The organism is Gordonia sp. NPDC003376, assembly GCF_053589235.1.
This window is the reverse complement of record NZ_JBSFRM010000010.1, coordinates 53,382-111,052: the sequence shown is the minus strand read 5'-3', so window position 1 is coordinate 111,052 and position 57,671 is coordinate 53,382. Positions and strand designations below refer to the sequence as shown.

Annotated in this window: 47 protein-coding genes, 2 tRNA genes, 1 other RNA gene and 1 pseudogene (1 of these 51 only partly in view); 35 read left to right on the top strand and 16 right to left on the bottom strand. The window is 68.3% G+C overall.

Features of this window, described 5'->3' with window-relative positions; genetic code table 11:
- Positions 1 to 339, bottom strand: the 5' portion of a protein-coding gene (locus ACWDUA_RS12670; RefSeq protein WP_449751359.1) for an SDR family oxidoreductase. Its footprint begins 447 nt before the window's first position; only the first 339 of its 786 coding nucleotides appear in the window; its start codon is at positions 337 to 339; the stop codon falls past the left edge of the window.
- Positions 340 to 528: 189 nt separating this feature from the next.
- Between ACWDUA_RS12670 and ACWDUA_RS12665 the strand changes: the two genes are divergently transcribed.
- The 8 genes from ACWDUA_RS12665 to ACWDUA_RS12630 all read left to right on the top strand — a co-directional run bounded on the left by ACWDUA_RS12665 (position 529) and on the right by ACWDUA_RS12630 (position 13,025).
- The gene (locus tag ACWDUA_RS12665; protein WP_449751358.1) at positions 529 to 4,071 is read left to right on the top strand and encodes an ATP-dependent helicase; all 3,543 of its coding nucleotides are present in this window, start codon (positions 529 to 531) and stop codon (positions 4,069 to 4,071) included.
- The gene (locus ACWDUA_RS12660) at positions 4,064 to 7,471 is read left to right on the top strand and encodes an ATP-dependent helicase (protein ID WP_449751357.1); all 3,408 of its coding nucleotides are present in this window, start codon (positions 4,064 to 4,066) and stop codon (positions 7,469 to 7,471) included. Before ACWDUA_RS12665 ends, ACWDUA_RS12660 begins: the two co-directional genes overlap by 8 nt.
- A 58-nt stretch (positions 7,472 to 7,529) precedes the next feature.
- Positions 7,530 to 8,603: a potassium channel family protein gene (locus tag ACWDUA_RS12655; protein WP_449751356.1), complete on the top strand. Its 1,074-nt coding sequence runs from the start codon at positions 7,530 to 7,532 to the stop codon at positions 8,601 to 8,603.
- A gap of 39 nt (positions 8,604 to 8,642) precedes the next feature.
- Complete coding sequence (gene nudC, locus ACWDUA_RS12650; RefSeq protein WP_449751355.1) at positions 8,643 to 9,575, top strand: NAD(+) diphosphatase; 933 nt, start codon at positions 8,643 to 8,645, stop codon at positions 9,573 to 9,575.
- A gap of 92 nt (positions 9,576 to 9,667) precedes the next feature.
- Entirely contained in the window at positions 9,668 to 9,931 is a 264-nt protein-coding gene (locus tag ACWDUA_RS12645; protein ID WP_449751354.1) for a mycoredoxin, read from the top strand.
- Between the two features lie 75 nt (positions 9,932 to 10,006).
- Positions 10,007 to 12,124, top strand: coding sequence for an ATP-dependent helicase (locus ACWDUA_RS12640; protein WP_449751353.1), 2,118 nt, complete (start codon positions 10,007 to 10,009; stop codon positions 12,122 to 12,124).
- A gap of 123 nt (positions 12,125 to 12,247) precedes the next feature.
- The gene (locus tag ACWDUA_RS12635) at positions 12,248 to 12,505 is read left to right on the top strand and encodes a hypothetical protein (RefSeq protein WP_449751352.1); all 258 of its coding nucleotides are present in this window, start codon (positions 12,248 to 12,250) and stop codon (positions 12,503 to 12,505) included.
- A 157-nt stretch (positions 12,506 to 12,662) separates the two neighbouring features.
- On the top strand, positions 12,663 to 13,025 hold the full coding sequence (locus ACWDUA_RS12630; RefSeq protein WP_449751351.1) for a WhiB family transcriptional regulator: 363 nt from the start codon (positions 12,663 to 12,665) through the stop codon (positions 13,023 to 13,025).
- A 106-nt stretch (positions 13,026 to 13,131) separates the two neighbouring features.
- Here the strand turns inward: ACWDUA_RS12630 and ACWDUA_RS12625 are convergent, their stop codons facing one another.
- From ACWDUA_RS12625 to ACWDUA_RS12615, 3 genes are all read right to left on the bottom strand, one after another.
- Positions 13,132 to 14,445 (bottom strand): ABC1 kinase family protein, encoded by a 1,314-nt coding sequence (locus ACWDUA_RS12625; RefSeq protein WP_449751350.1) that lies wholly within the window; start codon positions 14,443 to 14,445, stop codon positions 13,132 to 13,134.
- A 17-nt stretch (positions 14,446 to 14,462) separates the two neighbouring features.
- Positions 14,463 to 15,422: a hypothetical protein gene (locus ACWDUA_RS12620; RefSeq protein ID WP_449751349.1), complete on the bottom strand. Its 960-nt coding sequence runs from the start codon at positions 15,420 to 15,422 to the stop codon at positions 14,463 to 14,465.
- Between the two features lie 67 nt (positions 15,423 to 15,489).
- On the bottom strand, positions 15,490 to 16,962 hold the full coding sequence (locus ACWDUA_RS12615; protein WP_449751348.1) for a zinc-dependent metalloprotease: 1,473 nt from the start codon (positions 16,960 to 16,962) through the stop codon (positions 15,490 to 15,492).
- A gap of 97 nt (positions 16,963 to 17,059) precedes the next feature.
- Here ACWDUA_RS12615 and ACWDUA_RS12610 point away from each other — a divergent pair, with 97 nt between their 5' ends.
- Complete coding sequence (locus tag ACWDUA_RS12610; protein ID WP_449751347.1) at positions 17,060 to 18,109, top strand: YlbL family protein; 1,050 nt, start codon at positions 17,060 to 17,062, stop codon at positions 18,107 to 18,109.
- Between the two features lie 65 nt (positions 18,110 to 18,174).
- Here the strand turns inward: ACWDUA_RS12610 and ACWDUA_RS12605 are convergent, their stop codons facing one another.
- Positions 18,175 to 18,756, bottom strand: a complete 582-nt coding sequence (locus tag ACWDUA_RS12605; RefSeq protein WP_449751346.1) for a PPA1309 family protein — start codon at positions 18,754 to 18,756, stop codon at positions 18,175 to 18,177.
- Between the two features lie 240 nt (positions 18,757 to 18,996).
- Between ACWDUA_RS12605 and ACWDUA_RS12600 the strand changes: the two genes are divergently transcribed.
- Together ACWDUA_RS12600 and ACWDUA_RS12595 are read left to right on the top strand one after the other, a co-directional pair.
- Entirely contained in the window at positions 18,997 to 21,978 is a 2,982-nt protein-coding gene (locus tag ACWDUA_RS12600; RefSeq protein WP_449751345.1) for a UPF0182 family protein, read from the top strand.
- A 111-nt stretch (positions 21,979 to 22,089) separates the two neighbouring features.
- Positions 22,090 to 22,166, top strand: a tRNA-Met gene (locus tag ACWDUA_RS12595).
- Positions 22,167 to 22,260: 94 nt separating this feature from the next.
- On the opposite strand, the gene ACWDUA_RS12590 is transcribed toward ACWDUA_RS12595, so the two are convergent.
- The gene (locus ACWDUA_RS12590) at positions 22,261 to 22,977 is read right to left on the bottom strand and encodes a hypothetical protein (protein ID WP_449751344.1); all 717 of its coding nucleotides are present in this window, start codon (positions 22,975 to 22,977) and stop codon (positions 22,261 to 22,263) included.
- Positions 22,974 to 23,666: a TetR/AcrR family transcriptional regulator gene (locus ACWDUA_RS12585; RefSeq protein ID WP_449751343.1), complete on the bottom strand. Its 693-nt coding sequence runs from the start codon at positions 23,664 to 23,666 to the stop codon at positions 22,974 to 22,976. Before ACWDUA_RS12585 ends, ACWDUA_RS12590 begins: the two co-directional genes overlap by 4 nt.
- A gap of 115 nt (positions 23,667 to 23,781) precedes the next feature.
- On the opposite strand from ACWDUA_RS12585, the gene ACWDUA_RS12580 reads away from it, so the two are divergent.
- The 8 genes from ACWDUA_RS12580 to ACWDUA_RS12545 all read left to right on the top strand — a co-directional run bounded on the left by ACWDUA_RS12580 (position 23,782) and on the right by ACWDUA_RS12545 (position 30,887).
- Positions 23,782 to 23,855, top strand: a tRNA-Met gene (locus ACWDUA_RS12580).
- A 186-nt stretch (positions 23,856 to 24,041) separates the two neighbouring features.
- Positions 24,042 to 24,386, top strand: coding sequence for an ArsR/SmtB family transcription factor (locus ACWDUA_RS12575; protein WP_449751342.1), 345 nt, complete (start codon positions 24,042 to 24,044; stop codon positions 24,384 to 24,386).
- A gap of 67 nt (positions 24,387 to 24,453) precedes the next feature.
- The gene (locus ACWDUA_RS12570; protein WP_449751430.1) at positions 24,454 to 26,649 is read left to right on the top strand and encodes a heavy metal translocating P-type ATPase; all 2,196 of its coding nucleotides are present in this window, start codon (positions 24,454 to 24,456) and stop codon (positions 26,647 to 26,649) included.
- Positions 26,650 to 26,793: 144 nt separating this feature from the next.
- Entirely contained in the window at positions 26,794 to 27,147 is a 354-nt protein-coding gene (locus tag ACWDUA_RS12565) for a histone-like nucleoid-structuring protein Lsr2 (protein ID WP_449751341.1), read from the top strand.
- Positions 27,148 to 27,346: 199 nt separating this feature from the next.
- Positions 27,347 to 29,224, top strand: coding sequence for a propionyl-CoA synthetase (locus ACWDUA_RS12560; RefSeq protein WP_449751340.1), 1,878 nt, complete (start codon positions 27,347 to 27,349; stop codon positions 29,222 to 29,224).
- A gap of 184 nt (positions 29,225 to 29,408) precedes the next feature.
- A complete protein-coding gene (crcB, locus tag ACWDUA_RS12555) occupies positions 29,409 to 29,900 on the top strand; it encodes a fluoride efflux transporter CrcB (RefSeq protein WP_449751339.1) in 492 nt (163 codons plus the stop codon).
- Positions 29,897 to 30,265 (top strand): fluoride efflux transporter CrcB, encoded by a 369-nt coding sequence (gene crcB, locus ACWDUA_RS12550; protein ID WP_449751338.1) that lies wholly within the window; start codon positions 29,897 to 29,899, stop codon positions 30,263 to 30,265. Before crcB (ACWDUA_RS12555) ends, crcB (ACWDUA_RS12550) begins: the two co-directional genes overlap by 4 nt.
- Before the next feature lie 154 nt (positions 30,266 to 30,419).
- On the top strand, positions 30,420 to 30,887 hold the full coding sequence (locus ACWDUA_RS12545) for a universal stress protein (protein WP_449751429.1): 468 nt from the start codon (positions 30,420 to 30,422) through the stop codon (positions 30,885 to 30,887).
- 914 nt (positions 30,888 to 31,801) lie between these two features.
- Here ACWDUA_RS12545 and ACWDUA_RS12540 read toward each other — a convergent pair.
- Both ACWDUA_RS12540 and ACWDUA_RS12535 read right to left on the bottom strand, forming a co-directional pair.
- Positions 31,802 to 33,022 carry an acyl-CoA dehydrogenase family protein gene (locus ACWDUA_RS12540; protein ID WP_449751337.1) on the bottom strand — a complete coding sequence of 407 codons (1,221 nt, stop codon included), beginning with the start codon at positions 33,020 to 33,022 and terminating at the stop codon, positions 31,802 to 31,804.
- 27 nt (positions 33,023 to 33,049) lie between these two features.
- Entirely contained in the window at positions 33,050 to 34,420 is a 1,371-nt protein-coding gene (locus ACWDUA_RS12535; RefSeq protein ID WP_449751336.1) for an acyl-CoA dehydrogenase family protein, read from the bottom strand.
- 139 nt (positions 34,421 to 34,559) lie between these two features.
- Between ACWDUA_RS12535 and ACWDUA_RS12530 the strand changes: the two genes are divergently transcribed.
- Together ACWDUA_RS12530 and ACWDUA_RS12525 are read left to right on the top strand one after the other, a co-directional pair.
- Entirely contained in the window at positions 34,560 to 35,069 is a 510-nt protein-coding gene (locus tag ACWDUA_RS12530) for a DUF2752 domain-containing protein (RefSeq protein WP_449751335.1), read from the top strand.
- Positions 35,070 to 35,204: 135 nt separating this feature from the next.
- Positions 35,205 to 35,864: an MBL fold metallo-hydrolase gene (locus tag ACWDUA_RS12525; protein ID WP_449751334.1), complete on the top strand. Its 660-nt coding sequence runs from the start codon at positions 35,205 to 35,207 to the stop codon at positions 35,862 to 35,864.
- Between the two features lie 7 nt (positions 35,865 to 35,871).
- Here ACWDUA_RS12525 and ACWDUA_RS12520 read toward each other — a convergent pair whose 3' ends face one another.
- Entirely contained in the window at positions 35,872 to 36,267 is a 396-nt protein-coding gene (locus ACWDUA_RS12520; protein ID WP_449751333.1) for a VOC family protein, read from the bottom strand.
- A 98-nt stretch (positions 36,268 to 36,365) separates the two neighbouring features.
- Positions 36,366 to 37,169 carry a histidinol-phosphatase gene (hisN, locus tag ACWDUA_RS12515; RefSeq protein WP_449751332.1) on the bottom strand — a complete coding sequence of 268 codons (804 nt, stop codon included), beginning with the start codon at positions 37,167 to 37,169 and terminating at the stop codon, positions 36,366 to 36,368.
- Positions 37,170 to 37,187: 18 nt separating this feature from the next.
- Here hisN and ACWDUA_RS12510 point away from each other — a divergent pair, with 18 nt between their 5' ends.
- The 9 genes from ACWDUA_RS12510 (at position 37,188) to ssrA (ending at position 44,229) form a co-directional block, all read left to right on the top strand.
- On the top strand, positions 37,188 to 37,574 hold the full coding sequence (locus ACWDUA_RS12510) for a hypothetical protein (protein WP_449751331.1): 387 nt from the start codon (positions 37,188 to 37,190) through the stop codon (positions 37,572 to 37,574).
- 96 nt (positions 37,575 to 37,670) lie between these two features.
- Positions 37,671 to 38,786 carry a peptide chain release factor 2 gene (gene prfB, locus ACWDUA_RS12505; RefSeq protein ID WP_449751330.1) on the top strand — a complete coding sequence of 372 codons (1,116 nt, stop codon included), beginning with the start codon at positions 37,671 to 37,673 and terminating at the stop codon, positions 38,784 to 38,786.
- Positions 38,773 to 39,726 carry a mechanosensitive ion channel family protein gene (locus tag ACWDUA_RS12500; protein WP_449751329.1) on the top strand — a complete coding sequence of 318 codons (954 nt, stop codon included), beginning with the start codon at positions 38,773 to 38,775 and terminating at the stop codon, positions 39,724 to 39,726. Before prfB ends, ACWDUA_RS12500 begins: the two co-directional genes overlap by 14 nt.
- The gene (locus ACWDUA_RS12495; RefSeq protein ID WP_449751328.1) at positions 39,726 to 40,124 is read left to right on the top strand and encodes a hypothetical protein; all 399 of its coding nucleotides are present in this window, start codon (positions 39,726 to 39,728) and stop codon (positions 40,122 to 40,124) included. Before ACWDUA_RS12500 ends, ACWDUA_RS12495 begins: the two co-directional genes overlap by 1 nt.
- Before the next feature lie 111 nt (positions 40,125 to 40,235).
- Positions 40,236 to 40,922: a cell division ATP-binding protein FtsE gene (gene ftsE, locus ACWDUA_RS12490; protein WP_449751327.1), complete on the top strand. Its 687-nt coding sequence runs from the start codon at positions 40,236 to 40,238 to the stop codon at positions 40,920 to 40,922.
- A 54-nt stretch (positions 40,923 to 40,976) separates the two neighbouring features.
- Positions 40,977 to 41,888 carry a permease-like cell division protein FtsX gene (gene ftsX / locus ACWDUA_RS12485; RefSeq protein WP_449751326.1) on the top strand — a complete coding sequence of 304 codons (912 nt, stop codon included), beginning with the start codon at positions 40,977 to 40,979 and terminating at the stop codon, positions 41,886 to 41,888.
- A 95-nt stretch (positions 41,889 to 41,983) separates the two neighbouring features.
- Positions 41,984 to 42,457, top strand: a complete 474-nt coding sequence (gene smpB, locus ACWDUA_RS12480) for an SsrA-binding protein SmpB (RefSeq protein ID WP_020792047.1) — start codon at positions 41,984 to 41,986, stop codon at positions 42,455 to 42,457.
- Positions 42,458 to 42,481: 24 nt separating this feature from the next.
- Positions 42,482 to 43,768 carry a glycoside hydrolase family 27 protein gene (locus ACWDUA_RS12475; protein ID WP_449751325.1) on the top strand — a complete coding sequence of 429 codons (1,287 nt, stop codon included), beginning with the start codon at positions 42,482 to 42,484 and terminating at the stop codon, positions 43,766 to 43,768.
- An 86-nt stretch (positions 43,769 to 43,854) separates the two neighbouring features.
- Positions 43,855 to 44,229, top strand: a transfer-messenger RNA (tmRNA) gene (gene ssrA / locus ACWDUA_RS12470).
- A gap of 157 nt (positions 44,230 to 44,386) precedes the next feature.
- Here the strand turns inward: ssrA and ACWDUA_RS12465 are convergent.
- Together ACWDUA_RS12465 and ACWDUA_RS12460 are read right to left on the bottom strand one after the other, a co-directional pair.
- Complete coding sequence (locus ACWDUA_RS12465) at positions 44,387 to 45,289, bottom strand: hydroxymethylglutaryl-CoA lyase (RefSeq protein ID WP_449751324.1); 903 nt, start codon at positions 45,287 to 45,289, stop codon at positions 44,387 to 44,389.
- Positions 45,289 to 46,533: a CaiB/BaiF CoA transferase family protein gene (locus ACWDUA_RS12460; RefSeq protein ID WP_449751323.1), complete on the bottom strand. Its 1,245-nt coding sequence runs from the start codon at positions 46,531 to 46,533 to the stop codon at positions 45,289 to 45,291. Before ACWDUA_RS12460 ends, ACWDUA_RS12465 begins: the two co-directional genes overlap by 1 nt.
- Positions 46,534 to 46,664: 131 nt before the next feature.
- On the opposite strand from ACWDUA_RS12460, the gene ACWDUA_RS12455 reads away from it, so the two are divergent.
- Entirely contained in the window at positions 46,665 to 48,482 is a 1,818-nt protein-coding gene (locus tag ACWDUA_RS12455) for a long-chain-acyl-CoA synthetase (protein WP_449751322.1), read from the top strand.
- Here the strand turns inward: ACWDUA_RS12455 and ACWDUA_RS12450 are convergent.
- On the bottom strand, positions 48,470 to 49,114 hold the full coding sequence (locus ACWDUA_RS12450) for an alpha/beta hydrolase (protein WP_449751321.1): 645 nt from the start codon (positions 49,112 to 49,114) through the stop codon (positions 48,470 to 48,472). The two genes, ACWDUA_RS12455 and ACWDUA_RS12450, sit on opposite strands and share 13 nt — an antisense overlap.
- Positions 49,115 to 49,248: 134 nt before the next feature.
- On the opposite strand from ACWDUA_RS12450, the gene pgm reads away from it, so the two are divergent.
- Positions 49,249 to 50,892 carry a phosphoglucomutase (alpha-D-glucose-1,6-bisphosphate-dependent) gene (gene pgm / locus ACWDUA_RS12445; RefSeq protein WP_449751320.1) on the top strand — a complete coding sequence of 548 codons (1,644 nt, stop codon included), beginning with the start codon at positions 49,249 to 49,251 and terminating at the stop codon, positions 50,890 to 50,892.
- 36 nt (positions 50,893 to 50,928) lie between these two features.
- On the opposite strand, the gene ACWDUA_RS12440 is transcribed toward pgm, so the two are convergent.
- On the bottom strand, positions 50,929 to 51,486 hold the full coding sequence (locus ACWDUA_RS12440; RefSeq protein WP_449751319.1) for an NUDIX hydrolase: 558 nt from the start codon (positions 51,484 to 51,486) through the stop codon (positions 50,929 to 50,931).
- 146 nt (positions 51,487 to 51,632) lie between these two features.
- Here ACWDUA_RS12440 and ACWDUA_RS12435 point away from each other — a divergent pair.
- From ACWDUA_RS12435 to ACWDUA_RS12425, 3 genes and pseudogenes are all read left to right on the top strand, one after another.
- A pseudogene (locus ACWDUA_RS12435) lies at positions 51,633 to 52,044 on the top strand (globin domain-containing protein).
- A gap of 125 nt (positions 52,045 to 52,169) precedes the next feature.
- On the top strand, positions 52,170 to 54,548 hold the full coding sequence (locus tag ACWDUA_RS12430) for a glycoside hydrolase family 31 protein (RefSeq protein WP_449751318.1): 2,379 nt from the start codon (positions 52,170 to 52,172) through the stop codon (positions 54,546 to 54,548).
- Positions 54,545 to 55,597: a PHP domain-containing protein gene (locus ACWDUA_RS12425; RefSeq protein WP_449751317.1), complete on the top strand. Its 1,053-nt coding sequence runs from the start codon at positions 54,545 to 54,547 to the stop codon at positions 55,595 to 55,597. The genes ACWDUA_RS12430 and ACWDUA_RS12425 overlap by 4 nt, the downstream gene beginning before the upstream one ends.
- Positions 55,598 to 55,858: 261 nt before the next feature.
- On the opposite strand, the gene ACWDUA_RS12420 is transcribed toward ACWDUA_RS12425, so the two are convergent.
- Positions 55,859 to 57,094: an IS110 family transposase gene (locus ACWDUA_RS12420; protein ID WP_449751316.1), complete on the bottom strand. Its 1,236-nt coding sequence runs from the start codon at positions 57,092 to 57,094 to the stop codon at positions 55,859 to 55,861.
- Between the last annotated feature and the right edge of the window lie 577 nt (positions 57,095 to 57,671).

Here is a 57,671-nt window from a genome sequence, read left to right as displayed (position 1 = left end):
CATCGACACCACATTGACGTCGAGCGCTCGCAGCCAGTCCTCACGGGTGGTGTCGAAACCGTTGTCGAGGTAGACCGCAGCGAGATTCACGACGATGTCGATCCCGCCGTGTCGCCCGACGACGGTCGAGATCAGCTCGGCGAGTGAGGAGTCGTCGGTGATGTCGGTGTGGATGAAGGACACGGAGTCGGCGAGCGCAGCGGCTCGGGAGCCGCCCTCGTCGTCGACGTCGGCCACCACCACGGTGGCGCCGGCGCGGGTGAGCTCGGCGACGACGCCGTGCCCGATGAGGGTGGCACCGCCGGTCACGATCGCCGTGCGTCCGGTGAGGTCGGTCATGGGTCCTCCAGGTCTCGTAGGGGTCGGGGCTGTTCGGTTCCCGACACGCTAGATCTCGTCGAGGCCTGGAGAAATGCAGTTTGCGCGGCAGATGTCCGCTGCGCGCGACATCGTCCCGACATTCCCCGACACCCTGGCGTAACCTGGCTGCCCCCTACCGCTGTCGGTGCCACGTGATTGCATGGTCACATGGCCCGCGCGCGTTCTTCAGCCCCGTCCGCGAAGGCCGGTTCCGCACGGTCGGGCCGGCCGGGTGCGAAGGGTGCCGGCACCGCGTTGCGGGCGCACCTGGTCGGTCATTCCGACGCCGCCACCGCCGATCGCAGCTGGCCCCTGCAGGTCCAGCGCATGATCGACGGTGACGACCCGAAGGCCGATCGCGCCGGTGCGTGGCAGCCGTACCGTGTGCACGGTGGTCCGGGGTCGGGTAAGACGGCGATCGTCGTCGACGCCGCCGTGGCCCGCCTCACCCGGCCGGGGACCGACCCGGAATCGGTGCTGGTACTCGCGTCCGACCGCAAGGCCGCGGTGCGGCTGCGCGAGGAGATCACCCGGCGCGTGCTCGCCGCGTCGTCGGACGGGCTCGCGCTCGGCGGGGCATTGCGCGAACCGCTGGTGCGCACCGTGCACTCGTATGCGTTCGCGATCCTGCGGTTGCAGGCCCAGGCGCACAACAATCCGCCGCCACGACTGATCACCGGTTCCGAGCAGGACGTGGTCCTGCGTGAACTGCTCGCCGGTGACGTCGAGGACGGTGCCGCGTACTGGCCCGCCCACCTGCGGCCCGCGCTGATCACCGACGGATTCGCGCAGGCGTTGCGGGACTTGATGATGCGCGCCGCCGAACGCGGTGTCGGCCCGGAAGAGCTTGCCGCCCTGGGCCGCAGGCATCGGCGTCCGGAGTGGGTGGCGGCCGGTCACGCCTACGCGCAGTACGAGCAGAACGTGCTGCTGCGCGGCACGGTCGGCTCGGAGACCCCCGGCGCGTCGGCGCCGGCCGTGGACGCCGCCGAACTGGTCGGCTCGGCATTGTCGGCGTTCGCGACCGATCCGGAACTGCTCGCCGCGCAGCGTCGTCGCATCCGCCACCTCATCGTCGACGACGCACAGCACCTCGATCCGCAGGCCGCCCATCTGATCCGTCTGGTCGGTACCGGCACCGATTCGACGATCATCGCCGCCGACACCGACCAGTCGGTGTTCGGATTCCGGGGGGCGAGTCCACGATTCGCCGACGAGCTGGCCGACGCGGGCTCCGACCACGACATCCGGCTCGACCGCGACTTCCGCCATCACCGGCAGATCGCGGTGGTCGGTCGGGCACTGACCGCCCGACTGCCCGGTGCGCGCCCGCACGGCTTCCCGGTGGTCCCCGACGGCGGGAACGACGAACCCGGTGGCGCGTCGGTGCGCGTGTTCAGCTCGGCGGCCAAGGAGGCCACCGCGGTGGCCGACCTGCTGCGCCGTGCGCACCTCTTCGAGGGGGTGCCGTGGTCGAAGATGGCGGTGATCGTGCGGTCGGCGCATCTGGCACTGCCGGCACTGCGCCGCGCATTCCGGTCCGCCGGGGTGCCGCTGAACACCCCGACCAGCGATCTGCCCCTCCACCGACAGCGCGCGGTGGCCGCGCTGATGACGGTGTTGCGAGCCGTGGCCGCGCGTGACCAGGAGACGGTGACCGAGGAGGAGTTCTCCATCGACGACACCGTCGCCCTGCTCACCGGACCGGTCGGCATGGCCGACCCGGGCTCGATGCGTCGGCTTCGGCGCGGTGTGCGTCGACATGACGAGAAGGTGGGAGAAGGCCGCGCCGAACGGGATTCGCTGATCTCATTGCGACTGGCCATCCTCGACCCGACGCTCGGTGCCGAATACCTGGGCGCGGTCACCGACCACGAGGGGGCGCCGCTGGGCCGGGTGATCGACGTGATCGGCGCGGCCGCGCGTGCGCATGATGCCGGACGCGGTGTGGAAGAGACCCTGTGGGCGGCCTGGCAGGCCACCGGCCTGGAACGCCGGTGGGTGTCCGCGGCCATCCGCGGCGGCCCCGGTGGCGAGCAGGCCGACCGCGACCTCGACGCCATGATGGCGATGTTCGAGTCGGCGGCGAACTTCGCCGACACCCTGCCCGCGGCCGGGCCGGCCGGCTTCGTCCACTACCTCACCCAGCTGCAGATCCCGCGCGACAGCCGCGCCGCGGTGGCCGCGGCCGAGTCGGTGACGGTGCTCTCCGCGCACGCCGCGGCCGGCCGCGAATGGGAGGTGGTGGCCGTCGCCGGAGTCCTCGACGGACTGTGGCCCTCGCTGCGCAGCCGCGGAAGTGTGCTGGCCACCGCCCAACTCGTCGACCTGCTCGACGGCATGGCCCCGGACGCCGTGGACACCGTCGCCCGCGGGGCCGTGGCGCTGGCCGACGAACGTCGCCTGCTGCTGGTCGCGTGCACTCGGGCCCGGCGCCGGCTGCTGATCACGGCGGTCGAGGACGGTGGCGGTGAGTCGTCGCCCTCCCGCTTCGTCGTCGAGATCGCCGACGCACTCCGTGCGGATTCCCGGCGCAACACCCGCGCCGCGGGTGCCGGCACGGATTCCCCGGAAGACGCGTACGCCGACCACGGGTCGCTCGACACCGACCCGGACGCCGACCTGCCGATCGACCCGGGCGTCGACCGCGTGCTCTCCCTGCCGTCCCTCGTCGCGTCGCTCCGGGCCGTGGTGGTCGCCGGCGTCACCGACGCCGAGATCCCCGACCCAGACAGCCCCGGTACCGAACCCGACGAACGTACTCGTGCTGCTGCCGAACTGCTTGCGCAACTGGCTGATTCGGACATCCCCGGAGCGCATCCGCGGGACTGGTTCGCGCTGGCCCGGCCGAGCACCGCCGCACCGCTGTGGGATCGGGAATCGGGCCCGGTGGTGCTGTCGCCCTCGAACGTCGACCAGTTGTCGCGGTGTTCGCTGCGATGGGTCCTCGAACGTGCCGGCGGTCGCGACGGCGACGGCGCGCCCGCACTCACCGGCAGCCTGGTGCACACCCTGGTGCAGGCGGTCGCCGGGGAGATCGATCCCGCCGAGGTGACCGCCGCACTGCGTGGCATCTGGGACCGCGTCGACACCGGAGCGGTCTGGTACTCCGCCCGCGAGCTCGAACGTGCGGAGTCCATGCTCGTGAACTTCCGTGACTGGCTGCGTATCTCGCGAGATGATCTCGACGAGGTGGCCGTCGAGTCGGTGATCGACGCGACCATCCCCGCCGACCGCCCACTCGCCGACGGCGCCGTTCCGGCCGATGACGGGACCGATCTCCCGGTCCGGCTGAAGGGACGTGTCGACCGGCTCGAGCGTGACTCCGCCGGGCGCCCGGTGGTGGTGGACGTCAAGACCGCGAAGACCGCGGTCAGCAAGGCCGACGCACGGGACCACGCCCAGATCGCGGCCTACCAGGTGGCACTCGCACACGGTGGCGCACGTGAATTCCCCGGCAAGACAGTTGAACCCGGAGGTGGTCGACTCGTGTACGTGTCGGCCGCACACCGCTCGTCGGGCGCCACCGAACGCGAACAGCCGCCGCTCACACCCGAACTGCTCGACGAGTGGGTCGCGGTGGTGCGCAAGGCCGCTCGCGCCGGCATCGGTCCGGTCTTCGAGGCCACCCCGAATCCGGGATGTGCGCATTGCGGTCTGGCCACCAGCTGCCCGGCCCAGCTACGGGGAAAGGCGGTCACCGATGACTGACAGAAGATCGCCTGCGCGGCCGCGTGTCTCGGCAACCTCGCTGGCCGCCGCCCTCGGTCTGCCCTCGCCGACACCGGAACAGATCGAGGTGATCGAGGCGCCACAGCAGCCGATGCTCGTCGTCGCGGGCGCCGGCGCGGGCAAGACCGAGACGATGGCCTCGCGGGTGGTGTGGCTGGTGGCCAACCAGATCGTCGCCCCCGACGAGATCCTGGGCCTGACCTTCACCCGGAAGGCCGCCAGCGAACTCGGTGCCCGGATCCGCCGCCGACTGTCGATGCTGGCCGGCTCGCCGGCGCTGGTCAACTGGGATCCGGACGGCGCCCTCGCCACCCGACTCCGTTCCGGCGACCCCGAGGTCAGCACCTATCACGCCTACGCCGGCCGGCTGATCGCCGACTACGGGCTGCTGCTGCCGGTCGAGCCGGCCGCCACCCTGCTGTCGGAGACCGAACTGTGGCAGACGGCCTTCACCATCGTGTCCAACTGGACCGGCGAGCTGACCACCGCCAAGACCCCGGCCACCGTCACCGAATCGGTGCTGCGGATCTATGGCGAGATGAGCGAGCACCTCGTCGATCTCGACACGCTGTCCCGCTGGGGCGACGACCTCTACCGGATGGTCGACGACCTGCCCAAGGGACCCCGACAGCGCGGCGGACCCAATGCCGCGCTGCGCACCGTCCAGGAGGTGATCACCGAACGCCGACAACTCCTCCCGCTGGTGGCCGCACTCATGCAGACGATGCGTGATCAGGCCGTGCTGGACTTCGGCAGCCAGATGTCGCTGGCCGCCCGGCTGGTGTCCGGGCATCCGGAAGTGGTTGCCGCCCAACGGGAGGCATTCGGTGCGGTCCTCCTCGACGAGTATCAGGACACCGGACATTCCCAGCGGGTGTTGTTGTCGGCGTTGTTCGGTCGCGGCAATCCCGGTGGCGGGCAAGGCGGCGGTGGCGGCACCGTGGCGGTGACCGCGGTGGGCGACCCCATCCAGTCCATCTATGGGTGGCGTGGTGCGTCGGCGGCCAACCTGCCGCGTTTCGCCACCGACTTCGCGCTGCCCGACGGATCGCCCGCCCCCCGTCGCGAACTGCTCACCAGCTGGCGCAACCCGGTGCAGACGCTGCGGTTGGCCAACGAGACGAGCGAGGAACTGCGCCGCCGCGGTGTACCGGTCAGCGTGCTGCGTCCCCGCCCGGATGCCCCCACCGGCACCGTGACCCTCGCGCTCACCGAGACCGTCGTCGACGAACGCACCTGGATCGCCGACCAGGTGTCGGCACGCTACCACGACGACGACGACGGTTCGGGACCGCCGACCGTGGCGATCCTGGTGCGCCGCAACGAGGATTCGGCGCCGCTGGCCGCGGAGTTGGAGCGCCGTGGCATCCCCGCCGAGGTGGTCGGTATCGGCGGCCTGCTGCACGTGCCCGAGGTGGAGGACATCGTCGCCACCCTGCGTCTGATGGCCGATCCGATGGCCGGCACCGCGGCCATGCGGTTGCTCACCGGAGCCCGTTGGCAGCTCGGGGCCCGCGACCTGGTCGCCCTGTGGCGGCGCGCGACCGCCCTGGCCGCGGGCCGGATTCCCGCCGGGGGAGTCGTCACCAGCCGCGCCGAACTCGACGAGGCGCTCGACGCGGTGCTGCCCACCGAGATCGTCGACCGTGCCGGCATCGCCGACGCCGTCGTCGACCCGGGCGACCCGGACGCCTACAGTCCTGAGGGTTTCGCCCGGATCAAGGCGTTCGGTGCGCAGCTGGAGGCGTTGCGCCGGCGCATCGGACAGCCACTGCCGGAACTCGTCGCCGACGTCGAGCACACCATCGGTGTGGGCATCGAGGCACAGATCCGGGCCCGCAGGATGCGCGGGGCGATCACCGGCCGCGAACACCTCGACGCCTTTGCCGACTACGTCACCCGCTACGCCGATCGGCCCGGTGCGAACCTGCCGGGCCTGCTCGCGTTCCTCGACACCGCCGAGTCCATCGAGAAGGGTCTCGAACCCGGCCGGGTCGAGGTGGCCGAACAACGCGTACAGATCCTCACCGTGCACGCCGCGAAGGGGCTGGAATGGGATGTGGTGGTGATCCCGCACCTGTGTGACGGGATCTTTCCGAGCGGTAAGGCCGACACCACGTGGCTGCGCAGCGCCCGCGAGCTGCCCGGCCCGCTGCGCGGAGACCTCGCCGACCCCGGCGGGTCCGGGGTGTCGGAGGGATTCCCGGTGCTGCACCTGCGGCATGTCGGTGACCGCAAGGAGTTCGAGGACGCACTCACCGAGCACAAGGAGGCGATCGGGGAGCGGCGCCTGGAAGAAGACCGCCGACTCCTCTACGTCGCGATCACCCGTGCCCGCCACGATCTGCTGGTGTCGGCGCACCACTGGTCGGAGAACAGCGATTCCCCACGCGGTGGTTCACCGTTCTTCGACGAGCTGCTCGGCATCGTGAGCGAGGCCGTCGACGCCGACGCCGACGCCGACGGACTGTCGATCGACGTGCTCGCCGAGGACCCGGCCGATGGCGCCGAGAACCCGCTGGCCGATCTCGACAGCCGTAGCCCCTGGCCGACCGATCGGCTCGGCGAACGGCGTGCACCGGTGGAGTCCGCCGCGACCCTCGTTCTCGACGCCCTCGCCGGTCGCGACGCCCCCGCGCTCTTCGACGACTCGCTGTTCGGTGACCCGGACACCGGCACGGCCGGCGAATCGCCCACCGACACCGCAGACCCGGAGATCGAGGCGTGGCGCGCAGAGGTCGAGGTGCTCCTCGAGGAACATCGGCGCGGCAACCAGGCCGTCGTCGACGTCGCGTTGCCGTCGCATCTTTCGGTCAGTCAGCTCGTCGACCTCGACACCGACGAGCGCGAGTTCGCCCGTAGGCTCCGCCGCCCCACCCCGTTCCGGCCGAATCCCATCGCTCGGCGCGGCACCGCATTCCACGCATGGGTCGAGCGCTGGTTCGGAGCCACCCGGCTTCTCGACGTGGACGAGTTGCCGGGTGCCGCCGACGAGAACGCCGCCCCCGACGCCGACCTCGAGATGTTGCGCGAGGCATTCCTGGCGTCGCGGTGGGCCAATCGCTCGCCCAGCGAGGTGGAGGTGCCGTTCGAGACCGTCATCGGAGACACCGTGATCCGCGGCCGGATCGACGCGGTGTTCGCTGAACCCGACGGCTCGTGGCTGGTGGTGGACTGGAAGACCGGTGCGGTTCCCGAGGAGTCCGAACGCGCGTCGTTGTTCATCCAACTCGCCGCCTATCGGGTGGCGTGGGCGCAACTGTCGGGGGTGCCGATCGAGAAGGTGTCGGCGGCCTTCCACTACGTCCGATCCGGACACACCCTGGCACCGGAGGACCTGCCGGACAAGGCCGCACTGGCCGCGCTGCTGTCCAGATGAGCTGTGACCGACGCGGATGCGTTAGATTCCAGGATGTGAAGCGACAGCGGTACCCCCGATGAGATCTCGCGGTGCGATTCGCCGACGACTGCGCGGGGACGATCTCTCCGAGGGGCCCGACTACGCGCTCGTCGGGGTCATCCGGATCCCGGAACTGCGGCAGAGCCCGGGCCGGGCCATCGGCCGCCGGGTGGTCTTCGCCGTCGTCGCGCTGTTCTTCACCGCGGTCGTCGTCTTCCTCGATCGCAGTGGATATCGCGACGTACAGGGCGATCAACTGTCTTTTCTGGACTCGCTCTACTACTCGGCGGTCACTCTCTCGACCACCGGATACGGTGACATCACGCCGATCAGCCCATCGGCCCGGCTGATGAACCTGCTGATCATCACCCCGCTGCGCGTCCTGTTCCTGATCGTGTTGATCGGTACCACTCTCGAGGTGCTCACCGAACGGTCGCGGCAGGCGCTCAAGATCCAACGCTGGAGGAACGGCTTGCGTAATCACACTGTGGTCATCGGGTACGGCACCAAGGGCCGTACCGCGGTGGACGCGATGATCGGCGACGGCATCAAGCCCGCCGACATCGTCATCGTCGACGCCAATCCCGCGGTGCTCGAGGCGGCGGAGTCCGACGGCCTGGTGACCGTCCGTGGCGACGCCACCAAGTCGGACGTGCTGCGGCTGGCCGGTGTGGCCCACGCGGCCAGCATCGTGGTGGCCGCCAATCGCGACGACACCGCCGTGCTGGCCACCCTCACCGCTCGCGAACTCAACCCGACGGCCAAGATCGTCGCGTCCATCCGCGAGTCGGAGAACACGCATCTGATGCGCCAGTCCGGTGCCAACTCCGTGGTGGTGTCGTCGGAGACCGCCGGTCGCCTCCTGGGTATCGCCACCATGACGCCGTCGGTGGTGGAGGTCATCGAGGACCTGCTCACCCCGGACGCGGGTTACGCGATCGCCGAACGCGAGGTCGATCCCACCGAGACCGGCGGGTCACCGGCACATACCCGCGACATCGTGCTCGGCGTGGTGCGTGCCGGGGTGCTGCACCGCGTCGACGACAGTGCGGTGGAACAGATCGAGGCGGGCGACCGCCTGCTGTATGTCCGCAAGGGCTCGTCGGAGTAGAGATTCCGCCCGGATCGGCGACAGGGTAGAACACATCACATGGGTTCCTTCGTCTTCGATCAGCCGCCGCTGTTGTCCCGCGCGACCTACGACCGTGCCGACGAGATCCGGGACGACCCCGGCCGCATGGTGTCGGGCTGGGCGACCGCCCGCGTCCTCGACGTCGACGGTGCGGGTCGCTACCCGGCCAACGAGGACGGCTCGCTGGCGTGGACGCCGGCCGCCGACATCGCCGAGACCCCACCCGAAGATGCGGTGTTCCTCGCCCACATCGACACCGATCTGTGGACCCGACGCGTCGACGAGGTGACCGGCCGTAGCGCCGACGCCCGGCGCGGCGCCACGCGACTCACCCCGGACGAGGCGGGCCTGCTGGCCACTGCACTCGGAATCCTCAACTGGCACGCCACTTCCCGCTTCTCGCCGGTCGACGGCGGTCCCACCCGCCCGGCGCGTGGCGGTTGGGTGCGGCGCCACCTCGACACCGGGCGTGACGAGTTCCCGCGCACCGACCCGGCGATCATCACCGTCGTGCACGACGGCGGTGACCGGATTCTGCTGGGCCGTCAGGCCACCTGGCCCGAGCGGTGGTACTCCACCCTCGCGGGCTTCGTCGAACCCGGGGAGTCGTTGGAGCAGTGTGTGATCCGCGAGGTGCACGAGGAGGTGGGCATCACCGTGCGTGAGCCCCGCTACCTCGGCAGCCAGCCGTGGCCGTTCCCCCGCTCGCTGATGCTCGGCTTCGCCGCCCTCGCCGACCCCGACGAGCCGTTGCAGTTCCTCGACGGCGAGATCGGCGACGCGCTGTGGTTCCATCGCGACGAGGTGCGCGAGGCCCTGGCAGGCGGCGACGAATGGGTGCGCGGCGACGTGACGAGCGGCGACGTACCGAGCGGGGCGGGGCCGCGGCTGCTGTTGCCGGGATCGATCTCGATCGCGCGGTCGCTGATCACCGCATGGGCCAACGGCTGACGACCGCGCCCGCCACCCCGGCGCCTGCCGTCGGCACACCCCTTCCGTCGGAACACCCCTGCCGTCGGAACACCACGGCGCCGAGTGGTGTTATGGGTCGCATGAGTGAGAACGCCCCCGACCTGTTGACCATGTACACCACCAGCTGGTGCGGGTACTGCGCCCGTCTCAAGACCGGCCTGCGCAGTGCCGGGATCGAGTGGACCGAGATCGACATCGAGGCGCACCCGGAGGCCGCCGAGTTCGTCGGCAGCGTCAACGGCGGCAACCACGTCGTCCCCACCGTGCAGTATGCGGACGGCACCACCGCGACCAACCCGTCGATCGCCGAGGTGAAGGCGAAGCTCGGCGTGTGATCTCTGTCCACAGCCCACTGATGCCCGGCAGGCCACCCCGGTGTCCTGTCGGGACCGGCTGACATAGTGGACTGCGTGTCCGAACGCCCGAACCCCACCCGATCCCGACCAGCGGCCGACGGCATCCTCGACGGACTCGACCCCGAACAGCGCGAGGCGGTTCTCGCCCCACGCGGGCCGGTGTGCGTGCTCGCGGGTGCCGGAACCGGCAAGACCCGAACCATCACCCGCCGCATCGCGCACCTGATCGACACCGGACAGGTCAACCCGGGCCAGGTGCTCGCGGTGACCTTCACCGCCCGCGCGGCAGGGGAGATGCGTACCCGGCTGCGGTCGCTCGGTATCGGCGCGGCCGGTCCGTCGGTGTCGGCGCAGACCTTCCACGCCGCCTCGCTGCGGCAGCTGCGCTACTTCTGGCCACGGGTGTTCGGCAACAGCAGCTGGGAGCTGCTCGACAACAAGTTCCCACTGATGGCCCGCGCCGCCCGGCGCGCCGGTCTGAGCACCTCCACCGACACCGTGCGCGATCTGCTGTCGGAGATCGAATGGGCCAAGGCGTCGGTGATCGGCCCGGAGGGGTATGTGGCCGCGGCCACCCGACTGATGCGCGAGACGCCGTCGGCGCCGGAACAGATCGCCAAGGTCTATGCCGCCTACGAGGACGGCAAGGTCTCACCGGAGGGTGACCGGCTGTTGGACTTCGACGACCTGCTGATCTACATGACGCAGATGATCGATGTGGATCCCGGTGTGGCAGAAGAGTTCCGCGCCCAGTACCGGTGCTTCGTGGTGGACGAGTACCAGGACGTCACCCCGGTGCAGCAGGGGCTGCTCAACGCTTGGCTCGGCCAGCGTGACGATCTGACCGTCGTCGGCGATGCCAACCAGACCATCTACACCTTCACCGGTGCCAGGGCCGACCACCTGCTGGACTTCCCGCGGCGGTTCCCCGAGGCGACGATGGTCCGCCTGGTGCGCGACTACCGGTCCACGCCGCAGGTGGTGAGTCTGGCCAACCGGGCGATCGGCGCGGCACGCGGACGGATCGCGGGCACACGACTCGAACTGATCGGGCAGCGTCCCGACGGCCCCGAACCGACCTTCGAGGAGTACGACGACGAGCCGATGGAGGCCCGGCTGGTGGCCGGCCAGATCAAGCGGCTGATCAACAGCGGTGTGGAACCGTCGGAGATCGCGATCCTGTACCGCGTCAACGCGCAGTCGGAGAACCACGAGCAGGCGCTCACCGAGGCCGGTGTCCCGTATCAGGTGCGTGGCGGCGAGGCGTTCTTCACCCGTACCGAGGTGCGCCAGGCGATGCGTCAGCTCGCCCAGGTCGCCGAGCGCGGGCTGCGGGACGGCGTCGAGGTGCAGACGGCGGTGCACGCCGTCCTCGTCGAACTCGGTCTCACCGAGGAGGAACCGTCGGGTGCACAGGCCCGCGCGCGGTGGCAGTCGCTGCAGGCATTGGTCGAACTGACCGACGACATGGTTGCGGAGAACCCGGAACTGACTCTCGCGCAACTGGTTCGGGAGTTGCAGGTGCGGTCGGAGGCCCGGCACCCGCCCACCGTGCAGGGGGTCACCCTCTCGTCGCTGCACGCGGCGAAGGGCCTGGAGTGGGATGCGGTGTTCCTGGTGGGGCTGACCGAGGGCTCGCTGCCGATCTCCCAGGCCATCAAGGGATCGCCGGAACAGGTCGAGGAGGAACGCCGACTGTTCTACGTCGGTATCACCCGCGCCCGCGTCCACCTGCAGATCTCCTGGGCGACCGCCCGCAACGAGGGCGGTCGGGCCCGACGCCGCTCACGATTCCTGTCGGGGCTGGCCCCCGAACCCGCACCGGCGGCGCGCAGCAGCTCCGAACGCAAACCCACACGCGGTCCCACCTGTCGGGTGTGCAGATCACGACTGTCGGGGACCACCGCCACCCTCCTCGGCCGATGCGACAGCTGCCCGTCGGATCTGGACGAGGATCTGCTGGTCGCGCTCAAGGACTGGCGGCGCGAACGGTCGCAGAGCAAGGGTGTTCCGGCGTTCGTCGTGTTCTCCGACAAGACCCTGCTCGCCATCGCCGAGCAGGGACCCACCGATGCCCGCGGGCTCGTCGCGATCCCGGGAATCGGTGCGGCCAAGCTCGAGGAGTACGGCGACGAGGTCATCTCCATCGTGAAAAACGCAGGTCAAAAATAGGTTGTGCCGATTGTGCGGGCGGGCTTAGTCTGGGACGCACAGTCGACCACGGGGTTGGGTGGACGTGTGCCACACGGCCCCCCGCGGATGAGAAGCAGACGAGATCGGAAAGGAGTGGAAGCAGTGAACACAATCGTTTTCGGTGACAAGCGCAATGTCGTCGGCAGCAATGCCGCCGGCGGCAGCCTGGTGGGCACCATCGCTCGCGACCGCTCCTGGCGTGTCGACGAGTGCCTGTCGCTCGGCGAGCATCGCGCCGATGCCGCACACCCGGCATCGGCAGCGATCGCGCTGTCCGAACCCGCGAACGCCGCCGCGTCGCCCGCGCCGGCACGAGCTATCCCGCGATTCCCTGTGACACACCGCAGATCCAGACGCTGACCGCGTCAGATTTCCGGCCACGGGGCAATCGCAACCGCGAACCCGTGGCCTTTCTGGTTTGACCTCCCCGACATCTCGTCGATGTCCTGGGACAGGACTCCACCACAAACGGCTCGGGTGCCATCAACCCGATGAATCCGACAGAGGTGGAGAGGTAATGACAACCGACTGCGTTCTCGAACCGAGTACCGTGGCCGACCGCGTGGCGTCGGTCGGCCGTACCCGTGCCCACGAGTGCTCTGCAAACGAATATTCTGTTGCTACACCGCTTTCGGTGTCCCGATCGACCGATCTGCCTTGCCAGGTGGGTGACGCCGACCTGTGGTTCGCCGAGGATCCGCGTGACCTCGAGCGGGCCAAGGCATTCTGTGGCGACTGCCCGCTCAAGGCACAGTGTCTGCAGGCCGCACTCGATCGCGCCGAGCCGTGGGGTGTCTGGGGCGGCGAGATCCTCGACCACGGTGCGGTGATCGCCCGCAAGCGGCCCCGTGGCCGTCCGCGGAAGCACGCCGCAGCATGACGACGACACCGGCCGTCCCCGAGTTCGCTCGGGGACGGCCGGTGTCGTCCTGCGTGTCGGTGTCGCTTGGGTTGTCGGTGTCGGGGCGCGCTGCAGACGCGTCCGGTCATGCCAGGCCGGGCACCCACTCCTCCATGATCCCGCGGTAGGGTGCCTCGGCGTCGAGCTGTGCGGCGATGCCGACGCACCCGGCGAGCACCCGGAACACCATCACGTACTGCTTCGGCACGTTCAGATGGCGTGAGGTCTTGTACACGTCGCCCCGCACATCGGTGGCCTTGCCCGCCGCACGCTGCAACCACTTGCGGGTGAAGTGGAACGACTCGGCGTACAGCGGGTCGACGTAGGCCTTGAGGTAGGCCTCGATGTCGGTCGCCGACACCTTGTCGACCTGGGTGCGCAGGATGAACCCCGCATCCACCATGTGCGCCTTGAGTTCGTCGTACTCCTTGTCGCGTGCGAGCCGCAGGATCGGGCCGGTCTCGGGCGGCAATCCGTTGGGGTAGTGGCCCACCGCCCCGAAGTCGAGGACACCGAAGCGGCCGTCGTCGGCGATGAAGAAGTTGCCCGGATGCGGATCTCCGTGCAGCAGGCCCACGCGGAACGGTGAGCTGACCTCGAAGGTCGACATGAGGGCCGCGGCACGGTCGCGGGTGGGCTTGTCGCCACCGGTGATGATCCTCGACAGCGGGGTGCCGGTGAGCCATTCGGAGACGATCACCTTGGGGGAACTGGCGACCACCTTGGGGATGACGAAATCGGGGTCACCGTCGAAGGCCTTGGCGAAGGCCCGCTGATTGTCGGCCTCGCCGAGGTAGTCGAGCTCGGCCTCGGTACGGTCGATCAGCTCGTCCATCATGGACTTCACGTCGGTGCCGGGGGAGAGTTTCTGGATCAGCCCCGACATCCGCGACAAGGTCTTGAGGTCGGCCTTGAGTGCATGGTCGGCGCCCGGGTACTGGATCTTGACCGCCACCTCGCGGCCGTCGGACCACACCGCCTTGTGTACCTGCCCGATGCTCGCCGCAGCGGCCGGCTCGTCGGAGAAATCCCGGAATCGCTGCCGCCACTTGGTGCCGAGTTGCTGGTCGAGCACCTTGTGCACCTTGGGCGCCGACAGCGGCGGTGCCTCGGCCTGCAGTTTGGTGAGGGCCTCACGGAACGGTTCGCCGAACTCGTCGGGGATCGCCGCCTCCATGATCGACATGGCCTGGCCGACCTTCATGGCGCCGCCCTTGAGCTCGCCGAGGACGGCGAACAGTTGGTCGGCGGACTTCTCCAGGAGCTCCTGGTTGATCTCGTCCTTGTCCTTCCCGACCATTCGCTTCCCGAGCCCGGCGGCCGCACGTCCGGCCATGCCGATCGGCAGCGAGACGAGCTTGGCGTTTCGGCGACCTTGCCCCCGCGTGATGTCGGTCATGATGTCCTTTCCCCTCATCAGGATAGATGACCGTCCGCGACCGGAGCCGCAGGTGTGTGCGACGTCGACGCGGTCGCACAGGCAAACGGACACAGTGGATGCCGCGGCCAGATGGTGCTCGACAGGCGGGGTGGGGCGCCGTGCACCTCGATCACGCGACCGAGCAGATACGGGGGGTCCGGGGAGCCGACGGCCAGGGCGCTTGCGAGCCGGTCGATCTGATCGTGTGCGAGGGCCGCGGTCATCCGGGTGATCGGGTCACCGCCATGGCCGGTGACACCGGTCAACTGGCCACGCAGCACCGGCCACTCGGGATCGCGGTCGGTGCGGTGTCGATCGGCGCACGCCAGACAGCTCGACAGTCCGGGAAGCACCAGCGGCCCGAGCAGACCCACCCCGTCGCGCAGCCGGACCGGCAGATGCGGGACACGGTCGGCCATCAGCCGTTCGAGGAGCCACGACTCGTGTGCGAGGTGGTCGGTGAGGACCACGAGATTGGTTCGTGGGGCCGACGCATCACGGCGGGAGGGGCGGCGGACCGTGTGCGCCACCACGAACCCGGCGTCGGACAGTGTGGTGGTGAGCAGCCGGGTGAGCGGCCCGGAGCCGTGCACCCGGATGCGCAGCCGGTCGGTCGGGGGCCGGGTGAACGTCGACCACGATGCCTTCCCGGCCGTGAGCAGTTGGGCGAGGATCGCATCGAGTTCGGCGCGAGTCAGCCCTGCGTCGACGAGTTCGGCGAAAACCTCGGTGCGCGTGCGTGGTTCACGCAGCGATCCGAGTAGCGCCGCGACCTTGGGGCCCGACGCCGACGCGGGCAGTTCGAGCACCAGCCCGGTGTGCGGATCGCTGCCGATGTGGACCCGGTTGTCCGGGCGCACCAGGATCGGTACGCCGTCGGCGATCACCGGCAGGCGGCTCCCGGACGGGGTTCCGGGCTGTGGTGTCCCCGGATGCTGTGGTGTCCCCGGATCCATGAGGGCCACTGTGCCACCCCGACGGCCGGAGTGAGGCCGCCGTGGTGGTTATCCACAAGCCGAGGGGTCAGCGGTCGGAATCGCCCGGCGTGTCGTCGGAATCGTCGGACTTCCCGATCGGCCCGTCGGGGGCAGAAGCCTCCGGCGCAGAATCCTGCGGTGTGGTGCCCTTGTCGGCTTCGGCAGCGAGCGACTTCTCCAATTCGGCGATGGCCGAGTCGATCTCGGAGTCGCCGCCGATGAAGCGTTCGACGAAGCGGGCCGGGTTGTCGAGGTCGTCGGCGTCGGGCAGCAGATCGGGGTGCTCCCAGACCTTGTCGCGGGTGGCGGCGTCGGTGGCCTCGAACAGTGAGCGCCACAGCGCCGCGGCCTCCCGTGACTTGCGCGGGCGCAGCTCGAGTCCGACGAGGGTGGCAAAGGTCTGCTCGGCCGGGCCGCCCGACGCGCGGCGTCGGCGCATGGTCTCCACGAGCGCCGACGTGCTCGGGATTCGATCCGAGAGTGCCTGGGTCACAACGTTTTCCACCCAACCCTCGATCAATGCGAGCAGTGTCTCGAGGCGGCCGAGTGCGGCCTTCTGCTCCGGGGTGGTGGTGGGTTCGAAAGTTGCCGACGAACTGATCAGCTCCTCCAGCTTGGCCGGGTTGGAGAACAGTTCGGTGGGATCGATGTTCGCGGTCATGTCGGTGATACCCGAGAAGTCGATGCTGATCCCGCGGGCGTATTCCTCGACCGTCGACAACAGCCGCTGCCGCAGCCACGGCACGTGTGTGAACAGCCGCACGTGCGCGGCCTCGCGGGCGGCGAGGAAGACGATGATCTCCTGCGCGGGCAGACCGAGGCCGTCGGCGAAGGTGGCGATCGCCTCCGGCAGCAGCACCGCCACGCCCTCGGGGGCCAGCGGCAACCCGATGTCGGTGGAGGTGAGCACCTCCTTGGCGAGTTGGCCGAGCCCCTGACCGAGCTGGGTGCCGAAGGCCATCCCGCTCATCTGGGTGAGCATGCCCATCATCGGTCCGGCGAACTGCGCGGCCTCGGCAGGCAGATTCTGCTGCCATGTGCCGGCCAGCTGGGTGGCCACCGGGTTGCACAGGCCCTTCCAGGTGGGCAGCGTCTCGTCGAGCCACTGCACCGGCGTCCACGCGACGGCCTTGCTGACCCCGCCGGGGAAGGTGGTCACATCGTCGAGCCAGACGTCGGCCAGGCGTACCGCGTCGGCGACGGCCTTGTTCTCCTTCTCGAGGACCGGCGTGAAGTCGCCGATCTGCTGTCGGGCCAGATTCGCGGCGAGCTGGTAGTTCACCGGCCCGGCCGTGCCGGACCCGCTCATCGAGGTGCCCATGCCGCTGAACATCTGCCCGAGCTGGCTGAACATCTGACCCAGCGCCGACGGATCGAGTCCGGCCGACGGGTCGAAACCGGCGCCGCCGAAGCCGAACGGGTTCTGCGCGCCGCCGCCGTCTCCGCTTCCGCCGGCGTTCTTGTCCTTGCCGTCATCGTCGCCGGACGAAGAGGAGAATCCGAAGGGCAAATCACTCATGTCTCCACGGTACCGTCCGGACGCGCAACCCAGTGGCTCCCGGATTTCGCCTTGAGCGTAGGGCGCGCAGGTCCACCGGACCGTTAGGGTGGTCGGAATGAAGGCGCCGTCCTCCCGCCGCATCGTCACCGTCGCGGTGACCGTCCTGATCCTGCTGGTGCTCGTCGTCGCCGGCACCCGCGTGCAGGTGCCGTTCGTGGCGCTCGGCCCCGGGCCGACGGTCAACACCCTGGGCACGATCGACGACAACGGCCGCGAGGTCCCGGTCGTCGAGATCCGCGGTACCCAGGTCGACAAGGCCGATGGTCACCTCAACCTCACCACCGTCGGCGTGACCGACGGACTGTCGCTGTTCCAGGCGATCGGGATGTGGATGTCGGGGACCTACTCCGTGCAGCCCCGCGAGACGGTGTACCCGCCGGGACAGACCACCGAGCAGACCCGGCAGCAGAACCTCGATCAGATGAGCAACTCGGAGAGCACCGCCACCGCGGCCGCGTTGCGCTTTCTGCAGCGGCCGACTGCGCTGGTCGCGGCCTACGTCGAACCGAGTGGTCCGGCGGGCACGGTGCTCGAGACCGGGGACGTGATCGTGTCGGTCGACGGCAAGGCGGTGTCCACGGCCGAGGAGGTGCGCTCGACGATCGCCGACCTGCACCCCGGCGAGCAGATCCCGATCGCGATCGTCCGCGACGGAACCCCGCAGACGGTCACCGTCACCACCGGTAAGCGACCGGGTACCACCGACGTCGCCTACCTCGGGGTCACCCCGGAGGTGCGCAGTGCCGACCCGAATGTGCAGATCGACTACCACGTCGGGGACATCGGCGGACCGTCGGCGGGACTCATGCTCTCGCTGTCGGTGGTCGATCAGCTCAGCACCGGCTCGCTCACCCGCGGCAAGTTCATCGCCGGCACCGGCACCATCAGCGACACCGGTGAGGTGGGGCCGATCGGCGGCGTCACCCACAAGACCCGGGCCGCCCGCGACAACGGGGCCACGGTGTTCCTGGTGCCCGCGGACAACTGCGCCGAAGCGGAATCGGATGCCCCGGACGGACTCCAGCTGGTCAAGGTGACCTCACTGCAGTCGGCGGTCGAGGCGCTCGACGCGATCGGTGCGGGCAGGGACGCGCCGCACTGCTGACGTCCGGTACGGCTGATGTCCCGTCCTGCCGACATGTGAATCCCGGGCACCGGTCCCGGGTCACGTCATCCGTCGAGTGAGGCGGCCAGTGCGTCCTGCAGGTCGCGGGCCAGATCGGGATGGGTGCGCCGTTCGGGGATGCCCTCGTCCGACCACAGCTCGACCAACGCCAGGCTGCGGCCGTGACGCAGCGCGCCCACCGCGAGCCGGGCCGGCCGGCTGTCGGGATGGGTGGTGGCAGCCGACCGCAGGGCGATCGGCGACGAGCCGTCGGCGGTGGGCAGGTCGGGCCGCGCGTCCGGCGGCAGCATCAGGATGTCGACGACGACGGCCGCCCCGGCCACGGCGTCGGGCCACGACGCCGTCGCGAGGAACTCCTCGAGCACCGCATGCGGCTCGGCGACCGCGGTCGCCGGCAGCGGTTCCTCGGCGATCGGGCTGAGCGCGGAATCGTCGTCGGCGGAGACCAGATCGGGCTGCAGCTGCGCCAGCAGCGCGGTCGGGACCAGTGCGAACACCTGTGGTGCGCGGCCGGCGTCGGCGCTCGGGATGCCGTCGGTGGACGAGACGAAGCGCAGGGCGTCGGCCAGCGCACGGCCGAGGTCGTCGGGGGAGAAGGGGCTCCTGGGGGCGGTGAGATCGCTCATCACCTCTCATGATGCCCTGCCGGCCGGGGTCGACCACCTGCGGCCGGACCATCCGGGCCGGACCTCGGGGCGGGATGAGGGAACCGGGACGCACCCGGTCGCGTTGTCCGATGAGACGCAGCACACAGCCGTGTCCGGTGAGGTCCCCGAGGTGACTGTGGCGCCCAGTACAGTGGTGCCAAACTCGCATCGGTGAGTGACGGGCGCACCGGATGATGTCCGGATTGAGCATTTTGGAGAGTGGGTCAGGTGGGCGTACGCGGGCCGGCAGGATTGCCGACACTGTCGCGCAAGAGCAAGATCGCCATCGGTATCGGGGTGGCGTTGCTGGTCATTCTGTTGGTCGGCCCGCGTTTCGTCGGGATCGCCACGGACTGGCTGTGGTTCTCCGATCTGGGGTACTCCAACGTCTACTCCACGATTGTGTGGACTCGGGTGCTGTTGTTCCTGATCACCGCGCTGATCGTCGGGCTCATCATCTTCGGTGCCATCGCGCTGGCATACCGGTCCCGTCCGGTGTTCGTGCCGACGACGGGACCCAACGATCCCCTGGCCCGGTACCGGGCGTCGATCATGGGGCGCGTGCGCTGGTTCGGCATCGTGCCGCCGCTGCTGATCGGCCTGCTCGCCGGGCTGGTCGCCCAGGGTTCCTGGGTCACGGTGCAGACCTTCCTGCACTCCACCAGCTTCGGGGTGACCGATCCGCAGTTCGGTATGGACATCAGCTTCTACGCGTTCGAGCTGCCGTTCATCCGGTTCGTCCTCAACTTCCTGTTCGTCGTCGTCGTGATCGCGTTCATCGCGAACCTGATCACGCACTACCTGTTCGGTGGCCTGCGCCTCGGGGGCGGCAACGGTTCGCTGACCAATGCCGCCCGCATCCAGCTCGCCATTCTCGCCGGGACGTTCCTGCTGCTCAAGGCGGTGTCGTACTGGTTCGACCGGTACGCGCTGCTGTCGAGTGACCGCAAGGCCGAGATCTTCAACGGCGCCAGCTACACCGATATCAACGCCGTCCTGCCGTCCAAGCTGATCCTGATGGCGATCGCGATCATCTGTGCGCTCGCGTTCTTCGCCGGCATCGTGCTCAAGGATCTGCGCATCCCGGCCATCGCCACCGTGCTGATGCTGTTCTCGGCGCTGTTGATGGGCGTCGGCTGGCCGTTGACGATGGAGCAGTTCTCGGTCAAGCCGAATGCGGCGCAGAAGGAAGCGGAGTACATCCAGCGCAACATCGATGCGACGCGGCAGGCGTACGGGATCGGATCCGATCACGTCACCACGCAGAGCAACTGGACCGGCGACCCGGTCAACCAGGCGACGGTCAACGCCGACACCGCGACCCTGTCGAACATCCGTGTGCTGGACCCGAACATCGTCTCGCCGGCGTTCACCCAGATCCAGCAGCGGCAGAACTTCTACGGCTTCCCGCAGCAGCTCGCCGTCGACCGCTACGACATCGACGGGCAACTGCGTGACTTCGTGGTCGCGCTGCGCGAACTCGATCCGCGCGGCTACCGCGAGAACCAGCAGAACTGGCTCAACAAGCACCTCGTGTACACCCACGGCAACGGGTTCGTCGCCTCGCCGGCCAACACGGTCGCGCAGGCGGCGTCTGCCGACAACGAGAACTTCGAGGGTGGTGGCCAGCCGCTGTTCTACGTCAGCGACCTGAGCAACTACCGAACCGAGGAGTACCTCAAGAACGCGCCGATCAAGGTCACACAGCCGCGCGTGTACTTCGGTGAGCTGATCGCCAAGATCAACCCCGACTATGCGATCGTCGGCTCCGACGGTGGCGCGGCGCGCGAGTACGACACCGCCGACTCCAAGTACACCTACGAGGGATCGTCCGGTGTCTCGCTGGGCAACTGGGCCACCCGGATGCTCTATGCGGTGAAGTACACCGAGCGGAACTTCTTGCTGTCGAGCGAGATCAACTCGAACTCGCGCATCCTCTACAACCGTGACCCGCGGGACCGGGTCAAGCAGGTCGCGCCGTGGCTGACCGTCGACACCAAGACCTATCCGGCCGTGCTGGCCGACGGGTCGATCAAGTGGATCGTCGACGGCTACACCACCCTCGACACCTACCCGTACGCGCAGAAGACGTCGCTGCAGGATGCGACCAACGACGCGCAGAACACCAACCAGGGTGAGACGGGGCGCGTGCAGGTCAACCGCGACGTGGCCTATGTCCGCAACTCGGTGAAGGCCACCGTCGATGCCTACAGTGGTGAGGTCACCCTGTACCAGTTCGACAAGACCGACCCGGTGCTCAGCACCTGGATGAAGGTGTTCCCCGGGTCGGTGAAGCCGCGCTCGGAGCTCGACGCCAACAAGTCCCTCGTGGAGCACCTGCGGTACCCGGAGGATCTGTTCAAGATCCAGCGGACTCTGCTCAGCCGCTACCATGTCAGCTCGCCGGAGACCTTCTTCCAGGCCAACGACTTCTGGTCGGTGCCCTCGGATCCGACCTCCGACGACGCCACGGCACGCAATCTCGACCAGCCGCCGTACTACTTCGTGGCCGGCAGCCCCAAGGACGGGCAGGCCTCGTTCCAGTTGACCTCGGTGCTGACCCGACTGAACCGACCGATCCTCGCGGCCTATGTGACGGTGTCGAGCGATCCGTCCACCTACGGTCAGATCACGGTGCAGGAACTACCGCCCAACACCCAGCGTGAGGGTCCGAAACAGGCGTTCAACCCGATGCAGACCGACTCGCGCGTCGCCGAGAGTCGCAAGAGTCTGGAGAACACCGCGACGGTGACCTTCGGCAACCTGCTGACGCTTCCGGTGGGCGACAACGGTGTGCTCTACGTCGTCCCGATGTATGCGCAGGCGAAGGGCGTCGAGGCCACATATCCGCGTCTGTTCCGTGTGATCACCCGGTACGAGGGGCGGGTCGGTTACGCGCCGACGACAGCCGAGGCGCTCGCGCAGGTGGGGATCAACCCGAGCAGTGCCGCGCAGATCCCGATCGGCCAGAACGACGAGTCCGACGGCAGTGACGGTCAGGTCGAGCAGCCGACGACGCCCACGACGCCGACCCAGCCGTCGGGCACCAACCCGCAGCGCGACGCCGCGGTGAAGGCCATCGGCGACGCCCTCGACAAGCTCAAGGCGGCACAGACCAAGGGTGACTTCACCGGCTACGGTCAGGCACTCGACGAGCTCAACAAGGCGGTTCAGCAGTACGAATCGCTCGGTGGGAACTGATCCCGCCGATGTTGGATGTGTTCACGGCCACAGGTGTTTTCGCTGATCACGCACTCTCCCGAGGGCGATTTGCATTGGCGGACAACGACCCTGTAACGTTGTGTTCACCAACGCGGGGTGGAGCAGCTCGGTAGCTCGCTGGGCTCATAACCCAGAGGTCGCAGGTTCAAATCCTGTCCCCGCTACCAACGAAGAAACCCGCCCGGGAAACCGGGCGGGTTTCTTGCCTTCTCCAGAACCGTTGCAGGGCATCGTGTCTGGGATCACAGGCCGCGAGCGGGATCACGCTCGGGCGGGTGCGTGCGCGGCCGCATGGATCGCGGGCAGGATGTCCGCCGTGCGCCCGGTCTCCTCGATGTTGTGGCGGATCCAGTGATCGGCGGTCGCGCGTGAGAACAGGAACGGCCGTACCAGCCAGTTCAGCACCGGTCCCAGGATCGGCACCCGGACGTCGATGACCGTCTCGGCATAGAAGCTCACTCCACCGTCCACCGGTGCGTATCGATGGATGATGCGTCCGGCGGGGATACGTGCGGGACCGAGGATGTCGAAGGTGAACTCGGTGGAATCCAGCCGGGTGGTACGCATCACCTGGTGGATGCGATCGCGATAGTCGTTGAACTGCTCGTCGATCCGGGACAGTGCGCCCACTCGGAACCCGGCGTTGGGTGTTCCGTCCGGGGCGTCGGTGAGCGGTGTGATCCGGATGTGGTCACGGTGATGCCACAGGTGGTAGTGCAAGACCTCGGGGCCGGTGACGTCGACGCCGTTCCAGGTGGTGGTGCCGGCCAGGTTCTCGAACCACCACCGGATCATCTCCGGTGTGACACCGGCGATGTCGTCGTGCTGGATCCGCACGCGGATCGCCCCCCGTCGCGACACCGACACGTCGGTCCACTGGGCGGACGAGACCGGCTTGAAGGCGAGGGTCCCGGCGTTGCGGAGGGCGTCGCGGGCGGCGAGACGTTGCCTGCGGAGTGGTTGGTCGACCTTGATCATGTGAGTCCTTCGCTCTCTGCGGTTTCGGGGATGTCCGGGACTTCCGGGATTTCTGGGATCTCCGGGGCTTCGGCGTTGTCGCGGGTCGGCTGGGTTGCGGGCGAGCCGAGTCCGCCGATCACGGACCGCAGGACCAGGTCGCGGAGTTCGACGGCCATGGCGCCGACCGGCTCTCGCGGGTTCGCGGTGAGCCACCGCAGGCCGGTCCAGATCACCCCGGCGGCGATTGCCGTCGCCGACGTCTCGGCGGGCAGTGGTCCGGTTCGGAGTGCCTGAGAGACAGGGGTGTTGGTGAGCAGCTCGTCGGCGAGGAAGGCGATGGCCTGTGCCTGCACGATGTGGGCGCCGTGACCGTTCACCACACGGGTGTAGAAACCGGCGTCGGCCGCCAGGCGCGTCAGGATTCGCGTGATGGCGCCGAGCATCACGTCGGGGCGCCGGGCATCGGGGACGTCGACGGCGGCTTCGCCCGCGAAAGCGTCGGCCATCCGGGTGAGGGCGGCCTCGGCGAACGCCGAGGGCAGGTCGGGAAAGACCGCGTAGAACGTCGGACGTGTGACGGATGCGTGGTTGACGACGTCGGTGATCGTGATCTGGTCGGGTTCGTGCGCATCGAGGAGTTCACCGACCGCGCCGACGAGGAGATCTCGTGATCTTCGTCTCCTCGAGGCCGATTCTGGTTTACGCATGTAAAGAGTTTACATATGTAAATCTGGTGACGCCAGGGGTCCGTGCTGCTGATTCATGGGCTTCACCAGCCGTTTTGGAGAGTGTGCACCGGGCGTGTAACGTTCTATTCACCAACGCGGGGTGGAGCAGCTCGGTAGCTCGCTGGGCTCATAACCCAGAGGTCGCAGGTTCAAATCCTGTCCCCGCTACGACGCGCAGGCCCGGTTCTCACCACGAGAACCGGGCCTGCTGCATTGTGCCTGCCCGTTTCCGGCCGCTGCCCCTCGATGACCGGTGTCCATGTGCGGGTGGGATTCTCACGTCGGTGTCGCGCCGGCTCCGGAGGGTCCTCTCGAGGACCAATCGGCATCGAACGGTCTTCTGTACAGAAAGCGATGTACTATCCGGAGGTGGATACCGCCCTCGGCCTGGATGCCCTGACCAGGTTCGGTCACGCGCTGTCGGACTCGACGCGGACAAAGGTCTTGCTGTCGCTACGCGACCAGCCGGGATATCCGGCAGAACTCGCCGATGCGATCGGCGTCTCTCGACAGATCCTGTCGAATCACCTCGCCTGCCTGCGCGGGTGCGGGCTGGTGATCGCCGTGCCGGAAGGGCGGCGGAGCCGATACGAGCTCGCCGATCCCCGCATCGCGCGTGCCCTTGATGACCTGCTGGGTCTGGTGCTGGCGGTGGACCCGGCCTGCTGTCCCACGTCGTCGACCGACGGGTGTTGCTGATGGGTGCTCGACGATCGGGGCGAGGTCCGGCGTCTCGCCGACGGCCGACCGGAAGTGGAGGTCGATGATGTCCGAAAGCTGTTGTGGCCCAGGGGCCGCGGGCGAGCGTGGAGTGGGTGATCTCGGCGACGACGGTCGGGGCGAGCGACTCTGGCAGGTCCGAGAGCTGCAGTACGCGGCTGTGGCCGCGGTGTTGCTGACCGCAGGTCTGCTCGTCGGGCGTGCTGAGGTGGCGGGCGTGTCGGCGGGTCTCGAGATCGCGGCAGCGGTGATCGCGGGTCTGTCCTTCGTACCGTCGGCGGTGGTGGCCCTGGTACGCCATCGGCACATCGGGGTGGGCACGCTGATGACGATCGCCGCAATCGGTGCGATCGCCCTGGGGCAGTTCGCCGAAGCGGCGATGCTGGGAGTCCTGTTCTCCATCGCCGAGGGGCTCGAGCACCACGCCGTCACCAAGACCCGACGTGGTCTTCGTGCACTGCTGGCACTGGTGCCGCCATCGGCGTCGGTGCTCCGTGGTGGCATCGAGATGCAGGTGGCACCAGACGAGCTACGGGTCGGGGACGTGATGGTCGTGCGCCCCGGTGAACGCGCGGCCACCGATGGGGTGATCCGCGCCGGTGTCACCAGCCTCGACCTGTCGGCGATCACCGGCGAATCGGTGCCGGTCGAAGCAGCCCCCGGTGACGAGGTCCATGCCGGGGCGATCAACGGCGGCGGCGCCATCGAGGTCGACGTCACGGCGCCGGCCTCCGACAGTTCGCTCGCGCGGATCGTGCACATCGTCGAAGACGCCCAGGAGCGCAAGGGGCGTGCGCAACGACTGGCCGACACCCTCGCCCGCCCCCTGGTGCCGATCATGATGGTGCTCGCGGGCGCGGTGGCCGGGATCGGCGCACTCGTCGGTGACCCCATGGTGTGGGTCGAACGAGCGTTGGTGGTGCTCGTCGCCGCCTCACCCTGTGCCCTGGCCATCGCGGTTCCACTCACGGTGGTCGCGGCCGTCGGAGCCGCCGGCCGGCAGGGGGCACTGGTCAAGGGCGGCGCCGCGCTCGAACAACTCGGCCGGATCCGCGTCGTGGCCTTGGACAAGACGGGCACGCTGACCCGCAACGCACCCCAGGTCATCGCCGTCCTCGCGGCCGATCGCGGGACCGAGGACGACGTGTTGTCCACTGCGGCGGCGCTGGAGGCCCGTAGCGAACATCCACTGGCACAAGCGATCCTCGGTTCCGCACCACCCGACCCGCGGGTCGCCGACGACGTCACCGGACTGCCCGGGCACGGGATCGTCGGTGTCCTCGACGGCCGTCGGGTTCGACTGGGTCGTCCGGGGTGGATCGGCACCGGAGTACTCGCCGAGGAGATCGCCGACCTGCAACGTATGGGCGCCACGGTCGTTCTCGTCGAGGTCGACGGCACCGTGATCGGTGCGGTCGCCGTTCGTGACGAGCTCCGTCCCGAGGCGGCCGAGGCGGTCGAACGACTCACCGGTCTCGGTATCGAGACCGCCATGCTGACCGGCGACAACGTGCGCACCGCCCGCGCGCTCGCCGAACAGGCCGGGATCGCCGTCGTCCATGCCGACCTACGGCCCGAGGACAAGGCGGCGCTGGTCGAGGAGTTCGCTGCCGGCCGGCCCATCGCGATGGTCGGCGACGGTGTCAACGACGCACCCGCTCTGGCGACCGCCGACGTCGGTATCGCGATGGGGGCGATGGGTGCCGATGTCGCGATCGAAGCCGCCGATGTCGCGCTCATGGGTGAAGACCTCAGGCATCTTCCGCAGGTCCTTGCCCATGCCCGCCGTGCGCGAAAGATCATGCTGCAGAACCTGATTCTCGCGATGCTCATCATCGGCGTGCTCATCGGGCCGGCCGCCACCGGTGTTCTCGGACTCGCCACCGTGGTCCTCATCCACGAAGCCGCCGAGGTCCTGGTGATCCTCAACGCGATCAGGGCCGCCAGGACCGTGTCGCTTCCGGGCCTGACCACCGCGACTGTCGGTACAGGCGATACCCATCACGTCACCGTGGCGACGGCGCACACCCCTGACGACGCCTGCTGTGCACCATCGGCGCCCCGCGGCGAAGGATCGGCGCCCTCGTCGACCGGCCTCCTCGTCATCGGCCCCCTCGGGACGATCAACCGGCACGAGTGCGACTGCTGCGGTGACGACGCCCCCGCGTGCGGTGCCGACGCCGTGGGTCGCGAGGATCACGATGCGCACTCCGGCGGGCACGGCATTTCGCCGTCCCGATGACGCGTTCCCATGGTGAGCGGTCGGGGCGTCGACGGTCGTCCGGGAAATGCAACAGTTGAATCCAGCCCTCATGTGTGATCTGTCCCGCACCCGGTGCTATTGTTCGCGCGGGGAGAATGTTCATCAGCACGAGGGGGAGCCATCATGGCACGTCGCACCGTTGTCACCATTGTCGACGATCTCGACGGGAAAGCGCTCAAGGACGCCGTCACGGTGAATTTCACCGTCGATGGAAAGCAGTACGAATTCGACACCTCGCCGTCGAATGCCACCCAGTTTCATCGCGATCTCGAGCGCTACATCGTGGCCTCCCGGTCGACGGATTCGCGATCGGTGGTACCGCGCTCCGCCAGGGCCACGAAGAAGGTGATCCGGGCCCGCCGCTCCGGCCGTGACACCCAGGCGATGCGCACCTGGGCCCGCGACAACGGCTACGAGATCAGTGACCGGGGCCGGATCTCGGTGGAGATCATCGAGGCCTACGACGCCGCCAACTGACCGGACGGCCAGGTCCGAACCCGGCCGGCAGAGGTGTACACGCACTGTCGGGTCGGGTGCCGTTCGCCGAACGGAACCGACCGGTCGTCGAACATCGTCTGATCCTCTCGCGTCGAGCTGTGACGCTGATTACGCTCGGTGGAGCAATGTCGCGCCTGTGACCGCCGCGCGACCATGAGTGATGAGATGAGGAGCCGACGTGGGTGCGTACAACGAGGCATTCGAGCGCAGCGTTTCCGATCGGGAATCGTTCTGGCTCGCCGCCGCTGCGGAGATCGAGTGGCACAAGGCGCCGACCGTGGCGCTCGACGACTCGCAGGCCCCGATCTACCGCTGGTTCCCCGACGGCCGGCTCAACACCTGCCACAACGCGCTCGACCGGCATGTGGCCGCCGGCCACGGTGATCGTATGGCGCTGATCTGGGACTCCGCGATGGTCGGTGAGGTACGCCGCTTCACCTATGCCGAACTGCTCGCCGAGGTGTCCCGGTTCGCCGGGGTGCTCGCCGGTCGGGGGGTCACGGCCGGTGACCGCGTGATCGTCTACATGCCGATGATCCCCGAGGCCGCGATCGCCATGCTCGCGTGTGCCCGGATCGGAGCGGTGCACTCGGTGGTGTTCGGCGGGTTCGCCGCCCCGGAACTCGCCACCCGCATCGACGACGCCGAACCGGTCGCGATCATCACCGCGTCGGGTGGACTCGAACCCGGCCGCACCGTGGAATACCTACCGATGGTGGCCCGCGCGCTCGAATTGTCGGAGACCACGCCGTCGACGGTGATCGTCAAGGACCGCCCGCAGATCACCGGGACGTCGGCCGACCACGACGGCTGGCTGGACTGGGACACCGAGATCGCCGAGGCCGCACCGGTCGAGCCGGTGGACGTCGCCGCCACCGACCCGCTCTACATCCTCTACACGTCCGGCACCACCGGGAAGCCCAAGGGCGTGGTGCGCGACAACGGCGGTCACGCGGTCGCCCTGACCTGGTCGATGACCAACATCTACGACATCGCACCCGGTGACGTGTGGTGGACCGCCTCCGACGTCGGCTGGGTGGTCGGGCACTCCTACATCGTCTACGGTCCGCTGCTGGCCGGCGCGACGACCATCATGTACGAGGGCAAGCCCGTGGGCACCCCGGACGCCGGCGCGTTCTGGCGGGTCATCTCCGAACACCGGGCCAAGGCACTGTTCACCGCACCCACCGCGATCCGCGCCATCCGCAAGGCCGACCCGGACGCCAAACTGCTTGCCGAATACGATGTCTCGTCTCTCAAGACCCTATTCGCGGCGGGGGAGCGGCTCGACCCCGACACCTTCGAGTGGGCGTCGTCGGTGCTCGGCATCCCGGTGGTCGACCACTGGTGGCAGACCGAGACCGGCTGGGCGATCGCGGCGAATCTGCGTGGGCTGGAACCGATGCCGATCAAGGCCGGTTCCCCGACGGTGCCGGTGCCCGGCTATCGGGTGGGCATCGTCGACGCCGACGGCAAGCCGGTCGACGCCGGGGTGGAGGGCAACATCGTGATCACCCTGCCGCTGCCGCCGGGCACCCTCGCCGGACTGTGGCGTGATGAAGAGCGCTACCGCAGCTCCTACCTCAAGGCGTTCCCGGGTAACTACCTGACCGGCGATTCCGGCTACATCGACACCGACGGCTACGTCTTCGTGCTCGGCCGTTCCGACGACGTGATCAACGTGGCCGGCCACCGCCTGTCCACCGGCAGCATCGAGGCCGTCGTGGCCGCGCACCCGGCCGTCGCCGAGTGCGCGGTGATCGGCATCCACGACGACCTGAAGGGGCAGCGGCCGAGCGGCTACGTGGTCCTCAAGGCCGGGGTGGAGATCGAGCCGGACACGCTGCGTGACGAGCTCGTGGCGATGGTGCGCAACGAGATCGGTGCCGTCGCCACCTTCCGTGACGTCACCGTGGTCCCGGCCCTGCCCAAGACCCGCTCGGGCAAGATCCTGCGCAAGACGATGCGGCAGATCGTCGACCACGAGGAGTACACCGTGCCGTCCACGATCGAGGACGTCGACGTGCTCTCGGCGCTGGCGAAGCAGCTCGGGTAGGGAGACGTGGGGCGGACTCGCAGGCGTCCGGCGTGTTCCGGGGCGCCGGACGCTACGATGGATCGCGGCGATGGATCTCGCCGGCGGTCGGACCCGTGGACGGGACCCCGACCCGAACCGCCTCCACCGGGGTGACCCGGACCGGCTGATAGTTCCTGTTCCGATCACCGGAAGGAGCTCTGGCGTGGGCACGGACCCATCACCGCATCAGCTCGGCGCCTCCCTGCCGATCGACCCGGACACCCCCGCACGCCCAGTGCACCTGCAGGTCTCGGCGATCGCCCTGGTTTTTGCCGGTGGCATCGTCGGAACCGGGCTGCGGTACCTCGTCGAAGAACTGTTCCCGGCCCACGGCGTGGCCTGGCCCTGGGCGACCTTCGGCGTCAATCTGGCCGGGGCCTTCGTCCTCGGGGCGCTCCTGGAGATCCTGGTGCTCTCCGGCGACGACGCGGGCCGTCGTCGCCGGTTGCGGTTGTGCCTCGGCACCGGATTCTGCGGATCGCTGACCACCTACAGCACCTTCGCTCTCGAGACCGCCCAGCTCGGGCACCACGGGGCGATGGGAACGGCAGTGGCCTATGCGCTGGTCAGCGTGATCGCCGGGCTGGTGTGCGGCTGGGCGGGCATCGTGGCGGCCGGGCAGGCACACCGCATGTGGGAGGGGGAGGTCTCGTGATCGCCGCCGCCGTGATCCTGGCGGGCGCCCTCGGCGCGGTGTGTCGCTTCGTCGTCGACGGTGCGGTGAAGCAGCTTCGTGCGTCGACGTTCCCCTGGGGGACGTTCGTGATCAACGTGAGCGGCTCACTGCTGCTCGGCACCCTGGCGGGCCTGGTCATCTCGCACGGGATGCCGTCGTCGGTCCAGGCCGTCATCGGTACCGGATTCTGTGGTGGGTACACCACGTTCAGCACCGCGAGTTTCGAGACGGTCCGCCTGGCTCAGGGCAGGCAGGCCGTGCTCTCGGCGCTCAATGCGGTCGGCTCACTGGTGTGCTCGGTGGGCGCGTGCGCGCTGGGGCTGATCCTGGCGTGGGCGATCTGAGGAGTCGGCGATGGACAACACATTCGGTCGGCCCACCTCCGACTCCGGGGGAAGTGGCACGCGAGACGGTGACACGCGAGACGGTGACACGCGAGACGGTGACACGCGAGACGACGGACCGCTGCGGCGTCGGCGACCGGGGCCCCGACCACGCGTGACCCCGCAGAGTTGTCTGGTGGTCGGCTGGGATCGCCATCCCGACAGCCTGGCCGCTGCGCGGTTCGCCGTGGCGCTCGCCGTCCCGCTGAACGCGCACATCCACATCGTCCACATCGTCGACCTCGACGACGAACCGATCGATCCTGACTCCCCCGACTGGGACGAGCAGTACCGCGCGAACGTGACCGCGGAAGCGGCCACCGCCCGCGCCCTGCTCGACGACGTGCCCGCGTCGTGGACCTATCACAGCGGCCACGGTTCACCCGCGTATCTGCTGACGCTGGTCGCCGATCGTTACGGCGCACTGATGGTGGTGGTCGGCAGTCCCCGCAGCGGGCTGATGGGCTACCTCGACTCGGTTCTCGGACAGTCGGTTGCGCACCGGCTGATCGGAGCGCGTCGCGTGCCACTGCTGCTCGTGCCCGCCGATACGCAGGTCGGCGACGGTGATGGGCCGGAGTGACCCCGGTCGTGGTCGGCTTCGTGCGGAAGCGGCGGAGGTTTCGACGGTCGGGCGTCCTCGCTGCGCTCGGTCGACCTGCTCAACCAGCGTTGTCGGTGATCGTGCCGATGTGGGGCGGAGGCGGTGCTCGGTCGACCAGCGTTGTCGGTGATTGTGCCGATGTGGAGGGGAGGTCGCGCTCGGAACGTGACCGCGTTGACGGTGATTGTGCCGATGTGGAGGGGAGGCCGCACTCGGAACGTGACCGCGTTGTCGGTGATTGTGCCGATGTGGAGGGGAGGTCGCGCTCGGAACGTGACCGTATTGTCGGTGATTGAGCCGATGAGGAGCGGAGCGACGAGGCGTGTCGAAATCTCCGCGGGCCGGGCTCGGAACGTGACCCCGGTCCGGGGTGGTCGTCTTCGTGCGGAAGCGGCGGAGGTTTCGACGGTCGGGCGTCCTCGCTGCGCTCGGTCGACCTGCGTTGTCGGTGATTGTGCCGATGTGGAGGGGAGGTCGCGCTCGGAACGTGACCGCGTTGACGGTGATTGTGCCGATGTGGAGGGAGGCCGCACTCGGAACGTGACCGTATTGACGGTGATTGAGCCGATGAGGAGCGGAGCGACGAGGCGTGTCGAAATCTCCGCAGGCCGGGCTCGGAACGTGACCCCGGTCCGGGGTGGTCGTCTCAGTGCGGAAGCGGCGGAGGTTTCGACGGTCGGGCGTCCTCGCTGCGCTCGGTCGACCTGCTCAACCAGCGTTGTCGGTGATCGTGCCGATGTGGGGCGGAGGCGGTGCTCGGTCGACCAGCGTTGTCGGTGATCGTGCCGACGGGCCGGGCTCCCGCGGCTGACGGCGCGGGTGCAGAGACAGCAAGGCCCGGGTGACGTCGTCACCCGGGCACCGACCCCTCGTCGGTGTTGCTGCGGCTCAGCTCACCGAAGTTCGGCGCTGCTCTTGTTCAGCACGCGGCGCGCGATGATCAGCTGCTGGATCTGCTGGGTGCCTTCGAAGATGTCCAGGATCTTCGAATCGCGGGCCCACTTCTCCACCAGCAGGCGCTCGGAGTAGCCGAGCGTGCCGAGCAGCTCGACCACCTTGTTGGTGATGTCGGTGACGGTGCGTCCGGCCTTCGCCTTCGACATCGATGCCTCGGTGGAGTTGGGCTGCTTGTTGTCGGCCATCCAGGCCGCCCGCATCGACAGCAGGTATGCTGCCTCGAAATCGGACTCCATGCGCAGGAATTCGGCTGCGGCGGCGTGCTGGTCGATGGCCGGGCGGTCGTAGTCCACCTCGATGCCGACCTCGTCGAGAACCCGCCGCAGTTCCTCGAGTGCGGCACGGGCCACGCCGACGGCCATGCCGGCAACCAGCGGCCGGGTGTTGTCGAAGGTCTGCATGACACCGCCGAAGCCCTTCTTGGTGTCGACCTCCGGCGAACCCAGGAGGTTCTCCCTGGGGATGCGGCAGTTGTCGAAACGCAGGACGGTGGTGTCGGAGACGCGGATGCCCAGCTTGTGTTCCAGCCGAACGACTTCCACGCCCGGGTGCTCGCGCGGTACGACGAACGACTTGATCGCGGCCCGGCCCAGGCTCTTGTCGACCGTAGCCCACACCACGATGTGGGTGGCACGCGACCCGGCGGTCACGAAGATCTTCTCGCCGTTGATCACGTACTCGTCGCCGTCGAGCGTGGCGGTGGTGCTGACCGCCGCCGAGTCCGACCCGAAGCTCGGTTCGGTGATCGCCATCGCGGCCCACACCTTGCCGAACCGCTCGAGCTGTTCATCGGTGGCCACCGCGGCGATCGCTGCGTTGCCGAGTCCCTGATAGGGGATCGACAGCATGAGACCGCAGTCACCCCAACAGGTTTCCATCACGTTGAGGACCGACTGCATGTTGCCGCCGTTGACCACCGCGCCCTCGGGGGTGGGCTTGGACGGCTTCTGGCTGCGTCCGCCGTCGGCACCGGCACCGGCCTGGCCGGTCTCGGCGAGGCCGTCGTACAGGCTCGCCAGGGTGTCGAGCTCGACCGGGTAGTCATGTTCGCGCAGATCGTATTTGCGCGAGATCGGCCGGAAGATCTCGGCCGCGGCCTGATGAGCCTGATCGATCGTGACGTTCAGCTTCTTGGGCAGTTCGAGATTGATGCTCATGTCTTGCGCTCCTTGGGATTCCGGTCGTCAGAGGACGACGATGCCCTCGCCGATGCCCGCGCCGCGGAGATCGCGGTACCAACGCTCCACCGGATGTTCCTTGGTGAAACCGTGGCCGCCGAGCAGTTGCACGCCGTCGAGGCCGATCTGCAGACCCTTGTCGATGGTCAGCTTGCGGGCCAGGGCGGCCTCGCGGGCGAACGACAGGCCCTGTTCGGCGCGGGCCGCACCACGCAGGGTGACCAGGCGGATCGAATCCAGCTCGGTGGCGATGGTGGCCACCATGAAGGCGACGGCCTGCCGGTTGGAGATCGGCTCGCCGAAGGCCTCACGCTCGTTGACGTACGGGATCACGTAGTCGAGGACGGCCTTGGCGGTCCCGGCGGCCAATGCCGACCAGCCCAGACGCGACAGGCGCACCACGTCACGATAGGCCGCGAAGGCGGCGTCACCCTCCTGCTCGCCGAGCAGCGCGTACGCCGGGACGGCGACGTCCTGCAGCAGCAGACGGCCCATGCCGGCGGCACGCACACCCATACCCGGGTCGGCCTCGACGATCAGTCCCTTGGAGTCGGACTCGACGATGAACAGTGCCGGACGGCCGTCGAGTTGGGCACCCACCAGGAACAGTTCGGCGCTGCCCGCGGCCGGGACGAACGACTTGACACCGTTGAGGCGGTAGCCGCTGGGAACGCGAGTCGCCTTGGTCTGCAACGAGAACGCGTCGAACAGTGGACGCGGCTCGGCGATCACGACGGCCGACTGCGGTACGTTCTCGCCGGCGAAGTCGGGCAGGAAGGTCTTCTGCTGTCCCTCGCTGCCGAAGTTGGTCAGCGTGGTGGCCACACCGCTCGGTGCGAGCAGCGGCAGGGCCAGACCCATGTCGCCGTAGGCCATCGCCTCGGCGACGAGGGCGTTGGTCACCACTCCGCGCTCGGCGGCGGCACCGTCGAACTCCTCGGGGACGTTGATCATCGTGATGCCGAGTTCGGCGGAGCGTGCACGGATCTCGTCGGGGGTGGACGCGGCGGTGTCGGCGGCGTAGGCGGCCGGGCGCAGGATCTCGACGGCGAAGTCCTTCACGGTCTCGGCGATCATCTGCTGCTCGTCGTCGGGGTTGAGGTTGAAGTAGTCCTTCGGGGCGGTGGTCAGCCGGGTCGCGGTGCCCGACCCGCCCTGGACCTTCTTGAACGCCCGGTTCGCCGCACCCAGGGTCTGGAAGCCGGTCTTGGTCGCCTGGTAGGCGATGCGGTTGATCGGTTCCCGGATCTGGTACTTTTCGGCGAACTCCGACCCGGTGACGGTGGTCAGCACACGCATGGCGGTGCCGATGAAGCTGCGCGGATGCGGGTTCTTGCCGACGGCGGAGGTGTCACGTGGGTCGGTGGTAGTAGACATGGTCACCATTTCTCGCAGCGGTTGGGGCGCCGAGTGGGAACTTACTCGGTGGTAAGAACCAACCTTACTTCGCGGTAAGAAGTTTGTCACCCCACTGACCGACCCGATTGTCGACGGAGGCGGTTTAGGCTGGTCGTCGATGACTGTCGAGATCCCGCACGAGCAGCACGCACCCGTCCCGCCGCGCCCACCGTCGGAGACGGGTTCAGGCATGGGTGGCGTGGGTCGCTCTGGTGCGCTGCTCGTCGCCGGACTCGGTGCGGCCGGGCTGGCCGCGGCGGCGCTGCTCGATCCGATCGGCATCCAGCACGGTCCCGAACTGTGCGTGTTCCGTCGGCTCACCGGTCTGCCGTGCCCGGGCTGCGGACTGACCCGCAGCTGGGTGATGACCGCGCACGGCGATCTCGGCCACGCATTCTCGTTCAACCTGTTCGGGCCGCTGACCTTTGCCGTTGCAGCGCTCGTCGTGGTCGGCGCGCTGTGGGTCGTGATCACCGGACGCGGTCCGCGCCGGGCGGGCACCGGAGGTCGGATGCCGCGGTGGGGAGTGCGGGTGCTGATCGGCGTGCTGGTCCTGTTCCTCGTGTACGGCGTGGCCCGCGGCGTCGACGCCGGTTTCGGGTGGGGACTGTTCCCGGCGGTCACCTGAGACCGCAGTGACCTGAGACCGCAGTGACCTGAGACCGCCGTCCTCTGATCCAAAGCCTCCACACATGCGCAGACGCACCGGGGTTCTTGGGGGAGCCCCTGCGCATGTGTGGAGCATCTGCGGCAGAGTGGGAGTATGCGACTGACCCACTTCGGACATTCCTGCGTGCTGGTCGAGATCGACGGGGCCCGAATCCTGTTCGACCCCGGGAACCTGTCGCACGGATTCGACGGGATCACCGGGCTCGACGCCATCCTGGTCACCCACCAGCACCCCGACCACTGTGACGTCGCGCGGCTACCGGATCTGGTTGCCGCCAACCCGCAGGCCGTGCGCTTCGCCGACCCGCAGACCGCCGCCCAGCTGAACGCCGACGACGTGGCGGGGGAGTGGACCGCGGCGCACGCCGGTCGGGCGATCACGATCGGGTCGGTCACCGCGCGTGCCACCGGCGGTCGCCACGCCGTGATCCATCCGGAGATCCCGGTGATCGACAACGTCGCCTACATCCTCGACTCCGCCGGGCAGACCGGCCGGTTCCTGCATCCGGGTGACTCGTTCTACATCCCGTTCGAGCCGATCGATGTCCTCGGTCTGCCGTCGGCGGCGCCGTGGATGAAACTCAGTGAGTCGGTGGACTATCTGCGTGCCATGGCGCCGCGGGTCGCGGTGCCGATCCATCAGGCGATCCTGTCCGACGCCGGCACCGGAATCCACTACGGGCGACTCGCCGACATGGCCCACGCGGATACCGAGTTCCGGGTACTCGACCGGGAATCGGGCACCGAGGTCTGAGGTCGGCTCAGGCTGGGGGTGCGAAGAACTCCAGCGCGATGTTGTCCGGGTCGCGAAAAGAGATCCCGGAGCCGTAGTGCGCGTGCTTGATTCCGCTGTGGGGGATACCGAGCTCGTCGAGACGTGCTGTCCACGAATCCAATTCGTCGCGAGACAGGGCGAAGGCCACGTGATCGAGGCCCACCCGCCGCTCGTCGAAGGCGTCGTCGGGGCCCGCGGTGGTGTGCGTGTGCAGACCGAACAGGGTGCCCCCGCCGAGGGCGTACACGGCATGGTGATAGGTGCCCGACTCCTCGTCCTCGTCGAGCACGGGTTCGGCGCCGAACAGATGGTTGTACCAGGCGGTGCTCGCCGCCAGGTCGCTGACGGTGATGGCCACGTGGGTCAGGGCGGGAAACGTCATGTCGATGACGGTATGACCTGCGTCACGGTCGGGATGGTGGTTCGGCGGCCGGACTCGCCATTCGGACAGGACGCGTCCTCGTCGATCGGAGAGGCGGATCAGCGGGCCAACGCCGCGAGCACCGCCGCGTGGAGCAGCCCGTTGGTGGCCACCGCGCTGCCGCCGGCCGGGCCGGCCGCACCCTCCAGCGAGGTGAACGTCCCACCCGCCTCGCGCACCAGGATGTCGAGCGCGGCCAGGTCCCACAGCGACACCTCGGGCTCGGCGGCGATGTCCACCGCGCCCTCGGCAACCAGGCAGTAGTTGTAGAAGTCACCGAATCCCCGGACGCGCCACACCTCGTCGGTGAGGGTGATGAACTGCGGGCGGACACCGCGATCGGCCCAGCCGGACAGGCTGGAGAACGCCAGGCTCGCCGAGGCGAGCGTGCCCACCCCCGACACCGAGATCGCTCTCGGGTCGGCGCCGTCGAAGGCGGCGTGCGCGCCGAGCCCCGATGCGGCCCACCACCGGCGCCGCAGCGCCGGGGCGCTCACCACCCCGAGTGCCGGGACGCCGTCGACGAGCAAGGCGATCAGCGTCGCCCACACCGGCACGCCCCGCACGAAGTTCTTGGTGCCGTCGATCGGGTCGACGATCCACTGCCGGCCTTCCAGCCGGGCCTCGCCACCGAACTCCTCGCCCAACACCGCGTCATCCGGACGTCGTTCCGAGAGCCGTTCACGCACAAGGCGTTCACAGTCGAGATCGGCGTCGGAGACCGGTGTCAGATCCGGCTTGTCGGAGACGTGCAGGTCCACCGCACCGAACCGGCTCATCGTCAGCGCATCCGCCGCGTCCGCGATGGAGAGGGCGAGTTCGAGATCATCGTGCAGGTCGAGGCCGGCGGCGGCGGAGGTCATGCCCGGTAGGGTAGCCGCATGTGGATCGCCATCACCATCGCCGCACTGCTGGCCGTGCTCGCGGTCGTCATGATCATGCAGATGCGGGGCCGGCCGGTCGGCGGGATGAGCGGAACCGGGGCGGGTTTCGTGCAGGGCACGCTGACCCTGACCGGTGTCAGCGACCGGCCTGACGGCGACTCCAAGGGGCAGTCGTTCTGCACCGTGTCGGGCACCATCGTCGGACCGGGGACCGAACCGGCCGAGGTGTACGGGACCATGGTGCTCGACGACGGTCAGCCCTGGCCGCAGATCGGCTCCGACCACCCCGTCGTCTACAAGCCCGGCAAGGCCGTGAGCAGCTGGCAGTTCGGGGAGCTCCCGCCGCCGGCGACGCACGACGATCCCGATCCCTTCACCAAGTGATCCCGAGCCCTGCCACCGTCCCTCGCATCCGGTCGTGGCCACCGGGTTCGGCGCGGGTTGGGCCCAACGGTGGTCGGGTCGCTACCCTGGAGAACCGTGCAACCTGACGTGACCACAGATCTCGAAGCCCTCGACGCGACCCTGACCACCGTCGAGAAGGTCCTCGACGTGGAAGAGTTGCGTCGCCGCATCGACGAACTGGAGATGCAGGCCTCCGACCCCGAACTCTGGAATGACCAGGAGCACGCACAGAAGGTGACCAGCGAGCTCTCGCACGCGCAGGCCGAACTGCGCCGCGTCACCGAGCTGCGCCAGCGCCTCGAGGACATGCCGGTCCTCTATGAACTCGCCGACGCCGAGGAGGGTGACGATCGCACCGCCGCCCTCGCCGATGCCGATGAGGAGCGTGTCTCGCTCCGCGCCGACATCGAGGCGATGGAGGTCAAGACCATGCTGTCGGGGGAGTACGACCAGCGCGACGCCCTGGTGAACATCCGCTCCGGCGCCGGTGGCGTCGACGCCGCGGACTGGGCCCAGATGCTCATGCGCATGTACATCCGCTGGGCCGAGCAGCACAACTACTCCGTCGAGGTCTACGACACCTCCTACGCCGAAGAGGCCGGTCTCAAATCGGCGACCTTCGCGGTGAAGGCACCCAACATGTACGGCACCTTGTCGGTGGAGCAGGGCACCCACCGCCTGGTCCGGATCAGTCCGTTCGACAACCAGGGCCGCCGACAGACCTCGTTCGCCGAGGTCGAGGTGCTGCCGGTGGTCGAGACCACCGACCACATCGACGTCCCCGAGACCGAACTGCGTGTCGACGTCTACCGCTCGTCGGGTCCCGGCGGCCAGTCGGTCAACACCACCGACTCCGCGGTCCGGCTGACCCACATCCCCACCGGCATCGTCGTGACCTGTCAGAACGAGAAGAGTCAGCTGCAGAACAAGGCGGCCGCGATGCGCGTGCTGCAGGCCAAGCTGCTCGAACGCAAGCGCCTGGAGGAGCGGGCCGAGCTCGACGCGCTCAAGAGCGACGGCGGGTCGAGCTGGGGCAACCAGATGCGTTCCTACGTGCTGCACCCGTACCAGATGGTCAAGGACCTGCGGACCGGCGTGGAGAGCAACAACCCGACCGCGGTCCTCGACGGCGATCTCGACACCTTCATCGAGGCCGCGATCCGCTGGCGGATGGCTGATGCCGACGCCTGATCTGATGCAGCTGGCGAGCGACTCGCCCGGGACCGCGACCCAGGAGCTGATCGGCCGCATGTACGTGTGGCTGGCCGTCTCCGGCCTCGACATCCTGATCTGGATCCTCGGCGGGCTGCTGGTCATCCGCTTCATCCGGTGGATGGCCGAACGCTACGCGCAGCGCCTGGAGCAGACCTTCCACAACAGTGATCTGATCGTCCGCAGCGAGGACGCCAAGTACCGGCGTGCCCTGGTCGATGTGGTCGCGTGGGTACTGATAGTCGCGGTGGTGATCGTGGCGATCCTCCACGCCCTCAACGTGATGGATGTGTCGGTGGTGGGGCTGGCCGCGCCCGGTGCCGTGCTGGGCGCCGCGCTCGGCTTCGGTGCCCAGAAGATCGTGCAGGACATCCTCGCCGGATTCTTCGTCGTCGCCGAGAAGCAGTACGGCTACGGCGACATGGTCGATCTCACGGTCACCGGTAACGGCACCGCCACGGGCACCGTCGAGGACGTCACGCTGCGCGTGACCAAACTGCGTACCAGCGAGGGGGAGGTGATCACCGTGCCCAATGGTCAGATCGTCAAGGCGACCAACCTGTCCAAGGACTGGGCGCGTGCGGTGGTCGACGTGCCGATCCCGGCCGAGGCCGACATCAGCCGGGTCAACGAACTGCTGGCCCGGGTGGGTTCGGAGTTCTACCAGAACCCGCGGTGGCATGACCTGCTGCTCGACGAACCGTCGTCGCTGGGTGCGGTGGAGCTCGATCTCGACTCGGTCACCATCCGGATCGTCGCCCGCACCCTGCCGGGCAAGCAGTTCGAGGTGAGTCGGGCACTGCGCGTGTCGATCGTCCGGACCCTGGCCGTCGACGGCATCTCCGTGGCGCCGGGTCGGACCGCGGAGTCCGGTGGCGCACCGCCCGCGGCGCATGCGATGAACGACGGGGACGAGTGATGGGCGAGCACGAGCATCCCCGCGACTGGCGGCACATCTACAAGACACGGTTGCGCACCAGCACTGCGGTGCTGCTGCTGGCGTTCATCGTGTGTTCGGTGATCTATGGCTACACCTCGCAGCGGTACGCGCCGCCGGAGACCGCCTCGACGCCGCGTGCCGTCCGCACCACCGCCACTCCCGAGCCGGAGTACACCGACCCGCCGACCACGCGGTCGTCGTCGAGCAGTGTGCCGAGCAGTTCGTCATCGGAGGAGTCGTCCGAACCGGGCAACAGCTCGCCAGGTGGGACCGGGACCCAGAGCAGTCCGGCCACGTCCACCCCGCGCAACTGGCTCGACGACCTGCCGATCCCCGGGTTCGGGACCACCACGACCACCGCGCCGCCCAGCAGCTAGGCGGGCCGCGCACCCGTCCATGCAGGTCGCCGCTGCGGCCGATCGGGGTGAAGGCGCGCCCGGAATCCACCTGAGCGGGCTTCTCAGACGTCGTCGTTACACTGGCTCCCTGTGATCAAGCTGGAAAACGTGACGATGCAGTACAAGGCTTCCAGCCGTCCCGCCCTGTCGGAGCTGAGTCTGGAGGTCGACAAGGGCGAGTTCGCCTTCCTCATCGGGCCGTCGGGCTCGGGTAAGTCGACGTTCTTCCGGCTGCTGCTCAAGGAGGACCGCCCGACGTCGGGCGAGATCCACGTCGGCGAGTTCCACGTGAACACGCTCAAGGCACGTGAGGTCCCCAAGCTGCGGCAGTCGATCGGCTGTGTGTTCCAGGACTTCCGGCTGCTGCAGCAGAAGTCCGTGGCCGACAACGTCGCCTTCGCGCTGGAGGTGATCGGGAAGCCGCCGTCGATGATCCGCAAGGTGGTGCCCGAGGTGCTCGACTACGTCGGGCTCGAGGGCAAACTGGACCGGATGCCCAACGAACTCTCGGGCGGTGAGATGCAGCGCGTCGCGATCGCGCGGGCGATCGCCAACCGCCCGCTGGTGCTGCTCGCCGACGAGCCGACCGGAAACCTCGACCCGGAGACCAGCGAGGAGATCGTCGACGTCCTCGACCGGGTCAACCGACGCGGGACCACCGTGGTGATGGCCACCCATGACCGGCACATCGTCGACGCCATGCGCCGACGGGTGCTCGAGTTCGACAACGGTCGCCTCGTCCGTAACGACGAACAGGGTGTGTACGGGATCGGCTGATCACTCGGCCCCCCGCCACGCCCACCACGACCACGAAGGACAACCCGAGCGAGCATGCGAGCGCATTTCATCATCAGTGAGGTCCTCAACGGCTTCCGTCGGAACGTGACCATGACGGTCGCCATGATCATCACCACGGCGATCACCCTGGGGATGTTCGGCGGCGGGCTGCTGGTGATCCAGATGGCCGACAAGAGCCAGAAGATCTTCCTCGACCGTGTCGAGATGCAGTTCTTCATCAACGACGAGGTCGCCAAGGCCGATCCGAACTGTCAGCAGGCGCCGTGCGCCACCCTGCGTACCGAGCTGGACAACGCGCCCGGGGTGGGGACGGTGACCTTCGTCAACGCCGAACAGGCCTACCAGGACGCCAAGCAGATGTTCGCCGAGACGTCCCCGGAGATCGCCGACCAGATCAGCCCCGACAGCATCCCGGCGTCGTTCAAGGTGCGGATGGACGATCCGTCGAAGTTCGACGAGGTCTACAACAACTTCGCCGGCCGGCAGGACCTCGGCGTCGAGGGCGCCCTGGACCAGCGGGATCTGGTGAAACGGATCTTCGCCGTGCTCGACGGCGTACGCAACGCGGCGTTCGCGGTGGCCGCGATCCTCGCCGTCGCCGCGATCCTGCTGATCGTCAACACCGTCCAGATCGCCGCGTACACGCGGCGCACCGAGGTGTCGATCATGCGGCTGGTGGGTGCCACCCGCTGGTACACGCAGCTGCCGTTCCTGCTGGAGGCGGTGCTGGCCGCGCTGATCGGATCGTTGCTCGCGATCGGTGGTCTGTTCATCGCCAAGGCGTTCTTCTTCGACCGCGCCCTGGCCGGCCTGTATGGCGTCAACATCGTGCCGCGCATCACCGTCGGCGACGTCGCCTACGTGTCGCCGTGGCTCGTGATCGGCGGAATCGTGTTGGCAGCGGCGACAGGTTATGTCACCCTGCGTGTGTATGTGCGGGAATGACGTGGACGTGCGGAATGATCTCGGCGACCCCGCACGCAGCCACATCTGCGGTCTGTCCGAGACCTGCAGTCGATCGAGGAGATGAGCACGCCGTCATGGCGAAGGAGAAGGGTCGCAACGTGATCGCGACCAACCGCAAGGCGCGGCACGACTACACGATCCTGGACACCTACGAGGCCGGCATCGCACTGTTGGGGACCGAGGTCAAGAGCCTGCGCGAGGGCAAGGCATCGCTGGTGGACGCGTTCGCCACCATCGACGACGGTGAGGTGTGGTTGCGGTCGCTGAACATCGCCGAGTACGGCAGCGGATCGTGGACCAACCACGCCCCGCGTCGCAACCGGAAGCTGTTGATGCACCGCCGGGAGATCGACACCCTGATCGGCAAGATCCGCGACGGCAACCTCACCCTGGTGCCGCTGTCGATGTACTTCAGCGACGGCCGGGTGAAGGTGGAACTCGCCCTGGCCCGCGGTAAGCAGGCGCACGACAAGCGTCAGGACATCGCGCGGCGGACCGCCCAACGCGAGGTGGCCCGAGAGGTCGGTCGGCGCGTCAAGGGTATGTGAGACGGGACCTGTGAGCCGGGGCATGTGGGTGGACGACCTGTGATCGCGGCGGTGGTTCGCGCGCGGTGGACTGTGCTCGCCTCGGCGGTGGTCACGATCGGCATCGCATTTGCCGGTTGTGCCCCGGCCGTCGACGACCCGACCCGGCTCGGCGGCGCGGACGTCGCGATCGGCGGACTTCCCGCGACCCCGCCGATGGGCTGGAACAGCTGGAACACCTTCGGCTGCGGCATCACCGAAGAGATCGTGCGGGCACAGGCCGACGCGCTGGTGTCGTCGGGGCTGCGCGACGCCGGCTACACCTACGTCGTCGTCGATGACTGCTGGATGGCCCCGACCCGGACCGCCGACAGCCGGTTGCAGGCCGACCCGGTGCGCTTCCCGTCGGGGATGGCCGCACTCGCCGACTACATGCACGCCCGCGGCCTGAAGTTCGGGATCTACGCCGGTGCCCGCGGCCAGACGTGTGCGCAGTACACCGACGCCTATCCGGGAGAGACGGGCAGCGGCGGTCACGAGCAGACCGACGCCCAGACCTTCGCCGGATGGGGTGTGGACTTCCTCAAGTACGACTGGTGCTCCGCCGACACCGCACACGACACCCAGGTCTCGGCGTTCACCACGATGCGAGATGCGCTGCGCGCCACCGGCCGTCCGATCGTGTACTCGATCAACCCGAACTCCGGGGTCGCCGGCTCGGTCCCGGGCGCCGAGTTCGACTGGGGCGGGGTCGCCACGATGACCCGGGCGACCAACGACATCACCTCGACCTGGTCGACCGGCGCCGGACCGTCGGGCTATCAGGGCATCACCGACATCGTCGACGCCGTCGCCCCGCTGGGTTCGCGGGTGGGACCCGGGGCGTTCCTCGACCCCGACATGCTGGTGGTCGGCGTCGGGGACACGTTGACCCCGGCCGACGAACGCACCCAGATGTCGATGTGGGCGATGCTCGCCGCCCCGCTGATGGCCGGCAACGACCTCACCACGATGTCGGAACGCACCCGTGCCGCCCTCGCCGATGCGGGAGTGATCGGTATCGACCAGGACCCGCGCGTGCAGGCCGGCGCACCGGTCGGCGACGACCCGGAGATCTTCTCGCGCGCACTGGGCGACAAGGGACTCGTCGTGTCCCTGACCAACCGCGACGATCATCCCCGCACCATGTCGGTGGCGCTGGCCGATCTCGGGCTCACCGGCGACACCGTGGTCGGTGTCGACGCCTGGACCGGCGTGCGTCACCAGGCGTCCGGTGGCCGGTTGTCGGTGGAGGTCGGCGTGCACGACACGGCCCTGCTACGCATCGAGTAGATGACACACGGGGTGATGGGAATGAACTGTCGGGGGATGGTTGTTACAATGAAGTGTTCGCCGAGTCCATCGGCGGGCACCATCTCGGGGCTGATCGGTTTCGACTACGTGCGTCGAGGTGGGGGAAGCGTGTCGGTGCAGGCCAGAGACCACCGTATAAGCGTCGCGGCAACCAATTAAGCGCCGATAAGAATCAGCGCGACTACGCCCTCGCTGCCTGACAGCGAGCTCGTGGTCTGTCGGCCCGGATCATGCTCTCGGATCCGGTGCCGGCATCATCTTCGAGAGCTCACCGTACGCACCGGTCGCGGGTGCGGACGGGACAACCAACAGCGACTGGGATCGTCATCTCGGCTTGTTCACGTGACCGGGAGATCCAAGTAGAGACCTAGTGAACTGCACACGGAGAAGCCCCGCTGAAGCGACGGAGGACCCGGGTTCAATTCCCGGCAGCTCCACGAGAAGGGCCCCTCACCTCACCGGTGAGGGGCCTTTGTCATGCCGGGGTCCGGCCGACTTCTCCTGACCGGGTACACAACCTGTACCTGTCAGCGGTGCCGAGTGGATAGTCCACGCCAACCGGCTCTGCGGTGCAGCTTGTGGCGACTCTCGGTCGGCTCATGCCTGTCCGACCAGCTTGCGGTCACCGGCGCGCATGAGGGCGCTGCCCGAGCCACCGCCGACGGCACCGATCGCGATCCGGCCGGCGCGGATCGCGGCGTCGAGGTCGACGCCGGTCTCTACGCCGCAGTCACGTAAGAGGTAGACGAGATCCTCGGTGGCGATGTTGCCGCTCGCACCGGGGGCGAACGGGCAGCCGCCGAGACCGCCGACCGAGGCGTCGAGCCGGGTGATGCCGGCCTGCACGGCCGCGTACGCACTGGCCAGTCCGGTGCCGCGGGTGTTGTGGAAGTGCGCGCCGAGCGGCAGGTCACCGACCAGTGGGCGGACGGCATCGACGAGTTCGGTGACCCGACGCGGAGTGGTGGTGCCGATGGTGTCGGCCAGGGCGATCCGGTCGGCGGCGGACGCGACGGCGTGCTCGACGATCCGGGTGACCCGGCCGGTGGGGGTGGGCCCGTCGAAGGGGCAGTCCCATGCGGTCGCGATGATCACCTCCACGGTGGCGTCCGCGGTGTGGGCGGCCTCGACGATGTCACCGATCAGGGCGGTCGACGCCTCGGTGTCCCGGCCGACGTTGGCGCGGCTGTGCGCATCCGACGCCGACACCACGTACTCGAGATGTGCCACACCGGCATCGAGCGCGCGTCGTGCGCCGTTCACCGACGCGACGAGTGCGGAGAACCGGACGTCGGGGAAGCGGTGCAGGTGCCGACAGATCTCGGCGGCGTCGGCCAGTGCCGGCACCTTGGACGGCGAGACGAAGGCCGTCACCTCCACCTCGCGCACCCCGGTCGCGCAGATCGCCTCGAGCAGTTCGAGTTTCGCGGCGGTGTCGATGGGTTCCTCGATCTGCAGGCCGTCGCGCATGGCGACGTCGCGAATGGTCACCGCGGTCATCAGATCACCCCGTCCTCGGCAAGATCGGCCAACGCGTCGGCGTCGAACCCCAACAGGTCACCGTAGACCGCGGCGTTGTCGGCGCCCGGCGTCGGCGGGCCGGCATTGCGGATACCGCCCGGGGTCTCGCTGAACTGCGGCACCAGCCCGGGGCCGAGAACGGTTCGGCCACTGCGTTCGTCGTGATGCTCGGCGATCATACCGCGGGCCCGCAGGTGCGGATCGGCGACGACGTCGGCGATCGTGTTGACCGGACCCACCACCACCCCGGCCTCCGACAGCACCTCGGTGAGCTTCTCGGCACCGATCTGCCCCGACCATTCGCCGATCAGCGCGTCGAGTTCGTCCTGATTGAGGCCACGGGCGGCGTGGTCGGCGAACCGTGGATCGGTGGCCAGCTCGGGGCGGCCCATCGCGCCGCACAGCCGGACGAACACCGAATCCTGGTTGGCGGCGATGATCACATGCGTGCCGTCGGCGGTGGGGTAGAGGTTCGACGGTGCGATACCGTCGAGCCGTGTGCCCGACGGCCCGCGCACCACACCGCCCATCGCATAGTCGGCGATCGCCGACTCTTGCACGGCCACACACGATTCCAGCAGTGAGGTGTCGACGACCTGCCCTCTGCCGGTGACGGTGCGGCGATACAGTGCCGCGAGGGCGCCCTGCGCGGCGAACATCCCGGCGAGCGTGTCACCGAGCGACAGCGACAGCCGTGGCGGCAACTGGCCCGGATAGCCGTTGATGTGACGCAGGCCCGAGGCGGCCTCGGCCACCGAGGCGTAGCCGGCGCGTCCGGCGTCGGGACCGGTCTGACCGTATCCCGACACCCGGACCACGATGATCCCCGGATTCCGTTCGGCCAGGACGTCGGGACCGATACCGAGGCGTTCGAGTGTGCCGGGCCGGAAGTTCTCGACGACGATGTCGGCCCGATCGGCCAACTGCAAGAAGATGTCCCGGCCGCGATCGCTGCGCAGGTCCAGGGTGATGGCGCGTTTGTTGCGGGCGTGCACGGTCCAGTAGAAGCGATGGCCGTCGACCTCGGCCTGACCCCAGGTGCGGATCGGGTCGGGTCGGCCCGGCGCCTCGATCTTGATCACGTCGGCGCCCATGTCGCCGAGCAGCCGAGCGGCGTGCGGCCCCGCGATGAGGGTGCCCAGCTCGAGGACACGGATGCCCTCCAGCGGTCCGGGAGCGATGGGGCCGGGCGCGGGTGCCGACGATGCACTGGAATCGACCATGGCGTCCAGTGTGGCGTGCCCGTGTCACGAGAGGCAACGAGGTGTCGGGCATCGGCAAGTTAGAGACAAAAGGTGCAAATTGTGTCAACATCGGAAGGTTGGCGAGCATCGCTCGACGAGGAGGGGTACCGATGACCACACCCGATACCGGGCTGCTGCCGGATGTGTCACTGCGCGACGTGCTCGCCGGGGCCGCGGCGATGCGCCACGATCTGCCGACCATGCTGCGCGTGCTGCCGGACTTCATCCCCAAGCCGCCGACGCGTCGGATGTCGATCGGCAAACGGTTCACCCAGGCCGTCGCCCGCCACCCCGACCGTGACTTCCTGCGGTTCGAGGGGCATTCCATCACCTACCGCGAGGCCAATGCGAAGGCCAACCGCATCGCCGATCTGCTCACCCGACAGGGTGTCACCCGCGGCGACGTGGTGGCCGTGCTCGCCCACAATCACCCCGATGTCGTGATCGCCATGCTCGCGATCGTCAAACTCGGCGCCATCACCGGCATGATGAACTTCCATCAGCGCGGCGGCGTGCTCGACCACAGCCTGGGACTGATCGACGCCAAGGTCGTCATCTACGACGCGGATCTCGTCGAGGCGCTGGAATCGGTGCCGCCACAGTCGCTTCCGGCCCACCGGATCACGTTCGACGAGCTGCACACCCGGATCGCCACCTGCTCACCGGTCGACCCGGCGGTGACCGACACGATCCCCTTGGGCGACACCGCCTTCTACATCTTCACCTCGGGGACGACGGGATATCCCAAGGCCAGCAGGATGAGTCACAACCGGTGGCTCACCGCGATGGCCGGGATCGGCGGGCTGGGCGTGCGGCTGCACCCCGACGACGTCCTCTACACCGCGCTGCCCTTCTACCACAACAACGCACTGACCATCTCGGTGTCGGCGGCGATGATGTCGGGCGCATGTCTGGCGATCGGACGGCACTTCTCGGCGTCGGGGTTCGTCGACGAGCTCATCGCGAACGACGCGACCGCGTTCAGCTACATCGGCGAACTGTGTCGCTACCTGCTGGCTCAACCACCGAAGCCCTCCGACCGCGCCCACCGCGTCCGGGTGGTCGTGGGAAACGGTCTGCGCCCGGATATCTGGGATGCGTTTGCCGAACGCTTCGGCATCGACCGGATCTGCGAACTGTATGCGGCCAGCGAGGCCAACATCGGCTTCGTCAACATCTTCGGGGTGCCCAGGTCGGCGGGCTTCTCGCCGCTGCAGTACGCGATCGTCGAGTACGACGAGGAGACCGGTGAACCCCGTCGTGGACCCGACGGACGGGTGATCGACGCCGGCCGGGGTGGCACCGGACTCCTGCTCGCCGAGATCAACAAGCGGGTGCCCTTCGACGGCTACACCGATGCCGCGGCGTCGGCGAAGAAGGTCGTCACCGACGCCTTCGTCACCGGTGACCGGTGGTTCAACAGTGGGGATGTGGTCCGCGACCAAGGCTTCTCCCACATCGGATTCGTCGACCGGATCGGTGACACCTTCCGCTGGAAGGGCGAGAACGTGGCCACCACCGAGGTGGAGGCCGTGCTCGACGCCCACCCCGACATCGAGGAGGCCGTCGTCTACGGCGTCCCGGTCCCGGGCACCGACGGCAAGGCCGGGATGGCCGCGATCAGCCTGCGTGCCGGCGCCGACTTCGACGCCGTGGGCCTGGCCGACCACGTCCGCACCGGCCTGCCGGGGTATGCGGTGCCGTTGTTCCTGCGGATCACCGACCACCTCGAACACACGTCGACCTTCAAGAACATGCGAACCGTCCTGCGCAAGCAGGCCTTTCACGACACCGGCGACGACCCGGTGTTCGTGTTCACCGACGACGGCTACGTCGCGTACTCACCGGCATTCGTCGACCGGCTGGCCGGCGCATCCCGTCCGGCAAGCCCCGCGACCCACCCCGCCGATCACGCTCAGCGCGCCTGAGCCCTCGCGGTGCGGAGTTCGGTTCCGACGAAATCCAGTGCGGCCCGGTGCCAGAGGCCGACGTGATCGAGCATCGGATGTCCACCGCCGGGTACCGGAACATAGGTGGCGTCGACGCCGCGATCACGGAGTTCGTCGATGCCTGTGGCCGTGCGGTGGGCGAAGGTGACGGTGTCGGCCTCGCCGTGGATCGCGACCACGCGCGCGTCGTCGTGGATCATCCGCCAGTCGGCGAACTGCCACCACGGCGCGAGGGCCAGCACTGCGCTGACGCGGGTGTCGGCGGCCAGCTGGGCGGCGATCCGACCGCCCATCGAATGTCCGATCACCGCGACCGGGGTCCCCGGATGATCCCGAGACGCCTGCTCCAGTGCGGCCCGTGCATACGGCATGGGTGAGGCCTGGCCGCCGTTCCAGCCGTACACCCGGTAGCGCACCTGCCGGACGTCGACGGCGCCACCGAACCGCAGCCCGATCGACGCGGTGAACGGATACATGCGCATCGCCGACCCCTGCCACGGCGAGAACGGCCGGTAGCTGCTGTCGGTACCGCCCGGCAGCACCAGCACGCTCAGCGCCGGGCCGTCGGCGCGGTTGCGGGCGCGGGTGGGCAGACGAGTCTGTTCGGTCACGTCTCGATGGTCTCAGGCCGCGCGTGCCGGGATGCGCAGGGGGGACGCGGTCCCGGCCCGTTCAGGGGGAGTTCACAGCACTGTCTACGCCACCTCGCCCTGCGGATCGGGGGATCGGTGGCAGAATTCGACGCATGGCACATCCTCGCGCCGGCACCCCGGCACTGCCCGAAGACCTCATCGACGTGGCCGCAGTGGACAAGGCCTATTACGACACCACGCCGGATCCGGAGAACCCGTTGCAGCAGGTGGTCTTCGGCACCTCGGGTCATCGCGGGTCGAGCCTGGACGCGTCGTTCAACGAGGCCCACATCCTGGCCACCACCCAGGCGATCGTCGAATACCGCACGGGCGCCGGCATCACCGGCCCGCTGTTCATCGGCTTCGACACCCACGCATTGTCCGTCCCGGCCTGGCGCACCGCCCTCGAGGTGCTCGCCGCCAACGAGGTCTCCACGTTCACCGCGACCGACGACACCTACACCCCGACGCCTGCGGTCAGCCGGGCGATCCTGCAGTTCAACGCAGAGCATCCCGGCGTGCAGTCCGACGGCATCGTCGTCACCCCGTCGCACAATCCGCCGCGCGACGGCGGGTTCAAGTACAACCCGCCCAGCGGCGGCCCCGCCGACACCGCGATCACCTCGTGGATCGCCGACCGCGCCAACGACCTGCTGCGCAACAAGCTCGACGGCGTCAAACGAATCCCGTTCGAGCAGGCCCGATCCGGCCAGTACGTCACCGACCACTCGTTCATCGAGGAATACTGCAACGCGCTGTCGGGAGTGATCGGCATGGACGCGATCCGGGCCTCGGGCATCCGGATCGGCGCCGACCCGCTCGGTGGGGCGTCGGTCGGCTACTGGGCGGCGATCGGCTTCCGCTACAACCTCGCGAACCTGACCGTGGTGAACCCGACCGTCGACCCGACGTTCTCGTTCATGACCCTCGACACCGACGGCAAGATCCGGATGGACTGCTCGTCGCCGAATGCGATGGCCTCACTGATCGGTGCGCGCGACCACTACGACATCGCGACCGGCAACGACGCCGACTCCGACCGGCACGGCATCGTCACCCCCGACGCGGGACTGATGAACCCCAACCACTATCTCGCCGTGGCCATCGACTATCTGTTCACCCACCGGCCGGGCTGGTCGGAGCAGGCCGGGGTCGGCAAGACGCTGGTGTCGTCGTCGCTGATCGACCGGGTGGTCGGCGGGATCGGCCGGCGCCTGGTGGAGGTTCCGGTCGGGTTCAAGTGGTTCGTCGAGGGACTGCTCGACGGGTCGATCGCCTTCGGCGGCGAGGAGAGCGCGGGTGCGTCGTTCCTGACCCTCGACGGCGGGCCGTGGACCACCGACAAGGACGGCATCATCCTGGATCTGCTGGCCTCGGAGATCCTCGCCGTCACCGGTAAGACCCCGTCGCAGCGCTATCGCGAACTGGCCGACCGTTACGGCGAGTCGGCCTATGCCCGGATCGACGCCCCGGCGTCGCGGGAGCAGAAGGCCATCCTGTCGAAGCTGTCGCCGTCGCAGATCACCGCGACCGAGCTGGCCGGGGAGAAGATCGCCGCGATCATGACCGAGGCACCCGGGAACGGTGCGGCCATCGGCGGCCTGAAGGTGACCACCGAGAACGCGTGGTTCGCAGCGCGGCCGTCGGGCACCGAGGACGTGTACAAGATCTACGCCGAGTCGTTCAACGGCCCCGAGCACCTCACCGAGGTGCAGGTCCAGGCCCAGGAGGTCGTCGACGCCGCACTCAACGGCTGATCCGTTCGGCCGCCGCCGACCGGGCCGACCGGGCGGTCAGATCGTCCAGCGCCACAGGGTCGGCGCCGGGCCACCGGCATCCGGTGCGGGCCCCACGTCGACCAGGCCGTCGATCCGTCGGAGGTCGCGTTCGACATCGGAGTCGGTGACCTCGGTGCCGCCGAACCCCTTCGTGAGGGCGACCGCGTCGGCGGTGGTGAAGTGTCCTCCGGTGATCCCGTGGGTGAATACGCGGTCGTGCCAGAGTCGTTCGGCCAACACGGTGCGGGCGTCGACGATCACCGTGGTGTGGTCGAAGGCCAGGCTGCGCTTGCGGTCGGCGGGCACCCAGCGGGTGTCGGCGGTCCAGATCGCCTGGTCGGCCCAGAACGTCGCCCACATGGTGGTGGGCGACAGGTGCCCGAGGGCGGTCGGCACCTCGTCGACGCCGACGGTGGTCAGGGCCCGGGCCACCACCGACGCCGGTGGCTCACCGGGCCGTTCCTCGACCGTCGGCAGCATACGATCGCGCTCGCCGGTGTCGGGTGTGCGATTGTGTGTCGCGACGAGCACCCGGCGGGTCGTCGGGTCGTAGGTCAGGGCCACCAGCTTCATCGGATCCCTCCTGCAGACGATCGGCCGGCCGTCGAGAACCTCTCACACGCCGACTCCGGTCGTGTGAGAACCCCGCAACGGTCCCGGCAAAGCCATTTCCCGGTGAGGTAATCGGCCGGTAACGACCGGCACCCACCCTTGCTCGCATGGACAAAGATCTTCTCAGCCACAGCCTTTCACTTGTCGATCTTCCCGACGACGGGCTCACCGTCCGCTTCTACGACATCCTGTTCGAACGCTACCCTGCAGCCCATGTTCACCCGCGGCACCCGACTCCAGGCGAGTATGTTGCGCACCGCGGTGATCGCCGTGGTCGAGCATCTAGAGGACCCGGAGTGGCTGACCACCACGCTCGGTGCGATGGGCCGCCGGCATGCCGCACTCGGGGTGACCGAACCCATGTACGGCGCCGTCGCCGAATGCATGATCGCGGCGATGAGCGAGATCGGTGGGGAGGACTGGACCCCGGCGATGACCGACGCGTGGACCGAGGCGCTGACCGCGGTGGCATCGCTGATGCTGGCCGGGTACCCCGACGAGGAAGAGGGCGCCGCCTGATCCGAGGAGAACCGGCACGCCTCCACCGAATCGGCTTCCTCGACAATCACCCGCGCCCGGACCGACCCGCCGGGTAGCGTCCGGGTGTGGGCGAGACGCGGTGGTCGGAGGGGGATCGGCGTGGCGTGAGTCGGCGTCGGGCGATGGCGTCGATGGGGGCCGCGTCCCTGGGGCTGGCCGGGGCCGCGGCGGCGAATGCCGGGATGGGCACCGCCGCAGCGGCGCCGGTCGATCCGGCCGGGATGGTCACCGCAGACCGGGTGCGGCTCACCGTCATCACTCCCGGGCTGATCCGCTACGAGTACTCACCGAACCGCCGGTTCGAGGACCGCCCGACGCTCCTGGCGCACCATCGTGCAGCGCGCAGTTCGCAGTTCCGGACACGTGCCGTGGGCGGGGCCCTCGAACTCGAGACCGAGCATCTCGTCCTGCGGTGTGCCACCGGACGATCCGGCCCCGACGACCCGAAGATCACCCTGAAACACTCGGGCGCACAAGCGCATCCGAACTGGTCACCCGAAACCTACACGCCCGCTCCGGTCGGCATCGCCTTCGCGGCGAACATCGCACCCTGGACCGCCTCGATCCCGCCGCTGCCGCAGGACAATCTGGGCGGGTGGTTGCGCTGCCTCGACTCGGTGCGCGCGGAGACGCCCCTGCAGCCAGGTCTGCTCTCGCGTGCCGGCTGGCACTTCATCGACGACACCCAGTCCGTCCTGGTCCCCGACGACGCCGACACCTTCATCCGCCGGCCCTGGCGGCCAGGCTATCGCGACGGCTACATCTTCGTCTACGGCACCGATTTCCGGCGGGCACTGGCCGACCTGCGTACGCTGTCGGGGGCCGTGCCCCTGCTGCCGAGGCAGGCCTTCGGCAACTGGTTCTCCCGCTACGCCGCCTACGACGAGCACTTCTACCGCGACGTCCTGCTCCCGCAGTACCAGCGCGCGGGGGTCCCCCTCGACGTCCTGATCATCGACACCGACTTCAAGGACCCCAACACCTGGAACGGCTGGAACTGGAACCGCACACTGTTCGCGCAGCCACGCCGGTTCCTGACGTGGGCGCACCGACAGCACCTGGCTGTCGGCCTCAACATCCACCCGAGCATCTCCGGCAACGACTCCCGCTACCGGGAGGCCGCACAGACCGCCGGCGGCACGCTACGGGCCGCGCTCACCCCGGCGGCCCGGTACTTCTCCGCACTCGGCCGCCGGATCGGTGGAGTCCTCGGACCCACGTTCGTCTGGGACTTCGCCGACCGCGACCATCTGAGATCGTTCATGGCGCTGCACGATTCGTTCGAGGCCGACGGCGTGGACTTCTGGTGGCTGGACTGGATCATCGACGAATCGCTGGTCGGCGTCCCACGGGCCGAGATCGCCGACGACGTGTGGTTGGCCCGCGCTTACGGTCGGCGTCGGCGTGCGCAGACCAACCGGTGGGTGTTGTTGGCGCGCAACGGGGCGTCGTACTGGGACATGGTGGGGACCCGACCCGGTCCGTGGGGTGGCCACCGGCACACCATCCACTTCACCGGCGATACCCATTCCACCTGGGAAACACTGGCATTCGAGGTCGTCTTCACCCACGCCGAGGGCAACATCGGGATGAGTTACATCTCCCATGACATCGGCGGGTTCACCGGCGACACCGACCCCGAGCGGTATGTGCGGTGGATGCAGTTCGGTGCGTTCTCGCCGATCATGCGCATCCATTCGCAGAATCTCCAGGCCCGACGTCTGCCATGGGAATTCGCCGAACCGTACCGATCGGCGGGAGCCGCCGCGATGCGGCTCCGCTCGCAGTTGGTGCCTTACCTGTACACCGCGGCGCGCATTGCGCACGACACCGGACTGCCGATGGTCCGCGGCATGTACCTGACGTGGCCGCTTCGTCGCGAGGCCCACGACTTCCGGCACCAGTACATGCTCGGCGACGACCTGCTGGTGGCGCCGGTGGTGCGGCCGGCCGCGGCGGGCACCACCAAACGGATCTGGTTTCCCGAAGGGCGCTGGGTCCCCCTGACCGGCGGCGAGACGGTGCAGGGTCCGGCGATCCGCGACATCCCGGTGGACCTGGCCGACATCCCCGTCTACGGCCGGGCCGGGTCGATCGTCGTGTTGGCCGACCGTCCGCGACCCGCCGCCGACCCTGCCGCACCGCTGACCGCGCGAATCTTCACCGGGGCGAGCGGATCGTCGCAGCTCTATCACGACGACGGACACTCCGACGATCACCGCGGGGACGGCTACTCGTGGACCCGGATCGACTGGGACGACGCCGCACACGCAGTGTCGATCCACACCACCGTACCCGGACCGGCCGGAGAACAGTGGCACCCGCGGATCACGCAGGTGGAACTGGTGGGCGTCGATGGCGTCCCGAAAGGTGTGTCGGTCAACGGTGCTCGAGTCCCCGACACGCGGTGGCGATACCGGCCGGGGGAGCGGACCGCCGTCGCGGGGATCCGGCCCGTGGCCGCGGATCGGTCGCGGCTGTGAGACCGTTCGAGCCGCTGGTGGCGCCGGTCGAACCGGCCGCCGCCCTGACCAGGATCGCGTGGCTGCTGGAACGTAATCGCGAGAGCACCTACCGCGTCGGGGCATTCCGCAGGGCCGCTCGGGTGGTGTCCGGTCTTGATACCGACGATCTCGCCGATCGGGCTGTGGCCGGCACCCTCACGCGCATCGACGGGATCGGGCCGACGACGGCGACGGTGATCGCCGAGGCCGTCGCCGGTCGACTCCCGGACTATCTGGACGGATTGCAGCAGAAGACATCTCCGGTGACCTCCGCCGACGACACCGCCTCGGATCTCGCCGCGGCCGTCGTCGGTGACCTGCATGTCCACACCGACTGGAGCGACGGGGGCGCACCGATCGGCGAGATGGCCGCGGCGGCACTCGCATCGGGGCACCGGTGGCTCACCATCACCGACCATTCGCCCCGGCTGACGGTGGCCAACGGGCTGTCCGCCGAGCGTCTCGCCCGGCAGATCGCCCAGATCGACGACTGGAACTCCGGCCGGCACGGACACTTCCGCCTGCTGCGCGGCATCGAGGTGGACATCCTCGACGACGGTGCGCTCGACCAGACCGACGAGATGCTGGCGCGCCTCGACATCGTCACCGCGTCGGTGCACTCGAGACTGCGGATGGAACACGGCCCGATGACCGCCCGGATGGTCGCCGCGGTCAGCGGCCGGCGAGTGCACGTGCTCGGTCACTGCACCGGTCGCCGGGTCGTCATCGGGCGTGGGCACCGGCCGCCATCGCAGTTCGACGCGCGAGCGGTGTTCGAGGCCTGCGCGGCCAACAATGTGGCCGTCGAGATCAATTCACGTCCCGAACGCGCCGACCCACCCGACGAGCTGCTCGCAGTGGCCCGGGACATCGGATGCCTGTTTGCGATCGATTCCGACGCCCATGCGCCCGGACAACTCGAGTTCAAGACGCTGGGAGCGCAGCGCGCGAGCGAACACCACATCGACCCCGACCGCATCATCACCACCTGGCCGCTCGAGCGTGTGCTGGCCTGGGCGGATCGGTGACCTGGATGTCGGTCGGCGTCCACGAGCGGTTCCGTAGCTGGAGTGTGTTGCGTTGGTTGGTGGTTGAGCCGGGACCGAGCCGCCAGGCGAGGACCCGTGTCGAAATCTCCGCAGCGTGTGTGGGGTGGTGACGACGTTGTGTTCGGCCGTCGGAGATTTCGACTCGTCTTGTCGCTGCGCTCCTTGTCGGCTCAATCATCGTTATTTGCTGGGTGATTGGGTGCTCTCTACGATGGTTGAGACATCCCTGGAGGGAACTTGTCAAGCAGCCGGCTGTGTTTGGGCCTGTGACCAGGCAATCGAGGGGTTGTAGAGCTCGTGTCGGGCGAGGCACCCATGAAGGATTCCGATGAGCTTGTTCGCGAGTTGTCGAAGCGCGGCATTGTGCTTGACGTCCCGCTTTCTTTGCTTGAGGTAAAAGGCTCGCGCATGAGAGTCGTATTGGATGGCTTCCCCTGCCTGTTGTATCGCCGCATCCAACAACCACGAATTGGTGAAATGTCGGGCATGGACCACTCTCGATTTCCCCGACTGTTTGGTGATCGGACTGGTCCCAGCCGCATTCCTACGAGCCTTGGCACTGCGATACCGATCGGGCAGATCACCGAACTCGCCGAGGAGCCGAGGACCGATCGTCGTGCCCACACCCGGCTGGCTGAGGTAGATCTCGGCCAGCGGGTGCCGGCAAAAATGGCCGGCGAGTTCCTTCTCCAGGACCCTTACCTGCCCTGCGATCGCGCGCAGGATCGCGACTTCGGCCAGCACCGTGGTGGCATACGCCTGGAGCATCACCTCGGACTGAGGTAGAGGCTCTTCCCGCAACAACTCCCGAATCCGAGCAGTCTTCAGGTCTTGCTCACGCCGCCGATACAACAACGACTTGACTTGTGGCCCAGTGAGTTTGCGGGCCTTGACCGGTCGGGCGGCACACTTGTCGAGCAAACCAAGGATCACCGAACTCGAGAACGCCACATCGAGCTCAGAAGCAATCGTCAACACCACCGGAAAATACAGACGCAACACTGCCCGCATCCTGTTGCTGTGCCGGGCCAGATCCCATACCGCCCGCTGATGGGCACGAGCAACCACCTTGATCGATTCGGCCAGTTCCGAATCCCCACCGGACTCACGTAACTGGAGGCGACGGGTACGCACCATATCGGCCAATGCCCGAGCATCGGACTTGTCACTTTTGGCACCCGAACTCGACACGCTCTCCCGATGGCGCTTGGCCTGTTTCGGGTCCACCCCGAACACGCGGTACCCCGCGGCCTGGAGTGCCTGCACCCATGGACCATGGTCGATCTCGATACACACCAACACCTCGGATGGGTCACCGTCGTCATCATCGGGCATACACCCGGCAACGGTCTCGGTGAACGCGGTGATCCCGTCGACTCCTTCGGGTACCCGTACCTGCTTGAGGACACGTCCCTCGGGGTCGAGGACCGCCAGGTCGTGGTGATCTTCGGCCCAGTCATCTCCGACGAACAGCATTCGCGATTCCTCCTTTCCTGGTTGTTTCCCCAACACGGCGTGTCAGGGCGGCAGCCGGGCCGGTGGAGGAAATCGCGGGCTAATGGAGAAGAACTCACGCCCCTTTTCACTGCGGCGAAAAAGGGCCGGCGCGACATCCCATCAGCGATCACACTCCGTTGGCGCTACCAATCGGGGGCATGTTCTCAACCAAGGGCTCATCAAAGGCCCGGCCGGGACGAATGCTCACCCGATCGGCGGCTACCAAACACTGAGTGTGCCAACTTTCGTCGTCAACCTCAGCAATTCCCATTAGCCGGGACCGAGCCGCTAGGCGAGGACCCGTGTCGAAGCCTGGTGGGACGAGGATGTCCGCGACCGGTTCTGAGGTGGCGGCATTCGTGTTCGGCCGTCGGAGATTTCGACTCGTCTTGTCGCTGCGGTCCTTGTCGGCTCAATCATCGTTATTTGCTAGGTGATTGGGTGCTCTCTACGATGGTTGAGCCGGGACCGAGCCGCTAGGCGAGGACCCGTGTCGAAGCCTGGTGGGACGAGGATGTCCGCGACCGGTTCTGAGGTGGCGGCATTCGTGTTCGGC

Excerpts from the sequence above, each read along its gene's own strand:
- ACWDUA_RS12610 (WP_449751347.1), top strand. The coding sequence starts at position 17,060 with ATGAAGGCGCCGTCCTCCCGCCGCATCGTCACCGTCGCGGTGACCGTC.
- ACWDUA_RS12645 (WP_449751354.1), top strand. The coding sequence starts at position 9,668 with ATGGGTCGCATGAGTGAGAACGCCCCCGACCTGTTGACCATGTACACC.
- pgm (WP_449751320.1), top strand. The coding sequence starts at position 49,249 with ATGGCACATCCTCGCGCCGGCACCCCGGCACTGCCCGAAGACCTCATC.
- ACWDUA_RS12455 (WP_449751322.1), top strand. The coding sequence starts at position 46,665 with ATGACCACACCCGATACCGGGCTGCTGCCGGATGTGTCACTGCGCGAC.
- ACWDUA_RS12575 (WP_449751342.1), top strand. The coding sequence starts at position 24,042 with ATGTACTATCCGGAGGTGGATACCGCCCTCGGCCTGGATGCCCTGACC.
- ACWDUA_RS12605 (WP_449751346.1), bottom strand. The coding sequence starts at position 18,756 with ATGAGCGATCTCACCGCCCCCAGGAGCCCCTTCTCCCCCGACGACCTC.
- ACWDUA_RS12655 (WP_449751356.1), top strand. The coding sequence starts at position 7,530 with ATGAGATCTCGCGGTGCGATTCGCCGACGACTGCGCGGGGACGATCTC.
- ACWDUA_RS12510 (WP_449751331.1), top strand. The coding sequence starts at position 37,188 with ATGTGGATCGCCATCACCATCGCCGCACTGCTGGCCGTGCTCGCGGTC.
- ACWDUA_RS12495 (WP_449751328.1), top strand. The coding sequence starts at position 39,726 with ATGGGCGAGCACGAGCATCCCCGCGACTGGCGGCACATCTACAAGACA.
- nudC (WP_449751355.1), top strand. The coding sequence starts at position 8,643 with ATGGGTTCCTTCGTCTTCGATCAGCCGCCGCTGTTGTCCCGCGCGACC.
- ACWDUA_RS12465 (WP_449751324.1), bottom strand. The coding sequence starts at position 45,289 with ATGACCGCGGTGACCATTCGCGACGTCGCCATGCGCGACGGCCTGCAG.
- ACWDUA_RS12540 (WP_449751337.1), bottom strand. The coding sequence starts at position 33,022 with ATGAGCATCAATCTCGAACTGCCCAAGAAGCTGAACGTCACGATCGAT.
- ACWDUA_RS12520 (WP_449751333.1), bottom strand. The coding sequence starts at position 36,267 with ATGACGTTTCCCGCCCTGACCCACGTGGCCATCACCGTCAGCGACCTG.
- ACWDUA_RS12615 (WP_449751348.1), bottom strand. The coding sequence starts at position 16,962 with ATGAGTGATTTGCCCTTCGGATTCTCCTCTTCGTCCGGCGACGATGAC.
- ACWDUA_RS12660 (WP_449751357.1), top strand. The coding sequence starts at position 4,064 with ATGACTGACAGAAGATCGCCTGCGCGGCCGCGTGTCTCGGCAACCTCG.
- ACWDUA_RS12625 (WP_449751350.1), bottom strand. The coding sequence starts at position 14,445 with ATGACCGACATCACGCGGGGGCAAGGTCGCCGAAACGCCAAGCTCGTC.
- ACWDUA_RS12665 (WP_449751358.1), top strand. The coding sequence starts at position 529 with ATGGCCCGCGCGCGTTCTTCAGCCCCGTCCGCGAAGGCCGGTTCCGCA.
- ACWDUA_RS12525 (WP_449751334.1), top strand. The coding sequence starts at position 35,205 with ATGCGACTGACCCACTTCGGACATTCCTGCGTGCTGGTCGAGATCGAC.
- hisN (WP_449751332.1), bottom strand. The coding sequence starts at position 37,169 with ATGACCTCCGCCGCCGCCGGCCTCGACCTGCACGATGATCTCGAACTC.
- ACWDUA_RS12590 (WP_449751344.1), bottom strand. The coding sequence starts at position 22,977 with ATGATCAAGGTCGACCAACCACTCCGCAGGCAACGTCTCGCCGCCCGC.
- ACWDUA_RS12585 (WP_449751343.1), bottom strand. The coding sequence starts at position 23,666 with ATGCGTAAACCAGAATCGGCCTCGAGGAGACGAAGATCACGAGATCTC.
- ACWDUA_RS12500 (WP_449751329.1), top strand. The coding sequence starts at position 38,773 with ATGCCGACGCCTGATCTGATGCAGCTGGCGAGCGACTCGCCCGGGACC.
- ACWDUA_RS12535 (WP_449751336.1), bottom strand. The coding sequence starts at position 34,420 with ATGTCTACTACCACCGACCCACGTGACACCTCCGCCGTCGGCAAGAAC.
- ACWDUA_RS12440 (WP_449751319.1), bottom strand. The coding sequence starts at position 51,486 with ATGAAGCTGGTGGCCCTGACCTACGACCCGACGACCCGCCGGGTGCTC.
- ACWDUA_RS12565 (WP_449751341.1), top strand. The coding sequence starts at position 26,794 with ATGGCACGTCGCACCGTTGTCACCATTGTCGACGATCTCGACGGGAAA.
- ACWDUA_RS12460 (WP_449751323.1), bottom strand. The coding sequence starts at position 46,533 with ATGGTCGATTCCAGTGCATCGTCGGCACCCGCGCCCGGCCCCATCGCT.
- ftsX (WP_449751326.1), top strand. The coding sequence starts at position 40,977 with ATGCGAGCGCATTTCATCATCAGTGAGGTCCTCAACGGCTTCCGTCGG.
- ACWDUA_RS12530 (WP_449751335.1), top strand. The coding sequence starts at position 34,560 with ATGACTGTCGAGATCCCGCACGAGCAGCACGCACCCGTCCCGCCGCGC.
- smpB (WP_020792047.1), top strand. The coding sequence starts at position 41,984 with ATGGCGAAGGAGAAGGGTCGCAACGTGATCGCGACCAACCGCAAGGCG.
- ACWDUA_RS12570 (WP_449751430.1), top strand. The coding sequence starts at position 24,454 with ATGTCCGAAAGCTGTTGTGGCCCAGGGGCCGCGGGCGAGCGTGGAGTG.
- ACWDUA_RS12630 (WP_449751351.1), top strand. The coding sequence starts at position 12,663 with ATGACAACCGACTGCGTTCTCGAACCGAGTACCGTGGCCGACCGCGTG.
- ACWDUA_RS12620 (WP_449751349.1), bottom strand. The coding sequence starts at position 15,422 with ATGGATCCGGGGACACCACAGCATCCGGGGACACCACAGCCCGGAACC.
- ACWDUA_RS12420 (WP_449751316.1), bottom strand. The coding sequence starts at position 57,094 with ATGCTGTTCGTCGGAGATGACTGGGCCGAAGATCACCACGACCTGGCG.